Source organism: Nonomuraea sp. NPDC049028, assembly GCF_043197735.1.
In the GTDB taxonomy this organism is placed as follows: domain Bacteria; phylum Actinomycetota; class Actinomycetes; order Streptosporangiales; family Streptosporangiaceae; genus Nonomuraea.
In genome coordinates this window covers 865619-921622 of the sequence record NZ_JBICTR010000003.1, presented here as the reverse complement: position 1 = coordinate 921622, position 56004 = coordinate 865619, and the positions used below count along the sequence as shown (strand labels likewise).

Sequence of the window (56004 nt, the reverse complement as noted above, 5' to 3'; positions counted from 1 at the left end):
CAGCCGGAGTAGCACGGCGCCCACAAACGTTCGCCGGGCATCGGTTCCTCCGCTCCCCCCGGATCCCCCGCCCGCAGGGACGCCGGCCACGACGGACCGGCCCTTTCTGCTCCCACCGGGGGGATCCCACCAGGGGACCTCAGCCACGACGGACCGTCACAGGGTTGGAGGCGGTCGTGTGACGAACCCCCGGGGAACCCTTGGGCCTGATCGCCTCGACATGGCAGAGCGCGGCGACCGTCGCCGGCACCCACCGGCGCAACCCCCGCGCTCAACCCAAGACCACCTTCGCCACCAGTCAGCGGCGGCAGCAGCCGTCCGACCGATCAGCCAACCGGGCCGTCGAGCCCAGCCGCAGTTCGCGCGAACACATACTCATTGCAGCCATGACCCGCGCAGGTCTTCAGGTAACGCAGCTCAAAGCCACGCTTACGCAAGACGTCGAAAATCTCCCCGGGCGAGGCCACTTCAAAGGGGAAACCGCCGATCCAATCGATCAGATCGTGGCGCGTGGACATTCCGCGAGGCCGGACAGCAGCGGGGAGTCCGACGGCACACGCCCGTTTCACCGGCCTGGCCAAGGCCGAGCGAAGGCCGAAATATGCTCGGAAGATGAGAATGAGCAGGGCCCGCGAGATTCGACCGCTGTGCACATAGCGCCGTTTAACATACCACCACAGGCGACTTGCCAACCCTTGGTCATTGTAGATCGAGATGTACAGCAGCCCGTTCGGCGCGACAAGCCGGGAAGCCGCCTCGATCGCCCGCCACATGGCACCCGTATGGTGCAGCACGCCCCAGGAATATACGACATCGTGCTGGCCTAGAGACTGTGTGTAAGCTTCGTCGAGAATGGATCCCTGCGCCACACTCCAAGTGCTTTCCGGGGCGAAAATGCTGCGCAGTTTCGCCGATGCGGCGACGGAATTCACGTCGTAGTCGAAAGAGTGGATTTTCGCCCCCAGACGGTGCGCGGCCAGCGAGAACAGGCCGCTGCCGCAGCCGATGTCCAGGAAGGTGCGCCCGCTGAGGTCGGCGACCCCGAGGGCGTCCCTCAACGACGTCACGGCCATGGCGATCCGGTGTTCGTCGACCAGTTCGAGGAAGCTCAACCAGTTGTCGCCGAAGGCGAAGCGGTCCTGGGTGGTCTTGTCCACTGAATTTACCGTCATGACTTCACTCCGCTCTGAGAGATGCTCCAAAGAGCGCGTCGCGGGCATCCGCGCAACGCTGGATCCGCACCAAAACGTGGAAATCGCCCGCGGCTGACAAAGGTGCGATCGCTGGCCGGGCAACGCCGTCAACAATACGATCGCCGATCGCGGATATCCACCCGTGGCACACATACCGGCGTGTCTACGTCCCCAGGGGGCGATGCCGGTCGAGGGCCGATCTCCAAAGCTTGTCGCCCGTCGACCGGATACGTCCGTATAGGCCTTCCCGAAGCTCACATGGGGCCTGGCACATTCCACGCTCGGTGCCGACCGCATTTAGCGGGATTTTAAGGAAGCTCTGCCATGTCTTTCAGCCGTTGGCCGCCGCGTTATCAGGCGTCTCCGAGTAAGAAAGTAAGGTGATCTGGTTGGTCTCGGGCGACGTGGACGAGGACGACATCGCGGGACCAGCACCTTAATTACCGAGCGAGGGAGAAACTTTGCAGGATCATACGCTGATACGCCAAGATTCGCCCCAAGTGAAGATGTCGCAGTCTCTCGAGTCGCCCGACCGCCTCCGAGTAAGCGTGATCGGCGCCGGATATCTGGGCACCGCCCACGCGGTGGGGATGGCGCAGCTCGGCCACGATGTCATCGCCATGGACATCGAGAAGGAGAAGATCGCGAAGCTGTCGGCGTGCGAACTGCCCTTCTTCGAGCCCGGCCTCGGCGAGTTGCTCCGCAAAAGCGTGGAGGCGGGCCGGCTTCGCTTCACCGCCTCGTACGACGATGTCGCCGAAGCGGACGTCCATTTCGTCTGCGTGGGAACACCGCAGCTTCCCGGCTCCTTCAACGCGGATCTGCGATGGGTCGAGACGGCCTTCGCCGAGCTGGCGCGGCGGGTGGCCGGACCGGCGATTATCGTGGGCAAATCCACGGTGCCGGTGGGAACCGCGCGGCGCATGGCCGATGTCGTCCGCCACCAGACCGCCGGCGGCCGAGTGGAGGTGGCGTGGAATCCGGAATTCCTTCGTGAAGGGCACGCGGTTCAGGACACGCTCCAACCTGATCGGCTCATTTTCGGGGTGGAGTCGCAGTGGGCGGAGCAGTTGCTCCGGGCCGTCTACCAGCCGATCATCGAGGACGGCTGCCCCCTCGTGGTGACCGACTACGCCACTGCCGAGCTCGTCAAGGTCTCGGCCAACGCCTTTCTCGCGATGAAGATCTCGTTCATCAACGCCGTGGCGCAGATATGTGAGGCCACCGGCGGTGCCGTGCTGCCGCTCGCCGAGGCACTCGGCTACGACGACAGGATCGGCCGGCGTTTCCTGGGCCCTGGGCTCGGCTTCGGTGGCGGCTGCCTCCCCAAAGACGTACGTGCCCTGTATGCCTGCGCGACGGACCTTGGCCTGGACGAGGTCGCCACGTTCATCAGGCAGATCGACGCCATCAATCTGAGTCGCAGGGACCGCGCCCTCGCGCTCGGCCGGGAACTCCTCGCAGGCACGTACGAGGGAAGGCGGGTCTGCGTCCTCGGTGCCGCGTTCAAACCGAACACCGATGACGTACGGGACTCGCCCGCGCTGGCGGTAGCGGTCGCCGCCCATCGCGAGGGCGCGCGGGTCACCATGCACGATCCCGTCGCGATGAACAGCGCACGGCTTGTCCACCCTGAGATCGAGTACGCCGACACGATCGTCGGGGCCGCGCTGGAGGCCGACCTCGTCATGCTGTTGACCGACTGGACCGAGTTCCAAGACATGGATCCCGCGCTGCTCAGCAACGTCGTGCGCAGCCGGAATGTGCTGGACGGGCGCAACGCGCTGACGCCGGAGCGCTGGCGCGCGGCCGGCTGGACCTACCGCGCTTGAAGCAGAAGGCCGTACGGCCCCGAGGCCGTGCGGTCCCAAGGCGGTGAAGGCCGTACGGTCCCTGAGCCGTGCGGCTCTCATGCTGTCGAGGCTGTGCGGTCGCGAGGCCGTGCGGCTCTCATGCTGTCAAGGCTGTGCGGTCGCGAGGCCGTGCGGTCCCAAAGGGGTGATCACGGTGCGTTCTGGCGGACCTGATCAGTCCGGCAACACCCCGGACACAAGGATCATGCCAAGGGCATCGGAGGTCGCGTCATGAGGAGTCTGCACGTCTGCGAGGTCATCAAGGACCTGGGGGTCGGCGGCGCGGAGATGCTGCTCGTCGAGCGATTGCTGGCAGCGCCCGCCACGGGCGTGCGCTACACCGTCATATGCCAGGGCGCGAAGACCGACGAGCTCATCCAGCGGCTGCGCGCGGCGGGGACAGAGGTGATCAGCCTTGCCGCCTGGCCGCGGCGGCTCCGCCTCGCCCGGCTGGCGGTGGAGGTCAGGCGCTTGCGCCCGGACGTTCTCAATCTCCATTCACCCCTGCCCGCGTCGCTGCTCCGGGTGACGTCGCGGTTGTCCAGGCCGAGGCCCGCGCTGATCTCGACCGTGCACAACGTCCGCTACCGCCTGCCGACGATGCTGCTCGACCGGGCGACGGGATGGCTGGACGCCCGTACCGTGGCCGTCTCGCCGCAGGTCGCACGGGCCGTCGTCAGCCGGGGCGCGCGCAACCTGGTGACCAGGATCCACGGCATCAACGTGACGGAGATGCGCCGCCGGGCGGCGGAGGCCGCGCGGACGAGGCAGGGGTGGAACGTGCCCGAGTCCGCCTTCCTCATCGCGCACGTCGGCAACTTCCGCCCGCAGAAGCAGCACGGCGTGCTCATCGAGGCGGCGGCCAAGGTGGTCGACCGCGATCCGCGCGCCGTCTTTCTGCTGGCCGGCACCGGTCCCCTGTATGAGGAGACGGCTCGCCGGGTGGCCGACCTGGGGTCAGACAACGTGCGGCTCCTCGGACATGTGCCGGACGCCGCCCGCCTGATCGCTTCGTCCGATCTGCTCGTGCTCAGCTCCGCGCACGAAGGGCTGCCTGTCGTCGTCATGGAGGCCCTGGCGGCCGGCGTGCCGGTCGTGTCCACAGCAGTGGGAGGAGTGCCGGACCTGATCGACAACGGTCGCAACGGCCTGCTCACCAGGCCTGGAGACCCCGACGCGCTCGCCGAGGCCATCCTTCGGGCCATGCGGCCGGACACGTACGCCCAGCTTCGCGAAGGGATCCGGAACACCGCTGATCCTGTGGACATCACGCAGACAGCGGAGTGGTTCGAGCGGCTCTACGACGAAGTCGTCACCGATGGAGAGCGGAACGGCCGTGGTCGCGCGCCGCGCCGACGACACGGCTACTGAGGTGAGGGGGGACGGCCGAGCTGCCGGAATAGCCGGATCCCGCTGTTCGTCCGCGAAACCCGGCGATCTTCCACTATTCCGGCGCGGGAATGACTTCGTTCTTAAGAGTCCACTCCACCTGCGTCGTCAGCCCGGTTCGCAGATCGATCGTGGGCCGATAGCCGATCACGTCTTTCGCCAGAGAGACATCGGCATGCGTGTCCCGCACATCACCGGCCTGTCCGCTCCCGAACTCCAGCACGACCGGCCGCCCGACGATGTCGCCGACGAGGTCGGCCACGTCGAGCACCGAGGTGGTGACACCGGTGCCGATGTTCAGCGCCTCCGCTTCGACCTCCGCGTGCATGGCCATCACATTGGCCTGTACGGCGTCGGCGACGAAAGTGAAGTCCCTTCGCTGCTTGCCGTCGCCCAGAATCGTGACGGTCTTCCCGGACAGCGCTGATTCGATCAACTTGCTGATCAGCATGTCACGACGTTGCCGCGGACCGTAGACGGTGAAGTAGCGCAGCGCCACGACCGTTGGCCCGGATGGTCCGCGCCGCGCGTGAGCCAGGGCCAACTGCTCCGCGGCGAGCTTCGTCACCCCGTAGGGCGAGAGCGGGGCGGGGAGGTCCGCTTCGGTTACCGGTCCGTTCGGCGCACCGCCGTACACACTCGACGAGGACGACACCACGACACGACGGACCGAGGTACGGGCGGCCGCCTCCATCAGCAGATGAGTGGCGACGATGTTGCTCCTCGCATAGCTGGGGAACTCGGCTCCCCACGAAGGGCGGACGCCGGGCCGGGCCGCGATGTGAAAGACCGTGTCGGCCCCGTCGAACTGGTGTTCGAGGGGGATCTCCGCAAGATCGCCGCGAATCAGCGTGAAGCGGTCGCCGGTCTCGTTGAGCCGAAGGTTTCGCTCGGTGATCTCCGGCGGATGGCCCAGGCAATGGTCGATTCCGATGACCTCGTGACCGTCGTCGAGCAGTGACCTCGCGATGTGGGAGCCGATGAACCCGGCGACTCCCGTCACGACGATACGTTTCCCGGCTGGCCTGTCCACGGTATCCATGGGTTTCATCGATCGGTTCTCCTCACCTGAGTACAGAGAAATTGGCCGGCTCAGCGAGAACTGCTGTGAACCGGAATGGAAGCCCTTTACATCCTGTTGCCTCTTGGCGTCTCGCCGACGGCATCGAGGCATGCGGGTGGGAAATCCGGGATGGTCTCGACCGTCCCGCCGATATGTTCCGCTGGCCATGATACCGAGAATGATCGGGCGGGCACTTGTGGCGGGAAGGCGTGTTGCGTAAACGCGAGCAACCGGCGAATAGTCGTCTTCGATGTGTTTTGCGCCGGTGGCAAAGTCCGCAGACGATGTAAGCCGGGAGAAGCGGACGAAACGGTTGATGGCCCGGAGCCACGCCCACCTCGGTGGGGATGTCGCGGTGCATGGTCCACGGTGATCTAGGATCCGTTTCCAGCGAATCATGTGGGTTTCCAGGTCGCCGCGTTGCTCAATGCCTGGCGGCGCCGTTCCGCGGAATGCGGGAAATCCTGCCGCGCGGTCAATCGCCTGGTCCGGGAATACGGTTTTTGCGTTCACTGATGGAGGACCGATGTGCGGGATAGCCGGGATCGTATCGACGACACGGCCCGACCCGGCGCTGGTGCGCCGCATGTGCGAGGTGATCGTGCACCGTGGTCCTGACGGCGACGGATTCCACAGCGACGAGCACGCGGCGCTCGGCATGCGCCGACTGGCGATCATCGACCTGGCCTCGGGTGACCAGCCCGTTTACAGCGAGGACGGCCAGGTCGTCGCCGTCTTCAACGGTGAGATCTACAACTTCGCCGAACTGCGACAAGACCTGGCCGCACGAGGGCACCGGCTGCGCGGGACAGGTGATTCCGAGTGCCTGGTCCACCTCTACGAGGAGCATGGCACCGAGATGGTCCACCGGCTCAGGGGGATGTTCGCCTTCGCCATCTGGGATCGCGCGCGAGAACGATTGGTCCTCGCGCGTGACCGCGTAGGGAAGAAGCCCCTTTACTGGCGTTCGGACGGCACCTCGCTGATGTTCGGATCGGAGCTGAAGTCCTTGGCGCAGGATCCGCGCCTGCGCCGTGAGGTCGATCCGGTGGCGTTGGACCACTATTTGACGTACAAGTACGTCCCGGCGCCGTGGTCCATTTACCAGGACGTACACAAACTTCCCCCCGGCCATCTGCTGGTCTGGGAACGCGGGAACGCCTCCGTGGACCGCTACTGGGCGCTGGACAGTTCGCCGCGACCGGTGCTGGATGAGAAAGGGGAAGAGGAGCGGCTGCGTGAGCTGCTCTTGGAGGCCACCCGCATCCGAATGGTGAGTGAGCGTCCCATCGGCGCGTTCCTGTCCGGCGGGATCGACTCGTCCGCGGTCGTCGCGGCCATGGCCATGCAGAGCCAGGAACAGGTACGCACATTCTGCATCGGCTTCGAGGACAGTGATTATGACGAGCGGCACAAGGCCCGGATGGTGGCGGAGCGATATGGCACCGACCATCATGAGCTCGTCGTCACCTCCGACTTGCTGGACGTTCTGCCGCGCATTGCCTGGCACTTCGACGAGCCGTTCGCCGACGCCTCGGCCATCCCCAGCTTCTACGTCGCGCAGCTGAGCCGGAAGCACGTCACCGTGGTGCTCAACGGTGACGGCGGCGACGAGAGCTTCGGGGGATATCAGCGTTACGTTCGGATGGGGCAGGCCGAGCGGATACCGGTCATGCCCCGCGCACTGGCGATGGCGACCGGCCGCATCGGCGACATGATCGCGGACCGGACCACCGGCGGCTCTCTGCCCCGGCGGCTCGCCCGGCTGATGCAGTTCGCCGCGGAGCGCCCCGCACGCCGCTACGCCCGCCTCATGTCCCAGTACACACACCGGCAGAAGTTCGCCGTCTACAGTGACGAACTTCGCGATCGTCTGGTGGGGGCGGACAGCTACCGGCTGCTCGACGAGGCGTTCGAGCGGTCATCGGCGGCCACCGACCTCGGCCGCATCCTGGACGTGGACGTGGCGAGCTACCTACCGGACGATCTCCTGGTCAAGGTGGATATCTCCGCCATGGCCAACTCTCTGGAGGCCCGCTCTCCGCTCCTGGACCACCACCTCATGGAATGGGCGGCCGGCCTGCCCATCGCACTGAAGGTGCGCAACGGCGAGACGAAGATCCTGCTCAAGCGGGCCGTCGCTCCTTGGCTGCCCAAGGAGATCCTGGGCTTCCCCAAGCAGGGATTCGACGTGCCGCTGGCGACCTGGCTCCGGGGTGAGCTGCGTGAACCGGCCTTCGACCTGCTCACCGACGCAACCGCCCGCGCTCGGGGCCTGTTCCGGCCACAGGTCGTCCGGAACCTCCTCCAGCGGCACGTCGAAGGGGCCGACCACAGCGTCCAGCTGTGGGCTCTCCTGCAGTTCGAACTCTGGTACCGAGCTCACGTGACCTCAGACGACCTGGTGATACCGGAAACCGGCTGTGCCCCTTTGACGTAGTCCCGGTGGCCGCGTGCTCACCACGACAAGGAAGATGTGATGCGTAGCCAGCGCGAGGTAAGAAGGCGGAGCCCCTCACAACCGAGCACCGACGTCGGTAACAGGCTCTCCTCGGGCGTGCTGCGCCTTCGCGCCTGGATCTTCTCGGAAACCTCGAGTACCGCCAGGATGGTGCAGGCGGGGACGAGCCAGTCACTCCGCCTCCTGCTGTCGACAGTCACCAGCATCTTGATCGCCCGCTACCTCCAGCCTGATGGCAGGGGTCAGTACGCGCTGATCGTCAGCCTGGTCTCCGGAGCGGCCATCCTTGGACATTTCACCGTCGTCAACACCCAGATCGCGCTCTGGAAGGACGGCGCTCTCAGTCGCGTGCTGACCGCCAACGGCCTCCTGCTCGGGATAGGGCTGGGCGCGGTGGCCGGCCTGGCCGTCTTCGTCGCGTCACCGCTGGTGTTCCCGAACCGGCCGGCCCTGCTCCTGGCGGTGGCTCTGGCGGGGGTGCCCGCCATGGCCGCGATCGTCAACCTGCGGGGCATGCTCACGCTCCAAGCCAGGATGGCCCTCATCAACCGCAGCATCCTCGTTTCCGGCTTGATCAACTGCCTGCCCCTGGTGCTGCTGGCGGTGCTGGGCCACTTCACGATCTCCGCGGTCGTCATCATGTGGACCGTGTCCGCTGTCGTACCGCTCCCGTTGTACCTGCGGACGCTGCGCCCGAATCTCAGCCACGCCAGCTGGGACCTCGCCGTGCGCCAACTCGGCCTGGCCGGGCGCTACCACATCGGCCACATCGCCCAGTATTTCCTGCTGTGGTCGGCGGCGGACATCCTGCTGCTCAACGCGCTGGTGTCCGCGTCCGAGGCCGGTCTCTATAGCGTGGCGGTAGTCGTGATCACGATCGCCCGGGTGCCCGCGGACGCCGTCATTCAGGTCGTCCTGCCACAGCAGGCCAGCGGTGACATGACCACATCCGCCGCGGCTACCGCGCGCGCGCTCCGGCTCGCGTTGCTCTGTTCATCGGGCTGCGCGCTCTTCCTCGCCGCCGCCTCCCCGCTGCTGGTCCCCTTCGTGTTCGGTGCCTCCTATGAGAGAAGCGTCCTGCCGCTGGTCATCCTGGCCCCGGGGATCGCCGCGTACGCCATTGTGCGCCTGACGGGGCAGTACCTGATCCGGCTCGACCGCCCCCTCGGCATCTCCGGGATCACCGTCGTGGCGCTCGCTGTGAACATCGCGCTCGATCTGGTCCTGATCCCCAACATGGGTGCGGCAGGAGCCGCGCTGTCATCCTCGATCGCTTACGGCCTGCTGGCGGTCATCGAGGTGATGTGGTTCTTCCGGGCCCGCGCGGCTTCGCCGGAGCTCAAAGAAAGCGAACTTCAAGGAAGCGGGAAGGAGTAAAGGAGCCATGCGGAAAAGAGACCGATCCACTCTACGCCGTGTCGCATTCCTCATCGGGCACCTGGGGCGCGGGGGAGCCGAGGCTCAGATATCCCTGCTCGCGCAAGGTCTGTCCGGCAGAGGCATCGAGGTGCACATGTTCCTCATCTCGAAAAGCGGACCGCACGAAGCGGTCCTCCGTGACGCCGGAATAGAAGTGCATCACCTCGGCTTCGGCCGCACATCGTCAGGATCAGCTGATCTGCTGCGGTGTCTGCGGGGTTTCGCGCGTCTCATTCGATCGCTGCGGCATATTCGGCCCGAGGTGCTGCACGCCTACCTCTTCGAGGGCCGAATGCTGGGACCACCTGCCGCCTGGCTGGCGGGCGTGCCCGTCATGGTGGCCGGTCGGCGCAACGCGGGCGAGCCGGAACAACGCCACCGGCGGGTGCTCGTTCTCGAACGAGCGATGACCCGGCTCACCGATCACGTCGTGACGAACGCGGTCGCCGTGGCTGAGGAAGCCCGCACGATCACAAAGATCCCGGCACGCAAACTGAGCGTGATCTACAACGGTCTTCGGGCCTCCGCCTTCGAGCGGGCCGAGCCGGCGAGCATCGAAGACACCGAACTCCCTGTTGTGCTGTGCGTGGCCCGCATGGCGCCGCAGAAGGGGCACGACATCCTGATCGAGGCCGCCTCCCGGCTGCTCCGGCGAGGCCGGCCGTGCACCTTCCTGCTCGCCGGCGAAGGCAGGGAACGGCACCGCCTGGAGGAGCTGGTCCGCGGGTCGCGGGTGGATGTCCGTTTCCTCGGTGACCGCGCTGACGTGAAGGCGCTCCTGGCCAGAGCCGATGTGGTGGTCCTTCCCTCCCTTTGGGAGGGCCTGAGCAACGCGGTCATGGAGGCGATGGCCGCAGGGCGGCCGATCGTCGCCACCGCGGTAGGCGGCACACCCGAATTGCTGGACGGCCGGGGCGTCCTGATCCCCGCGTCCGACGCGGAGGCTCTGGCCGACGGCATCGTCCGCGTCCTCGACGACCCGGACCTCGCGGCCTGTCTAGGACGCGAGGCGCGCGCCTGGGCGCGCGAGCATCTTGATGTGGACGTGCTGGTCGATCAGCACATCAATCTCTACCAGCGGCTCGCCCGGATCCGGAAGGACTGCTGAGCGCGGTCAGCGGCGGACGTGCGGCTTCTTCGATGTCCGCCGCCGGCCGCCTCCTGCTCCATGCCACCGCGGACAGCAGGCTCGTGAGCATGACGATGGGAATGCGCTGCCGGAAGATCAGGCCGACATTGGCCACTGTCGTCGCGTAGGCGATCGTGCTCGGCACGATGAAGAACAGCAGAATCATGAGCGATCGACGGTCATAACGCCAGAGCAGCCGCGCCCCGCGGATCGCGCTGTAGAGCATGAAGTACCAGACCAGCGTCTCGATCTTCGCCAGCTGCAGCGTCGCGCTGCCATCAGTCCAGGGGAAAGGAGCCAGCAGCGTGTAGAGCAACTTCGGGAGCAGCGAACCCCACGCGCTGCCGCTGTCCTCGAACAGCACGCCTGAACCCTGGCTGGCATATGAGCGGCGAGCCTCTTCCGACTGGCCGAACTCCAACTGTCCCAGTGCCGAATCCACGAGCCCGTCGTCGTCGACATAGCCGGCGAAGAACAGGCCCGACACCAGCAATCCGGCGGAGACGACCAGAACGCGAGTGAACGCCGCGCCCCGCGAACCCATGAGCCCGAGCAGCCACGGAACCCCACACATGAACACCATGTAGGCACGTACGTTGAGGAGCCCCCACAGCAATGCCAGCGTGGTGAGTGGCTTGCGGATGTCAAACCGTCGAGCGTTCGAAACGGCGAGGTAGAGACAGCCCACGACGAGGAACGCGTTGAATCCATCCTTGAACGTATCCGACGTGCACAGGAGGAACATCGGGGAAAAGGCGGTGATGGCCAGCAGGACGAATGCCGCCCGTTCGTCGGCGCCCACCAACCGCGCGAATCTGTACATGACGATGCACAGCGCGCACGCTATCAACGCCACGACCGCCACACAGGCCAGCGGGGCCGGGCCGCCGCACAGATACATGAGGATGGCGAAGACATAACACGGTAGCGCTACGGAGTCGAAGCGCTCGGCCGGCACCGAGGTGGCGAACTGAAAGCCTTCGCGCTGCCAGAACGTGGCGGTCTCCAGGGACATGGCTTCGTACCCCAGATAGTCGCCGCCGTATCCGACGGCATCTGGCCGTACTACCGCGAAGTGAATGACGATCCGGGCGGCGAAGGCGGCAAGCAGCACCGGCAACACGTGCCACGCCGCCTGTTTGTCAAAACTTATCGAAACAAGGAAGACCAGTGTGATCACCGCGGCGGCCACGATAAGGTATTCCACCCAAACTCCTCAACGCTCGTATTGGCGCCATATCGACCTCTATGTCGATGTGATCGGGACGGCACGACGAACAATACGACGAGCGGCTGCCGAGATCGGCATGGCACACCGAACCGCTGTAAGTCAGTAGGAAAGACGTCGGCCGGTCAGCTCATCCGAGCTGATTCCATAACCTGCGGGGACAAGATATGCAAATATTCCGTCGGCACCGCGACTCGGACCATTGAACGAGTCAAGGCCCAAGCTAGCTTCTGCGGCATGAAGACCCATTCCGCAGGAGCTTGTGCGAAGCCGGACGGCCGCATAAGAGTCATGGATGTCATCGCCCGGATGAACATCGGCGGCCCGGCTACTCAGCTGACGGGGTTGTGCGCGCAGCTGAACAACGACACCTTCGATCACCGCCTCTACACGGGTGACGTCAGTGGCGACGAAGGCGACCATTTCCTGCTCCGGGATTCGGCGATGCCGGTTCACCGGGTTCCCGGGCTCGGTCGCTCGATCAAGCCCGCTGATGACGTCCGGGCCGTCGCCCACCTGATCAAGGCGATACGCACGTTCCGGCCGCATATCGTGCACACGCGGACGACGAAGGCCGGATTGCTGGGTCGCGTGGCCGCTCGCCTGTCCGGCATCAACCCGGCCATGGCCCACGTGTTTCACGGGCATCTCCTTTACGGCCATTTCTCGCCGCCCAAGCGATTTGTCTACGTACGGACGGAGCGCCTTCTCGCGTCGATGTCCGATCGTCTGGTGACCGTGGGAGCCCGCGTCCGCGACGAGTTGCTGGAGGCCGGGATCGGCCGTCGCGAGCAGTACATCGTCACCCCGCCGGGCGTCGGGCTCGGCCCGGTCCCCAGCCGCGAGGACGCCCGCCGGTCGCTGGGACTTCCGCCGGACGCGCCCGTGGTCGCCTTCGTGGGCCGGCTCACCCAGGTGAAGCGCCCCGACAGATTCGTCGCCACGGCGAGGGCGGTGCTCCGGCAGGTGCCCGACTGCCACTTCGTCGTCTGCGGAGACGGTGAGCTCCGCGAGCAGATGGAGCAGGCGGTCACTCCCATGCGCGCCTCCTTCCATCTGCTCGGCTGGCGGAACGACGTGGCCACCATCTGCTCGGCCGCCGACATGGTCCTGCTGACCTCCGACAACGAGGGGATGCCCGTCGCGCTCATCGAGGCCGGGATGGTGGGCAGGCCCTGCGTCTCCACCAGGGTGGGCAGCGTCGCCGAGGTCATCAAGCACGAACAGACCGGTCTGGTGAGCAGCGCCGACGTCGGTGAGCTGGCGAAGCACACCGTACGACTGCTGACCGACCCAGACCTCAGGCACCGGATGGGCGAGGCCGCCCGCGACTGGACCACCGCCTCGTTCGGGGTGGAGCGCCTGGTGGCAGACACCGAGGCCATGTATCGATCGCTGTACGAAGAGCGCCGGGCACGCGCTTCAGCCAGAAGGGCGAGGTGACAACATGCGATATCTGCTGACAGGCGGGGCCGGTTTCATCGGATCCCATCTCACCGACGCGCTGCTGGCGCGCGGTGACTCCGTCGTGGTGGTCGACAATCTGTCGACGGGACGGACCGCGAACCTCGCGCTCGCCGCCGGCCACCCCCACCTTCAGTTCGTCCAGGGCTCCGTGCTGGACGAGCTCATGGTGGACGAACTGGTCCACGAGTGCGACGTCGTCGTCCATCTCGCGGCCGCGGTCGGCGTCAAGCTGATCGTCGAGCAGCCGCTCCGGTGCCTGACGACCAACATCCGTGGCTCCGAGGTCGTCATCGAGGCCGCGCATCGCTACCGGAAAAAGATCCTGATCACCAGTACGAGCGAGATCTACGGCAAGAACTCGTCCGGACCGCTGCGGGAGGACGCCGACCGCATCCTCGGCAGCCCGTCCGTGGTGCGCTGGGCCTACAGCACGGCCAAGGCCGTCGACGAGATCCTGGCCAACGCCTATCACCAGGAGCGCGGCCTGCCGACGATCGTCGTGCGGCTGTTCAACACCGTGGGCCCACGGCAGAGCCCGGCGTACGGAATGGTCATCCCGCGCCTGGTCCATCAGGCGGTCAGCGGCGCGCCGCTCACGGTCTTCGGCGACGGAAGCCAGACCCGCTGCTTCGCGCACGTCGCGGATGTCGTCGACGCGTTGCTGCGGCTCCTCGACCTTGAGGCGGCGGTCGGTCAGACCTTCAACATCGGCTCCGCGAACGAGGTGAGCATTCTGGACCTGGCGAAGCTGGTCATCGAGCACACCGGGTCCACCTCCGGGATCGACCTCATCCCGTATCACGAGGCCTACCGGCAGGGCTTCGAGGACATGACCCGCAGGGTCCCCGACACCACCCGGATCCGCGAGCTCACCGGCTGGGCTCCCCGGCACACTCTCGACGAGATCCTGACCGAGGTCGTCAAGCAGGTTCGCGAAGAGCTCACGGCGTCCAACCGGTGAACGCGACGATCGCCCTTGCCACCGGCGTGGCCGCCTTCGTGATCAGCTGTGCGGCGATCGTGCCGTTGAGGCGCCTGGCGCTGCAATGGGAACTGACCGATCGCCCCAGCGAGAAGAAGGCGCACGCCCGCCCGACTCCTTACCTGGGTGGCATCGCGATCACGCTCGGCGCGGTCGTGCCGGTGATCGCGGTGCTCGGCTTCGCCGAACTCCGGATCATGGCGATTCTCCTGGCGGGTACCGCGGTGTCGCTGGTCGGTCTGATCGACGACGTCGGCCCGCTGCGCCCGGTCACCAGGCTGGTCGTGGAGGCCGCGGCGGCCAGTGGGGTCGCGCTCGCCGGTGTCCACATAAGCACGCCGGCCAATGGATGGGTGGACGGCGGCCTCACGGTCGTGTGGATCGTCGTGATGCTCAACTCCTTCAACCTGCTGGACAACATGGACGGCGCGCTGGGAGCCGTCAGCACCGTCACGGCCGCCCTCCTGGGTGGAACGGCCTTCGTGACCGGCCACCCGGCGCTGGGGCTGCTGCTGATCGCGCTCGCGGGCACCAGCCTCGGCTTCCTGCCGCACAACTGGGCGCCCGCGAGGATATTCATGGGTGACTCCGGATCCCTGTTCATCGGATTCGTGGTCACCTGCTCGGCGGTCTTCCTGGTGAGGGGGCAGGGTCCGGGCGAGATGATCGCCGGATTGCTCCTGCCGACCTTCGTCGCCACCGTCGACACCGGCGTCGTGTTCCTCTCGCGGGTGCGGGCGGGCCGCTCGCCGCTGATAGGCGGTACCGACCATGTGACACACCGGCTCCGCCGGCTGGGGCTCAGCACCCGGACGGCCGCCGCGACGCTCGGCGCGCTGGCGGCCGTGGCGGGCGGCTGCTGCCTGCTGATGGCCATGCGCTGGATATCGCCCCTGGTCACGACGATGGTCGCGGGCGGAACCGCCATCGTTCTCATCGCCTTGCTGCAGGGTGTGCACGTCTACGTGCCGATCGAAGACCTCAAGGCTCCTCCAAGAATCCGCGAAAGGCGGCGTTGATCCAGTGGATTTGCTCTACTACATGCGGCTCCTGCGCCGAAACTGGCTGCTTCTCCTCATCTCGCTGGTGATCGGGATCAGCACGGCGGTGGTGGTCACCGCGAACACTCCGCCGCAGTACGTCGCGACGATCTCCATGCTGGTTTCCGGCCAGGACAGGGAAGGCAGCCTCTCCACCGCCTATCAGGCGGGCATGCTGTCGGCGCAGAGGGTGCAGTCCTATGCCACTCTGCTGTCCAGCCGCCGGGTGGTCAGCCAGATCACCACGCCCGAGGACATCCGCCGGATGCAGGCGAACATCTCCGCCGAGGTCGTCCCCGGCACCGTCCTGCTCCGTGCGACCGTCACCGACACCGACCCGGCCCGCGCCGCACAGCTGGCCAACGCCCTGGGCACGCGGTTCACGCAGCTGATCGAGCAGCTCGAGCGGGTCAATTCGGCCACCCGGCCCACGGTCAAGGTCACCGTGGTGGACCAGGCGGAGATCCCTCAGACGCCGGTCAGCCCCAGGCCGGTGGTCAACCTGGTGGTCGCCGTACTGATCGCGCTGGTCATCGCCATCGGCTCGCTGACGCTCCGCGATCGTCTGGACACCACCATCAAGACCTCCGACGCGCTGCAGCGGGTCTCGAAGAGCTCGACTCTCGGGATCATCGGGTACGAGCGGGACGCGCGGCGTCACCCGCTGATCGTCCGTAGCGGGGGCCGATCGTCCAGGTCGGAGGCGTTTCGCTCACTCCGTACGAACCTGCAGTTCATCGGTGTGGACCGGCAGCCCAAGTCCCTGGTGATCACCAGTTGCCTGCCGAACGAGGGCAAGTCCTCGACCTCCTCCAACCTCGCGATCACCCTGGCCCAGGCGGGCTGGCGGGTGCTCCTGGTCGACGGCGACCTCCGCCGTCCGCGCATCCCGACCTACCTCGGCATCGAGGGCGCGGTCGGCCTGACGGACGTACTGATCGGCAAGGCAAAGCTGGACGAGGTGATCCAGCCCTGGGGCGAGCCGCGCCTGTTCGTGCTGCCGAGCGGCCAGATCCCGCCGAACCCGAGCGAGCTGCTCGGCTCACGAGGGATGCGCCAGGTGATCGACCAGGTCATGGACGACTACGACATCGTGATCGTCGACGCGCCGCCGCTGCTGCCGGTGACCGACGCCGCGACGCTCTCGGCGATCTGCGACGGAGTGCTGCTCGTCGCCCGGTACGGCAAGACCCGGCAGGAGCACATCGTCCGGGGCACGGAGTTGCTGGCGTCGATCAACGCGCGCATCGTGGGCACGGTCATGAACTTCGTCCCGGCCAAGGCCAGCCGATACGACGGCTACGGTTACGGCTACGGGTATGAGACCGACACCGGCGCCGAGGCCAGGGCCGCGGTCAAGGCGCCGACGGCTGTGTGAGGAGCCGGAGCGGGACGTCGAGCGATCTGGCGATCCTCCGTCCCGCCATCCGGTGGTGCCACCGGGTGCCACCGATGGGGTCGAGGATGTCGGGCCGGTCCACCGGCACCAGGCCGCGCAGCCCGCGCACCTCGTCGACCAGCGCGTGCGCCCGCCGTACCGGATCGCGATGACGCGTGACCGCCGCGGGCTCGACCGCGCTGCTCAAGGCGCCGAACTCGGCGATGGTGAAGGTACGCCCGGCGGCCTGGAGCTGCCTGGTCACCACTTCGGCGCGATGCGCGACGGCGGCCGTCAGCACGAGGTCCGCGGCGGCCACCACCTCGGTGGTCAGCGGGCTGGAGACGAAGCCGCTGGGATCACCACCGAGGCGCAGCAGCGTCTGCCGCGTGTGCTCGGCCATCTCCATGCCCGGCTCGGCGTGGGTGCCCGCGCTGGTCACCCGGAATGCCGGCCCGAGGGCCGACCGGGTCAGCCGCTCCGCCAAGGGAGAGCGGCAGATGTTGCCCGTGCAGACGAACAGGATGTGGAAACCAGACGCGTCCCGCGTACCTTCCATGAGCGCGACGCTAGAACGCCCTGGTCAGACGGCCGTCGGCGGCGCGCCGGTCTTTACCCTTCGCTTCAGGTATCGATTATTTGGTGGGAGTCTCGAAGGTACAGCCCCGATGGTCCTGGGTGATGCTGGTCTGCTGGGGATGGACCAGTGGCTGCACGGGCACCAGCGGTGCCGCGTCCGAGGCGGGTTCGAGCAGGAGGAACTCCAGCGTCTTCGACTGCCGGGGCGCGAGCTCCAGCATGGTGGAGTAGACGGGGTGGGATCGTTCGACCTCTTTGATGATCTTCACCGGCTTGCCGTCGATCCGCACGCCGCCGTTCTTCGCGCCGACCCCCGTGTACAGCGACACCCACAGCAGGTTGGATCCGACGGCATGGGCGCGCTCCGGGGAGTCAAGGCGGCTGGTGACATACCTGGGCAGCTTCCTGTGCGGCACGTCATTGGTGAGACTGACCCGCACCTTCGTGACGCGTTGCCCGTCGGGTCGGCAGGGTCCCAGCTCATAGTCGACCGAGCGCTTGAGGTAGTAGTCGAGCTTGTTGCCGCCGGAATTGTTGACCACCAGTCCGGCGAACGGTCCCGGCTCCTGCGGCAGCACACCGCCCAGCGGCGTCGTGGCCAGGCGGCGCTGCTCGACGCCCCTGCGGCTCCACACCTGGATCCGCCGCTCGTCCACCATCTGCGCCAAGGTGGACATCAAGGTGCGGGGATCCGGATGGGACCGGGTCATCGCCTCGCTGACGGCGCCGGCGATCGTGATGAGGTACTTCTTACGCTCGTCCGGATCCTGGTAGCGGACATAGGCCACCCGCTCGGTCAGGTCGGTGACGTTTTCGGCGGTCACCGTCTCACCGCCCGGGAGAGTGACCGGGCCGATCAGCCGCAGCAGGTAGGAGAGCCCGACCGGGTCGGTCGCGATGGCGCCATCCAGCCGCCGGCCCGTCTGCCGCTCCCACAGCGCGGTCCAGGTGGTCGCGGCGTACGGGAAATGCGGGGAAAGATTGGAATTGGAGAGCAGGGAAAGCGCGCTCGGCCCGTAACGCGCGCTGAATGCCGGCCCATTGTCGGCGACCGGCGCCGAACTCGGCGCGAGGCGGGTGTTGGCGGAGAGCCGCTGAATGCCCAGTTTTCCTTGCCCGGCTTTCAGAATGCCGAAGGCGCCCACCAGACCGCCGGTTCCGCGCGCCTCGGCATTCGTCTGGAATGCCAGGAAATAGCGGCGTGGACCGTCATGGCCCAGCATCGGCGGCAGCAGGGCGGCGGCGTCGGCCGCGGCGCCGAGCCAGCCGTGCAGCCGATCGATCTGCTCCAGGGCCGTGACGCGGGCCTGGTCCAGCTCGCTCACGCCTGTGTCCGCCGGGGTTACGGACAGGCGTGAGCGCGCCAGAGCGACCCGGTCGGCGGCGGCGTCCAGGGCCGGTGCCGCCGACTCCAGGTCGGCCAGCAGTTCGCCCATGTCGGTCATGGAAGCGCCCTTGGCGGACCCACCGGCCGTGATCAGCCGCGCGGCGGCCCGGTGCACGTCGGTCAGGGCACCGGTCAGCTCCGCGGCGGCCTCCGCCAGACCGCGGATGGTCGTCGCGCTCTCTCCGACCAGGGGAGTGTGAGCGAGCAACGACCAGTCCGGGCCGGAGGTGAGCCGGCGGGCCTCGGTCGCGTGCCACTGCGCGTCCGCGAGCGTCCCGGCCAGCCGGCCGGGGTCGCTCGCGCGCAGCAGGACCAGCGCGTTCCTGGTCGCCTGCAGGTGGTCCCGCACGCTCAAAGTGAGGTGCGCGGCCCAACCCCCGGCCAGCGTGAGACCCGCGGCGGGAGCCAGCAGGCCGGCGATGACAACTCGGCGTCTCTTGCTTCGCACTGTGAGATCGGCGACTTACTTCGCGCTGTACGAACGGCGACGCCGCATGGCGATCAGCGTGCCGGCCGTGCCCATCAGGAGCATGCCGGCACCGGCCGCGGCCAGGGCCTTCACGGGTGCTCCGGTCATCGGCAGCTCCCTGTGGTGGCGATGGCACCCGTGGCCACAGCCCCGATGGTGACGATGCCACCCGTTGAACTCCTCGGGGTCGATGTCGACGTCGATGTTGACGTGCGACGACGACGTCGAGGTGGCCCTCGGAGTCGAGGCGGCATTGGCCGTCGGCGGATAGGGCCGCGGGCTCTCGGTGCTCATGGGTGCCACCTGGCTGCCCGTGGAGGCGGACGCCAGTCCTGCGGTCCCGAAGGCGATCCCACCTCCTACGGCCATCGCCACGAAAATAGGTATCGTGATTTTTTCTCTCATTTCGGACTCCCCGTATGGATGGCGGTTCGGGTCATGGGACATTTCGCCCGGAATTCCAGCGAAGTGTTCGCCACGGAACCCGTTATATGCGCCCTCCTAATGGGTGCTCCGGTCGCCGCACAGTTCTTACCGAATGACCACTAATGGTTCTCCAGATGTTGACGGTCTGTCGGGCGCCGATGCTCCGCGGGGCCGTCCCGGGGCTGTGTCGCGCTCGCGGGGAGGTCGCTCCGAGGCGCTGGGGCGTGTGAAGGCGGGCTGCCAGCGCGGGCGGCGGGGGGTCGTCGAAGCGTGGGGCGGCCGGAGCGTGCGGCAACGGGCCGCCGCAGGGTGGCGCGCGTCGCGACCTCGCTGGGGCCGAACTGCCCTTATGTCCGTATTCGGGGATCTTTGTTTGATTATCGGCGGAAGTAGGGATGGTTTGGGCGGCTAACACTCTTGATTTGCCGCTTGTGTGATCTTATTGTCGCCGCATGACCTCCGCTCCGGGCTCGCCCGGTGACGTTCTGACGCTCATCAGCGCCGGTTCCGCTACCACCCGCTCGGACCTCGCCCGGCTGACCGGCCTGGCCAGGTCCACGATCAGCCAGCGCGTCGACGCGCTGATCGAGCGCGGCCTGGTCTCCGAGACCGGAAGCGGCGAGTCCACCGGCGGCCGGCCGCCGCGGCAGTTACGCCTGCACACCGCGGACCACGCCTTCGCGGGCGTCGACCTGGGCGCCACGCACTGCAGGATCGCGCTGATGGACATCTCGGGCGACGTGCTGGCCGAGTGCGAGGACCCGCTGCTGATCGCCGAGGGTCCGGAGACGGTCCTGGCCCACGTCGACGAGCGGCTGGACCGGTTGCTCGCCGAGGCGGGACGGCCCCGCCCCGCGCTCAAGGCGATCGGGATGGGGGTGCCGGGGCCGGTGGAGTTCGCCACGGGCCGGCCCAACAACCCGCCGATCATGCCCGGCTGGAACGACTACCCGATTCCCGAGCACTTCGCGGGCTGCGCCGTACTCGTCGACAACGACGTGAACGTCATGGCGCTCGGCGAGCACCGCAACGCCTACCCCGACGCCGAACACCTGCTGTTCGTCAAGATCGGCACCGGCATCGGCTGCGGCATCGTGGCCGAGGGCAAGCTGCACCGCGGCGCCCAGGGCTCGGCCGGCGACATCGGCCACATCCGGGTCTCCGGCCACGAGGACGCCGGCTGCCGCTGCGGCAACAGCGCCTGCCTGGAGGCTGTCGCCGGCGGCGCGGCCGTCGCCAGGAGGCTGACCGAGCTCGGCACGCCCGCCGAGACGGGGGCCGACGTCGTGGCGCTGGTACAGGCGGGCAACACCCAAGCGCTCCGGCTGGTCAGAGAGGCGGGCCGGTTGATCGGCGAGGTGCTCGCCAGCCTGGTCAACTTCTTCAACCCCGAGGTGATCGTCATCGGCGGCGCCCTGTCCCGGGTCCACGAACACCTGCTCGCCGGCATCAAGGAGACCGTCTACCGCAGATCGCTGCCGCTGGCCACGCATCACCTCTCGATCGTGCCCAGTCGTACCGGGATCAACGCCGCCGCGCTGGGCGCCGGGATCCTGGCGATCGAGAACTACCTGTCACCCGAGAACATCAACCGGATCGTCAACGCCTGAAGGGACCCCAATGCTGGTCATGAGGGGGATCGTCAAGCAGTTCCCCGGCGTGCGCGCGCTCGACGGGGTGGACCTCGACGTGAGCGCCGGCGAGGTGCACTGTCTGCTCGGCCAGAACGGCGCGGGCAAGTCGACGCTCATCAAGGTGCTGGCCGGGGTCCACCAGCCGGACCAGGGCACGATCGAGTTCAACGGCGCGCAGGTCAGGGCAGGCAGCCCGATCGACGCCATCAGGCTCGGCTTCGCCACCATCTACCAGGAACTCGACCTCGTCGACGGGCTCAGCGTCGCGGAGAACATCTTCCTGGGCCACGAGCACGCCCGCGCCGGCTTCGTGAACAGGGGAGCGGCCAACCGGGCCGCCGCCGCGGTGCTGGCCAGGCTCGGCCACCCGGAGATCCGGCCGAAGGCCGAGGTCGGGCGGCTGGCACCGGCCGCCAAGCAGGTCGTCTCGATGGCCCGAGCGCTCTCCCACGAGGCCCGCCTGATCATCATGGACGAGCCGTCGGCCGCGCTGGCCCACGACGAGGTGGCCAACCTGTTCCGCATCATCCGCGAGCTCACCGCCCAGGGCGTCGCCGTCGTCTACATCTCCCACCGCCTGGAGGAGATCCGCGAGATCGGCGACCGGGTCACCGTGCTCAAGGACGGTCGCACGGTCGCCGTCGGCCTGCCCGCCCGCGACACGCCGACCTCCGAGATCGTCTCGCTGATGACCGGCCGCAACGTCGAGTACGTCTTCCCGCCCCGCGCCGCCGAGTCCCCGGGTGACGAAGTGCTGCGTGTCGAGGGCCTCAGCTCGCCAGGCGCGTTCGCCGATGTGTCGTTCTCGGTGCGCGCCGGTGAGATCGTCGGGCTGGCCGGGCTGGTCGGCTCCGGCCGTTCGGAGATCCTGGAGGCGGTCTACGGCGCCCGTCGCGCCTCCGGGCGCGTCCTGCTGTCGGGCAAGGCCGTACGGCGGGGCGACGTCGTCGGCACCGTACGGCAAGGCATGGGCCTGGCCCCGGAAGAACGCAAGGCCCAGGCGCTCCTGCTCGACCAGAGCGTGACCGCCAACATCACCCTGGGCAGCCTGCCGGAGTTCGCCACGTTCGGCTGGATGAACCGGGTGCGCGAGAAGGCCGAGGCGCGGCGCCTGGTCGAGATGCTCGACATCCGCCCGCCCGACCCCGAACGGCCGATCAAGACGCTGTCCGGCGGCAACCAGCAGAAGGCCGTACTGGCTCGCTGGCTGCTCGGCGGGCGCAAGTTACTCCTGCTCGACGAGCCGACCAGGGGCGTGGACGTCGGGGCCAGGGCCGAACTGTACGCGGTGATCCGCGGGCTGGCCGACCAGGGCATCGGCGTGCTGCTGGTGTCCAGCGAGGTGCCCGAGGTGCTCGGCCTGTCCGACCGCGTGCTGGTGCTGCGCGAGGGGACGGTCATCCACCAGGGCGACGCCCAAGAGCTCGACGAGCATCGCGTGCTCGACATGATCATGGATGGGAGAGCCGCCTGATGAGCAACCCCGCAGAAGCGGGCCCGCAGAACCGCCTGGCCGTGCGGGCGCCCGGTCCGCTGGCCTGGCTCGGAGAGGCACGGCACCTGGGCCTGGTGGTCGCGCTGGTACTGCTCGCGATCGTCGGCCTGGTCACCAAGCCCGAGAACTTCGCCACCACCTCCAACCTGGTCAGCATCCTTTCGCTGGCCGCCACGATCGGCGTCATCACGGTCGGCGCCACGTTCGTCATCATCGGCGGCGGCATCGACCTGTCGGTGGGCGCCACCATGGCCCTGGCCTCCGTCTGGGCCACCACACTGGCCACGCAGGCGTACGGACCGGCCGTCATGGCCGTCTGCGCGATCCTCGTCGGCACCGGCACGGGCCTGGTCAACGGGCTGCTCATCGCGTACGGGCGGCTGGTGCCCTTCATCGCCACCCTGGCGATGCTGGTCGCGGCGCGCGGGCTGGCCCAGCGCATGTCCGACCGCAAGACGCAGATCATCCAGTCCGACAACGGCGCGATCGTGGACCTGTCGACCACGCGGCTGCTCGGCGTGCCGCTGCTGGTCTACATCTTCGCGTTGGTCGTGGTGCTGGGCTGGATCCTGCTCAACCGCACCACCTTCGGCCGCCGCACCTACGCGGTCGGCGGCAACCCCGAGGCGGCCCGGCTGGCCGGCATCAACGTCCGCCGGCACACGATGCTCCTGTACGCCCTGTCCGGGCTGTGCTGCGGCATCGCCGCCATCCTCATCATGGCCCGCACCACCACGGGCTCCTCCACACACGGCGACCTGTACGAGCTCGACGCCATCGCCGCCGTCATCATCGGCGGCACCCTGCTCACGGGCGGCCGCGGCACGATCATCGGCTCGATCCTGGGCCTGCTGATCTTCACCCTCATCACGAACCTGTTCATCCTCAACGGGCTCAACACCAGCGACCAGCTGATCGCCAAGGGCCTGATCATCGTCGTCGCCGTCCTTCTCCAGCGACGGAACCTGAAGGAGAGAGCACCATGAGCAACAACGTCGCGCGCAGGGGTTTCCTGGTCGGTGGAGCCGTGATGTTAGCGGCCGGCTGCACCAGCAACGAGCCCGCCGCCGCGCCCTCGTCGGCGGCGCCCGCTCCCGCGCCCGCGGCCAGCGGCAACGACCAGCCCGGCACCAAGGTGGTCATCGGCTTCTCCGCGCCCGCCGCCGACCACGGCTGGATCGCGGCCATCGCCAAGAACGCCGAGTCCGCGGCCAAGCAGTATTCGGACGTCGACTTCAAGCCCGTCGAGCCCACGAACGACATCAACCAGCAGATCTCCGCCGTCGAGTCGCTGATCGCGGCCAAGGTCAGCGCCCTGGTGATCCTGCCGAACGACGGCCAGCAGCTCAACCAGGTCGCGCTCCAGGCCACCCAGGCCGGCATCCCGGTCATCAACCTCGACCGGATCTTCCCCGACAAGCTGGCGTACCGCACCTGGATCGGCGGCGACAACTACGGCATGGGCGTCGCGGCCGGCCAGTACATCGGCAAGCAGCTCAAGGACAAGGGCGTCTCGAATCCGGTGATCGTGGAGATCCAGGGCATCGCGACGCTCCCGCTGACCCAGGACCGCAGCAAGGGGTTCGCCGACGCGCTGAAGACGTTCGGCTTCAGCGTCACCGCGAAGCAGGACGCCAAGTTCACCGTGGAGACGGGCAACTCGGTGGCCGCCAGCCTGCTGCAGGCGCACAAGAAGATCGACGCCCTGTGGAACCACGACGACGACCAGGGTGTGGGCGTGCTCGCCGCCATCAAGGAGGCGAACAGGAACGAGTTCTTCATGGTCGGCGGCGCCGGCTCCCTGAACGCCATGAAGGAGATCCAGTCAGGGACCTCCGTGCTGAAGGCCACGGTCACCTACAGTCCTACGATGGCCTCGTCGGCCATCAAGCTGGCCAGGTTGATCGCGCAGCAGAAGGGCATGAGCGACCTGGTGGAGAACCAGGTGCCACAGTCGATCACGCTCGCGTCGGAGACCATTACCAAGGAGAACGTCGAGAAATACCTGCCACTCGGCTTCGAATCCTGATCGGGGGTTGCATGTCAGACCAAACCACCGTCGGCGTGGGCATGATCGGCTACGCGTTCATGGGCCGCGTCCACTCCCAGGCATGGCGCAGCGTCGGCGCCTTCTTCGACCTGCCGCTGGCACCGCGCATGGCGGTGCTGGCCGGTAGGTCCGAGGAGCACACCGCCGCCGCGGCCGCCCGGCTCGGCTGGGCCGACACCGAGACCGACTGGAGGGAACTGGTCAAACGCGACGACGTGCAGATCGTCGACATCTGCACGCCGGGCGACTCCCACGCCGAGATCGCCATCGCCGCCCTGGAGGCCGGCAAACACGTGCTCTGCGAGAAGCCGCTGGCCAACAGCGTGGCCGAGGCGGAGGCCATGGTGCGGGCGGCGGCCTCGTCGACCGGCAAGAGCATGGTGGCCTTCAACTACCGGCGGGTGCCCGCGGTGGCGCTGGCCCGGCGCTACGTCGAGGAGGGCAGGCTCGGCGAGATCAGGCACGTACGAGCCCAATACCTCCAGGACTGGATCGTCGACCCCGCATCTCCGCTGGTGTGGCGGCTGCAGAAGGACAAGGCGGGATCGGGCGCCCTGGGCGACATCGGGGCGCACATCATCGACACCGCCCAGTTCATCACCGGCCAGAACATCGTGGGCGTCTCGGCGCTCACCGAGACGTTCGTCAAGGAACGTCCCGTGTCGGCGGGCTCGTCGGAGACCGGGCCCGTCACCGTCGACGACGCCGCGCTGTTCATCGGGCGGCTCACCGGCGGTGCCGTGGCCTCCTTCGAGGCCACCCGGTTCGCCACCGGCCGCAAGAACGCGCTGCGCATCGAGCTCAACGGCTCGAACGGCAGCCTCGCCTTCGACTTCGAGGCCATGAACGAGCTGTGGGTCAGCGAGGGCGACAGCGGCTTCAAACGTATCCTCGTCACCGAGGCCGACCACCCCTACGCCGGGGCGTGGTGGCCACCCGGACACGGACTCGGGTACGAACACACATTCACCCATGAGGTCAAAGACTTCCTGGAGGCGATCGCCCAGGGCAGCGACCCGGCACCGTCGTTCGCGGACGGGCTCCGGGTGCAACGCGTGCTCGCGGCGGTCGAGCGTAGTGCGGCTGACTCCAGCCGTTTCACAGTTGTGGAGGACATATGAGACCGGTCACCTTGTTCACCGGCCAGTGGGCCGACCTGCCGTTCGAGGAGGTGTGCCGGCTCGCCGCCGAATGGGGCTACGACGGCCTCGAGATCGCCTGCTCCGGCGACCACTTCGACGTGGCGCAGGCGATCAGCGACCCGTCGTACGTGTCCGCCAAGCGGGCCCAGCTCGACAAGCACGGCCTCAAGGTCTGGACGATCTCCAATCACCTTGTCGGCCAGGCGGTCTGCGACCATCCGATTGACGAACGCCACAAGGCCATCCTGCCCGCCCGCATCTGGGGCTCGGGCGACCCGGAGTCCGTACGCCAGGCGGCCGCCGAGGACATGAAGAACACGGCGCGAGCCGCGGCCCTGCTGGGCGTCGACACGGTGGTCGGCTTCACCGGCTCGTCGATCTGGCACACGGTGGCCATGTTCCCGCCGGTGCCGGCCTCGATGGTGGAGGCGGGCTACCAGGACTTCGCCGACCGCTGGAACCCCATCCTCGACGTCTTCGACCAGGAGGGCGTCCGCTTCGCCCACGAGATCCACCCCAGCGAGATCGCCTACGACTACGTGACGACCCAGCGCACCCTGGAGGCCATCGGCCACCGCCCCGCGTTCGGCCTCAACTGGGACCCGTCCCACATGGTCTGGCAGGACCTCGACCCGGTGGCGTTCATCCTGGACTTCGCCGACCGCATCTACCACGTGGACTGCAAGGACACCCGCGTCCGCGTGGGCGACGGCCGCCGCGGCCGCCTGTCCTCCCACCTGCCGTGGGCGGACATGAGGCGCGGCTGGGACTTCGTCTCCACCGGCCGCGGCGACGTGGCCTGGGAGGACTGCTTCCGGGCGCTCAACTCGATCGGGTACGCGGGCCCGATCTCGATCGAGTGGGAGGACGCGGGGATGGACCGGCTGGACGGGGCCCGGGAGGCACTGGGCTACATCCGCGGCCTCAACGCCATCACCCCACCGACCACCGCCTTCGACGCGGCCTTCTCCACCACCTGACCTGACTGCCCTGGCGCGCCCGACACGCATGGTCATCGCGTGTCGGGCGCGCTTCGCGCGGACGGCGCTCAGGCGTGTTTCCCAGGGGGCTCCCGCCCCCTTCGACCCCCGACAAGCGCGGGCTTCGCCGTGGCGCGCTTCGCGCGGACGGCGCTCAGGCGTGTTTCCTTGGGGCTCCGCCCCGGCGAGGGGCTCCCGCCCCTCGCGCACCCCATGCCTTGCCTGGTTGGCGGACCAGCTATCGAGGCCCGAGTCCCGTCTTGCCGTCGAGTAGCTCGCGTGCGGCGTCGAGGTGGCCCGCATGGCGTGCGGTCTCCTCGATCATGTGCAGGACGATTCGCCGCAGGTCGGTGACCTCGTCCCCGAGCGGACCGGGGTGACGTCCTCGCGGGGGAGCCGAGAGCGGAGTCGCGGCGAGGACCGCGTTGGACCGCTCGCACTGGTCCCGGTAGAACGCGAAGACCACGGACGGTGGTCGCGGTGTGGTCAGCGGCATGTGGTCGTCGGGCCAGGCCAGCGGCTCGGCGTGCCCGGTGGCGATCTCCTGGAACCAGTGCCGCTCGGCGTGGCCAAGGTGCTCCACGAGCCCCAGAACCGTCCATCCCGAGGGCAGGACCGCGGTTGACAAGGCTTCGACGTCGAGGCCGTCAACGATCGCCAGCACACTGGCCCGTTGCGCCTCCAGGAACATCAACAGCGCGTTCTTCTCGCCGTCATCCACCGGGTCCACGCCCTCTCTGATCAGGCAACGAAGAGCTGCCGGAAGAGCTCCTGCAGGATCGTCACCGGCGAATGCCGCAGGTTAGCAGGCGGAACCGACATTTATCGGACACCGAGACACGTCAGGCCCGTCGGGCTTCCTCCCGGCTCAGCCTGCCCCAGCCTTTGGTCTTGCGCACGGAGAACACGCGGCTATGTGGGAGCTACCCGATCTGCGTGACGATCATGGATTTGGCGCGTTGGCATGACGACGCGCTGCTGCGTTGACAGCTGAGCAGGTGGAGTCGTGGTAGCTCGGTTCGGCCACCGTTTTGGCAGGTCGGAGCCTTGTGGGCGGGCGCTGGGCATGCTTGTGTCGTGCCTTCGCCTGTGATCCACTTCCAGGTACGTAGTCGGCAGTAGGGGCTCCGCGATCCACAGCGACCCCGGATAGAGGGAAACCCATGTCTGAAGCGAACCACGCCACGGTGGCGGTCACCGGGATGACCGGGGCGCTGGGCAGCCGGATCGCGGCCCGGCTCGCCGAGCATGGCGTCCCCCAACTCCTCGTCGGACGCAGCCCCGACCGCATACCCGAACTGCCAGGCGCCCAGCGACGCGGTCCGGCCGCCTACGCCGACGCCTCGGACATGCGCGAGGCGCTCGAGGGCGCGTCGACCCTCGTCCTGGTCTCCGGACATCGCACGGGACGTCGGTTGGAGGAACACGCCACCGTGGTCGAGGCCGCGATCGCGGTCGGCGTGAACCGGGTCCTGTATGTGTCCCTCGTCGGCGCGTCGCCCATCGCCACCTATGTCAACGCCCGCGACCAGTGGCTGACCGAACAGTTCCTGGCAGGGGCCGGGATCCGCCACACGGTGCTCCGGGCGGGCATCTACGCGTCGACGCCGGCCGCCCTCGCCGACGAGGAATTCGTCGTGAGCGGCCCCGCGAGCACCGGCCGGGCCGCCTTCGTCACCCACGAGGACATCGCCGACGTGATCACGGCCGTCGCGCTCGATGAGGGTCCCCGCTCCGCGTACGACGGCGCGATCCTTGAGATCACCGGGCCCGAGGCCCTGACTCTCGACGAAGCGGTCACCCGGATCGCCGCGGCCACCGGTCGGCCTTACCGCTTCGAATCCGAGACTCTTGAGGAAGCCTTCGCACGGCGATGGCGACTGGGCATCAGCGGAGAGCAGATCGAGACCTGGATCTCGTGGTTCCAGGCGATCGAGAAGGGCGAGGTCTCCGTGGTCACCGACGTCGTCTCCCGGCTCACCGGCTCACCGGCGACCCCGATCGCAGACGCGGCCTGGTGGCCAGCGCCGAAGACGGCGCGTGGTATCCGCTGAGGGCCCTTCTCGGTCGCGCGCTCTTCGGACGGTTCGCCCGGGATCCTGTTCGTCACCTGGACGCGGCGCCGCACTCAGGTCGTGGCTGAATGGTGGGCTTCCAGACATGTGGATTCGGCATTCGGCCTTACCGTCCGAAACTTCACGTTGGCCCACACGATGCGGTGATCAACTGCGGTGACAAAAGTCCCCCAGCATCCGTTGGACAGATCAGCGACAATGCGAATACCGCGCCCCGATTCGGCCTCGGGAGCGGGCTCGGCCATATGCGGCTCAGTGCCAAATGCGCCGGGATCGGTCACCTCGACACGAAAGAAGCCGTTCCCGCGTCCCACGCTCACCGTGACCCACTCGCGGTCCGGGCCTCCTTCCACGTGCTCGCAGGCGTTCGTGACCAGCTCAGAGACCACCTGCTGCACATCGGGCACCGTCGGATGGTCGTCCGCGAGCCACCAGGCGACAGCCGCGCGCGCCTGTTTCGGCGCCATGCGGCCGCGCCGCAGCCGGGTTGCTCCGATGAGAATTACATCTTCTGCTCGTATTAGCATGGAAATCACCTGACTCGCCCGAATTTCTGTGCCGTTATAACACGCGATCTCGAGAATTCGTGTGTCGCACGGGGAATTGTTGGCCTGAAACACTGGTAAGCGTGCCATCCGGCAGGTAATTTTTGGGATGACCGTAAGGGCTCGTGCCACACGGATATGAGTCCTCCGGTGGGAAATGTTGTGTGATCCTGTGGGATCAGACCAGGAGTAACCCCCGATGCGTCCTGCCAAAGAGTTGAATCCAGACGCCAGTGCGGAGGCCCGTTTCGGGTACGAACTACGTCAGCTTCGTCTCGAAGCGGGACTGACCCAAGGGCAACTCGGCCACAAGATCGGTTTCTCCGCCAACCAGGTCGGTTCCGTCGAACGAGCCGTACGCACACCGACCGAGGTGCTCGCCAAGCGCTGCGAGGAAAGACTGGGGCTTGAGCCGGGCCGCCTGGTCGACTTCCTGCCGGTCGGCAAGCGGGAGTCCGTCTTCAAGACGCTCGCCCCCTGGCTCGACATCGAGGCGACTGCTCGCGAACTCTGGACCTGGGAGCCAACCATCGTCCCTGGCCTCCTTCAGACGCCCGAATACGCCCGAGCCATCGTGGCGGGAAAACCGGGGGTCACGGGTGACCAGGTGGAGGAGGCGGTCAAGTCCCGGATGGCGCGCAAGGAGATCTTCCAAAGAGACAGCCCACCCACACTCTGGGCGGTCCTCGATGAGTCGATCCTTTACCGTCCGATCGGGGGCGAAAGTATCACCCGCCACCAACTGTCGCACCTCATCGAGGTGGCTCATAGTCCGTGTATCACGATCCAGATCCTCCCGCTCAGCGCCCGTCTCACGGCTGGACTGCTCGGAGGCTTTGTGATCGCGCATATGACAGGCGGGCCGAGCGCGGCCTTCGTGGACAGCCCTGTATCGGGAAAGGTGTGGGACAAACCGGCTGAGATCGAGACCCTCGGCCTCCGCTATCAGATGTGCCGCGCGGAAGCCCTTCCCCAGAGCCTGTCCATCAAGAAGATCGAGGAGAGGTTGGAGCAGGGATGGACCTGGAACTGAACGAGGAACTCAGGACCGCCGCATGGCGGAAGTCTTCGTACTCGGGCGACAACGGAAATTGCCTGGAGGTTGCCCCGCTGTCCGCCGGTCGCGTGGGTATCCGCGACACCGAGCGGCCTGACCTGCAGCCCTACGTGGTGAGCGCGTCGGTGTGGGCTGCGTTCATGGACGGCGCCAAGCGGGGAGAGTTCGACTTCTAGCCACCTCAAGAAGGGGCCCGGCAGCGTACCGGGCCCCTTTGTCATGGGTGTGGAGGGTGCTCAGCGCGGGCGGACATGTCACATTTCGGACCTCTGTGGCGTCTATGTAGCGAGGTGTCCACGAGAACGGGGAGCGACATGCCCACAGTGCCTGACATGGCGGTCGGTGTGAGCGGAGATAACGGATGAACGAGCTCAAGACCATCCCGAACGCCGTCTCAAGCCCCTCGAACTGGCTCGATGAGCGCCTCGGCGCGGCCAACTTCATCAAGCGCAACATGCGCAAGATCTTCCCCGACCACTGGACGTTCCTGTTGGGGGAGATCGCGCTGTATGCGTTCGTCTTCCTGCTGCTGACTGGGACGTTCCTGACGTTCTGGTTCAAGCCCAGCATGGCGGAGATCGTCTACGACGGGTCGTACGCCCCGCTCAAAGGCGTCCTGATGTCCCAGGCCTACGCGTCGTCGCTGGAGCTCAGCTTCGACGTCCGGGGTGGCCTCCTGGTCAGGCAGATGCATCACTGGGCGGCGCTGATCTTCGTGGCGAGCACCATCGTGCACGCGCTGCGGGTGTTCTTCACCGGCGCCTACCGCAAGCCGCGCGAGCTCAACCATGTGATCGGCGTGCTGCTGCTGACGCTGGCGCTCCTTGAGGGGCTGACCGGATATTCGCTGCCCGACGACCTGCTGTCCGGCGCCGGTCTGCGGATCACCGAAGGTGTGCTGGTCTCATTGCCGCTGGTCGGTACGTACGCGACGTTCTTCCTGTTCGGCGGGGAGTATCCGGGCGGAGATGTCATCTCCCGGTTCTATTCGCTGCACATCCTGCTCATCCCGGGCATCATCCTGGCGCTGGTCACCGCTCACCTGGTGCTCATGTGGATGCAGAAGCACACCCAGATGGCCGGTAAGACGCAGACGAACCAGAACGTGGTGGGTGCGCCGTTCTATCCGGCGTTCATGGCCAAGGCGGGCGCGTACGTCCTGTTCACCTTCGGGGTGATCGCGGGGCTGGCGACCTTCGCCCAGATCAACCCGATCTGGCTGTTCGGGCCCTACACGCCCGCCGACGTGTCGGCGGGTTCGCAGCCCGACTTTTACATGGGCTTCCTTGAAGGCGCGTTGCGCATCATGCCTCCGTGGGAGATCAACCTGTTCGGTACGTCTCATGCGGGCACAGTGCCGCTCAACGTCATCATCCCGGCGCTGGCGCCGCTGGGTATCGTCTTGACGGGCCTGGCGTTGTATCCGTTCCTGGAGCAGTGGGTGACGGGCGACAAGCGCGAGCACAACTTCGCCGACCGCCCGCGCAACAACCCGCACCGCACGGCGATCGGCATGACGGCCATCGTGTTCTATGGCGTGCTCTGGCTCTTCGGTGCCAACGACGAGATCTCCGCCTATTTCCACATCAGCCTCAATGCGACGACGTACGCGGGCCGGGTGCTGATCTTCGTGGCGCCCGTGCTGGCGTATGTGATCACGTACCGGATCTGTCTGGGGCTCCAGCGCTACGACGCGGGCATCATTTCCCATGGTGTCGAATCGGGTGTGATCAAGCGGTTGCCCAGTGGTGAGTTCGTCGAGGCCCACATGCCGGCGGCGGACGACATCGAGGCGCACGTACGGGGCAAGGAGCCGGTCCTGATGTTGGCGGTCGCCGAGCCCGACAGCGCGGGCATCCCGCCGAAGGGCATGCGCGGCCCACTGGGCAGACTGCGCGCTCGGATGTCGAAGGCGTACGGGGGCGAGAAGGTCCCCCTCGACGACGGCCACAGGGCCGGAGAGCTGGATCGCGCGGGCGACGACCGTACGCTGATCCATTAACTGAAGATCGGCCGAGTAGGGCATCTTAAGAGAATCGTCAGCGGGACCTGAGATGTTGTGGGTGTCACCGAGCAGCACCCCGACACTGAGGAGATCCCGATGCGCAAGATCATCAACTCGACCTACATCACCCTCGACGGCGTCATCGAGAACCCGATGTGGACGATGCCCTACTTCGACGACGAGGCTGCCGCATTCGCCGGTGAGCAGACGAATGGCGCCGACGCGCTGCTGATGGGCCGTGCCACGTACGACGGCATGTCCGCCGCCTGGCCGACCCGGGACGAGAGCGACCCGACCACCGGCGCGGCCTACTTCAACAACGTCAAGAAGTACGTCGCCTCGACCACCCTGACCGACCCCACGTGGAAGAACACCGAGGTGCTGCAGGGCGACCTGGTCGAGGAGGTCGCCAAGCTCAAGGCCCAGGGCGGCAAGGACATCCTGCAGTACGGGTTCGGCTCGGTCACCACTCAGCTCATCAGGGCGGGTCTGCTGGACGAGGTCCGGTTCTGGATCACCCCGGTGCTGGAAGGCGCCGAGAGCGTGACGACGCCGCTCAAGGACTTCAAGGCGTCGTTCGAGCTGGTCGACACCAAGGTCATGAAGAGCGGCGTGATCATCGCCTCCTACCGGCCCAAGGCGGCCGAGTGACGGATGGGCTCGGGATCACGACGGCGGGGTGGTCGCGGCGAGACGGATCTCGCTGAACAGCTTGAGCGTCACCGGACGCAGCCGCAGCCGTGCCTCGCGCGGCCAGCGCAGGCTCAACGACGGAAACACCGTCTCCAGGACGATCTTCAGGTAGGGACGGCCAGAACGGCCGACGGGAATCTTGGCGCACAGAGCGGACACGCTCGTGAAGGTCTCCCGTCGGCCGAGCCGCAGCCGGGTCCGCCCGCTGAACTGGTTCGGGATCCCGGCGGCTTCGAGGCTCACCGACTCCCACAGCAGTTCGGCCGTCTCCTCCTCCCGCAGCCACGCCGGGCGGGTCGGCAGCGGCAGTCGCAGGGTGAATCCCGCCGGCAGTCCGGCCGGAGTCAGCCGGAAGGAACCCTGAAACCACGGCAGCTCGTCGAGGAGTCGAGGACCGTTCAGGGTGTTCATCGACAGGCTCGCCGCACTGGCTTCCATGGCGATTCGCCAGCTGGTGGGGTCGGTGTAAGGGACTTCCGGGATGGACACCAACAGGATTCATCTCCCCTGCGCGGACGCCTGGACTAACGGGCGGCTACCTACGGGCGGCTACCTATAAGACGTTCCAACCGCGGGAAATGTGACAGGGCGCTGTTCCTCAGTCGGTGAGGTCGTCGTACCACTGAGGTGTTCTGACCTTCAGCGGGTCGGGGGCGGGACTGGCGCCGGGACCAGGGAGGACGTAGAGGTCGACGGTGTCGGAGCTGTGGTCGCGGGAACCGCTGACGATCCAGCCGTCCTTGATCCGGTCCGCGGGGACGGGCTGGTCGGAGAAGCCGCCGCCAGGGTAGCTCCACACCAGGCGGTAGCCGACCTTCAATCCACGGCGGCGCGCCTCGGCGCGCACGGCCGCGACCGTTTTGCCATGAGTCGTGTAGCCGTCCATGGCCTCCTCTCCCTCGGGATCGAAAGCGGCGTCCTCGGCATAGGGTTCGCCCGGCTTGGCGGGACGGCCGACCCCGAAGACGACGCGTCCGGGGAAGTCCGAGGGCATCCAGACCTTGCCGCAGAACACCGACGCGCAAGGTGTCACGTCCTGCACCCCAATGCTTCCGTGCCATTTGAAGCCCTCCGGAACGATTGGGCCGAGCAGCTTGCCGACCTCGTCCGGTGCCACCGGGATGACCTTCACCGTGACGTTCAACCCGACCGCCCGGAACGCCTCCTCGAAGCGCCGGCGGTCGGCCGCCGGGTCCGTGATGGTGACGCTGAAAGAGTCCTCGGCCCGCTTGATGGAGACGGCCGCGTTGGCGAACTCGGTCGCCGGCCCCCCGGCCGGCAGGCCGACGCCGATCGCCACGGCCACGGCCGCGGCGGTGACCGCCGATGCCAGGACAGGCCGGCGGAGTCCGAAGGTTCCCCGTTGCGGAAGCCAGGACCGTCGGCGGCCCGGAGCCGGCGTCGCCATGATCGCCGCACGTAGCTCGCGCGCGCCGGGCCCCTGTTCCGGCGCGTGCGGGGTCGGATCGATGGCCCTCATCAGGTTGTCGATGTCACTCATGCTTTCCCCATCGCGATCGTCGAGGACGTCGGCCGCTCCAGCGCCGCCGCCAGCCGCTTGCGCGCCCGGTGCAGCCTGGTCCGGGCGGCGACGGCCGTACATCCCAAAACCTTGGCGATCTGCTCGCTGCTCAGACCCTCCCAGTGGGCCAGCGCCATGACCTCGCGGTCACGCTCGGGCAGCTCGTCGAAGGCGGCGCGTACGTACTCCAGATCGACCGGTCTGACGGGCCGGTCGGCGGCCAGCTCGTCGCGGAGCCGCTCAGCGAGCCCGGCCCTGCGCGACGCGCCGCGTTGCTGGTTGGCCAGTACGCGGCGGGCCACCCCGTATAACCAGAGCAGTGCCCGCTCTCCCTCTGGCACGTCGCCGATGCGCCGCCAGGCGGTGAGGAACGTCTCGGAGATGACGTCGGCGGTGTCGTCGGGGGAGCTGGTACGGCGGGCGGCGTACTGATGTATCGCCGGATAGTACGCGTCATAGACCGCTTCGAAGCGATCTCGGTGTGTCACAGAGTCTCCTTGCCGAAAGGTGCCGGACACCTTGGTAAGTGTCCGGCACCTTTCGGTCTGTTGCAGAGCACATCTGAGGTCGTCTCTGGCCAGGATGCGGTTCGGGCCGTCCCACACCGGGGGTGGGAATGGCAATACGGCCGGCTATCCCTTCATGGAGGGCTCGACGGTGAAAGGATAAGCCTTATCCTTTCACGATGGGGGTGGGTGTGAAAGGATAGTTGCCATGGCCGGCTATCTGGAAGCGTCGTGGGTGGCCGCTTGGGAGGCGCCGAGCAAGCGGGACAGGCGTGGCGGCGTCTACCACCCGTACTCTCCTGATCCGCTGATGGGCATGCCCTTCGTCGTGTCTCCGGAGATCGGACAGGCGGCTGCCAGAGGCGAAGACCTCATACGGCGTCTTGTCGCGCATCCGGCCAGTCATGGCGTCGACGGCCTTGCGCGATTTCTGCTCCGGTCCGAAGCGATCGCGTCGTCGAGAATCGAGGGGCTCCAGGCTTCCCCTCAGCAGGTGGCCCTCGCTGAGCTCGCTGAATGCGATGCGGGGGTGTCGAAGGGATTCACCGCGACGGCAAGACTGGTCGCGAACAATGTGACCGCGCTGCGGCGGGCGGTCACCGACCTGGTTGCCGCTGAGACGGTTTCCACAGCTGACATCGTCGCCCTGCACAAGGCGCTGCTGCCGGACGAGAAGCAGCACGGTCTGCGGGAGGTGCAGAATTGGGTCGGCGGCGGCGGCTGGCATCCGCTGGACGCGGAGTTCGTGCCGCCTCCGCCAGGGCAGGTCGGCCCGCTTATGGAAGATCTTGTGTCCTACATCAACGGGGCGGGACACACGCCGCTTATTCAGGCGGCGCTGGTGCATGCGCAGTTCGAGACCATACATCCGTTCACCGATGGCAACGGCAGGGTGGGCCGGGCGCTGATACATACCGTTCTCACGCGACGGGGGCTGACTCCCAGCGCGATTTTGCCCATCAGCCTGGTGCTGCTCACCAGGTCGGACATGTACGTGGATGGCCTGGAAGCGTACCGATATATCGGCGCCCCTGGGACGCCGGAGGCTCAAACGTCGCTCAACGCCTGGCTCCAGGTCTTTCTCTCGGCGACGACGACCGCGGTCGAGCAGGCCGAGCGATTCGCTGACGAATTGACGCAGCTACACGCGGATTGGGCCGAGCGTCACCGTCACTTCCGCGAGGCGCAGGGTTTGCGGCCCGTTCCACGAGCTGATTCCGCGGTCGTCCGTCTTCTCGAGCTCCTGCCCGCTGTCCCTCTCGTGACGGCCCGTACGGTGGAGCGTTTGCTGTCGATCACTCATCCTGCCGCCCGTCAGGCGCTGGAAGAGCTGGCTGGAGCCGGGATTCTCCATCCCAAGCAGGTGGAAAGGAACACCCGGGGCTACCTGGCTCGGGAGATCTTCGACCTGCTCACGCTGACCGAACGCCGCCTGGCCAGCACCCGGTGGGACACTCGTGAGTCACCGCCCCGCCGGGTGACGCCCGCTCGTCCGCAGCGTTAAGTGCCTCGCTCCCGGCCAGTTCGGATGCGGCGGCGGTGGCGGGTGAGTTCCCCAGCCTCCTGCCTCCTGGCGATCTGGACAGCTTAGAGGGTTGGTGAAAGCGTGGGCCAGACTGCTCGTCACCCGGTGAGAGGTGGGAGTATGAGGGACTATCCGCTCGGCATGCCGTACCAACTGGAACTGGACGACACCTACGGCTGGCTGCGCGAGCACGAGCCGCTGGCCCGGATTCAGCTGCCGTACGGCGAGCCGGCCTGGCTGGCGACCCGCTACGACGACGTCCGTACGGTCTTCGCCGACCCGCGCTTCAGCAGGGCCGCTGCGGTGGGCCGGGACGCGCCGCGCATGTACCCGGAGCCGGTGCCCGGCGGGCTCTCCGACCTCGACCCGCCGGAGCACACGCGGATGCGGCGGCTGATCGGCAAGGCGTTCACCGCGCGCCGGGTCGAACTGCTGAGGCCCCGCGCCGAGGAGATCGTCGAGGACCTGCTGGATCGGCTGGCGGCTCAAGGGCCACCGGCCGACCTGGTGGAGGGCTACGCCGTGCCGCTGCCCGCGACCATGATCTGCGAGCTGCTGGGTGTGCCGTACGAGGATCGGGCGACCTTCCGGTCCTGGGCCGACGCGTACATGACGACGACCGCGATACCGCTGGAGGAGAAGACGGCGCGGCTGGCCGCGCTCGGCGGCTACCTGGCGCGGCTGGTGGCGCGCCGGCGCGAGTCCCCTACCGACGACCTGATCGGCGCTCTGGTGCGGGCGCGTGACGAGCGGGACAGCCTGTCGGAGGAGGAGCTGATCGGCTTCCTGATGACCCTGCTGGCCGCCGGTTACGAGACCACGGCGTCGCAGATCGCCAACTTCACGTACGCGCTGCTGACCCACCCCGACCAGCTCGCCCTGCTGCGCGAGGGGCAGGTGGACCTGGCGGACGCGGTCGAGGAGTTACTGAGGTACGTCCCGGTGACGGCGACCGCCGCCACGTTCATCCCGAGGTACGCCACCGAGGACGTGGCGCTCGAAGGCGGCACCGTACGCGCGGACGAGCCGGTCTTCCCGGCCTACTACACCGCCAACCGCGATCCCGGGGTGTTCGAGGACCCGGAGCGGCTCGACCTCACCCGCAAGCCGCGGCCGAACTTCGCCTTCGGCCACGGCCCGCACTTCTGTCCCGGGGCGCCACTGGCCCGGATGGAGCTTCAGGTGGCGCTCGCCGCGCTGCTGCGGCGCCTGCCCGGCCTGCGGCTGGCCGTGGCGGGGGAGGAGCTGAGCTGGAAGAGCGGCATGGTCGTCCGCGGGCCGGTGTCGCTCCCGGTCGCCTGGTGACCACCGAGCCGGCCGCCGCGTGGCGGCCGGTCGGCCCTTCGCTGCAACCTGGATGACGTCTGGCCCTGTCTCCACGGTATGAGCGAGACAACACTCGATCGGGCGCCTGTCGTCGCGGCTCAGCCCGTCGCCATCGACCTGTCGGTGGTCATTCCCGCCTACAACGAGGAACGCAGGCTCGGCGCGACGCTCGCGGCCGTGCTCGGCTACCTTCGCGGCACGTCGCTGCGCTGGGAGCTCATCGTCGTCGACGACGGCTCGACGGATGGCACGGCCGCGCTGGCCTTTCGGGTCGCCCGCGAGGAGCCGGGCGTTCGTGTCCTTCGCCGGCCCGCGAACCAGGGCAAGGGGTGCGCGGTACGCCACGGTGTGCTCGCCTCCAGGGGAGGCCAGGTGCTGTTCACCGATGCGGACCTGGCCACGCCGATCGAGGAGTTGGCCGGTCTGCGGGCCACGCTGGCGCTGGGCGCCGATGCCGCGATCGGGTCGCGCGCCTGCCCCGGCGCCCGGGTGGAGACGCCTCAGCACGTGGTCAGAAGGCTGCTCGGCACCCTGGGCAACCGGCTGATCCAGGCGAGCGCCGTACCCGGCGTGGCCGATACCCAGTGCGGGTTCAAGCTGTTCGACGGTGAGAAGGCCAGGCTGGCGTTCAGCCGGGCCAGGGTGGACGGCTGGGGATTCGACGTGGAGATTCTGCGTGCCTTCTCCCGGCGGGGCTGGGTGGTCAGGGAGGTTCCGGTCCGCTGGGCGCACCAGCCGGGGTCGAAGCTGCGCCCGCATCACTACCTGCGGATGCTCATCGAGCTGTGCCGAGTGCTCGCCGGGCGTCGGTGATCCCGCACCTCAGGCGGGGGTGCGCCGATCTCGGGTTCGCCGCCGCCTTCCTCGCCTTGGCCGTGCTGGTCTACGCGCATCTCTGGGCCGATCCGGCACGCCGCTACCTGATCGAGGGCGGCCAGGACCAGAACCAGTGGGAGTGGTTCTTCTCCGTCACCGCGCACAACCTGCTCAACGGCGAGTCGCCGCTGTTCACCACGCTGCAGAACCATCCGCTTGGCGTGAACCTCATGGCCAACACGGTCATGCTGGGCCTGTCGATCCCGCTGGCGCCGCTGACGCTGGCCTTCGGGCCGTCGGCCACGTGGGTGGTGGTGCTGACCGGCGGGCTCGCGGGCAGCGCCTTCGCGTGGTACTGGCTCCTGTCCAGGCAGCTGGTGGCCACGCGCGCGGCCGCCGCGATCGGGGCCGTGTTCTGCGCGTTCGCACCGCCGATCGTCTCGCATGCCAACGCCCATCCGAACTTCGTCGTGGTGTTCGTGATCCCGCTCGTCATCCACCGGCTCGTGCTGCTGCACCGGCATCGGCGGATCTTGCGTGATGGCGTGATCCTCGGGGTGCTCATCGCGTACCAGATCTTCCTGGGGGAGGAGGTGCTGCTGCTGGCCGCCACCGGACTGGCGGTCTTCGGTCTCGGGTACGCGCTCGCGGTCCGCCCACCGACGCGGCCGGTGGTCGTGGGCGTGGCAGTGGCGGCGACGGTCTGCCTGGCTCTGGCCGGTCCCGCGCTGGTGTTCCAGTTCACCGGGCCGCAGAGCTACGCGAGCCTGATCCACGGGCCGGCGGGCAACGACGTGCGCGCTCTGGTGTCGTTCGCGGGGCGCTCGCTGGCGGGGGATGCCACCGTGGCGGGGTCGCTCTCGCTGAACCCGACCGAGCAGAACGCCTTCTTCGGCTGGCCGCTGGTCATCCTGGTCATCGGCCTCGTGGTGTGGCTGCGGCGCGTCCCCGTCGTGATCCCGCTCGGAGCGGTCGTGGTCGTGGCGGCGGCGTTCTCCCTCGGTCCAGAGATCATCTTTTATGGCGAAAAATCGGGTCTCGCGGGGCCGTGGGAGGTGATGTCGCGGTTGCCGATGTTCGAGTCGGTGTTGGAGTCGCGGTTCGCGATCGTCTGCGTGCCCGCGATGGCCGTACTGCTGGCCGTCGCCGCCGACCGGGTGATCGCCGCCTCGTGGCGCGGCGCCCCCGCGCGGGTGCTGCTCGGCCTGGCCCTGGCCGAGGCGTTGGTGCCGCTCGCGCCCAAGCCGCTGGTCGCGGCTGACCGGCCGGCCACCCCGGAGTTCTTTACCGCCGGTCTCTGGCGGCGGCACGTGCGCGAGGGCCGCGCGTTGGTGCCGGCGCCGCCGCCCGACGCGGCCGATGCCACTGCCCTGCGCTGGCAGATCGACGCCGGTCTGGGCTTCTCCCTGCCCGAGGGCTACTTCGTCGGCCCTTACGGACCTGACCGGCAGGGTGTGTACGGCACCGCGCCCCGTCCCACCGCGTCCCTGCTGCGTGACGTACGCGACAGTGGCCAGGTGCCGTCCATCGGCGCGGCCGAACGCCGCCAGGCCCGCGCGGACCTCGCGTACTGGCGAGCCGATGCCGTGGTCCTCGGCCCGCACCAGCGGCAGGCCGAGCTCCTGCGAACGCTGACCGACCTCCTCGGCCCCGGCCGCCAGGAGGGCGGCGTCTGGATCTGGGACGTATAGGACCGCCAGGGTTGCAACCTTTCGCCCGCCCGGCCGTGTCACACAGAGCGAGGAGGTGATCGATGCAGCCCGCTCAGGAACAGGAGTACGTCGAGTACGTGACCGCGCGACTGGCGTCACTCCGGCGGCTCGCCTTCTACCTGTGCAAGGACACGCACCGGGCCGACGACGTGGTCCAGATGGCCATCACCAGGCTCTACATCCACTGGAAGCGCGCCAAGGCCGCCACCGACCTGAACCGCTACGTGGACGCGATGCTCGTGCGCTGCTTTCTCAACGACCAGCGGCTCGGCTGGTGGACGAGGGTCAGCCTCGGCGGGATGGCACACGAGCTCCCGGGCACGCGGAGCACGAAGCCTCCGGACCTGGAGACTCGATCGGTCGTGCACGCGGCGCTGGCCAAGGTGCCGCCACGCCAGCGGGCGGTGCTCGTGCTGCGCTTCCTGTACGACCTGCCGGTGTCGGAAGTGGCGGAGATCCTCGGTTGCTCCACGGGGACGGTCAAGAGCCAGTCGGCGCGTGGGCTGGCCACGCTGCGCGACCTGCTGGGGGATCGGATGTTCGTCGAGGAGGGGGTGGCGCGTGATGGGCGGCTCTGAGCCGGTTGACAGGCGGCTGCTGGACCCGCTGCGCGAGGCGGAGCCCCCAGGCAGCGGCACGATCGACCTGGCCCGCGCCATGCGCACCGGGCGGCGCCGGGTCAGGGCGCGCCGGGTCATGAGCGCGGCGGCCGGCGTGGGCGCGGTGGTCGCGGTCATCGTCGGAGGCACCGCGCTGGGACGTACGGCATTGCCGCCGGAACCCCAGCCGATCAGCCGCCCGGCCGGGTTCGACGTGCTGACCCGCATGTTCACGGTGGGATCGGCGGGCGGCTTCACTCCCGACTCCTATGAGACGGGGTACGACCACCAGCGGGTGCGCCTGCGCCTGGCGGATCCGGCGAAGGCGGACACGGCGGACGCGCTCGTGGAGATGTATCCACGAGGCCGGAGCCCGTTCGCCGCCCTGTCGCCGTCCGACGGCGAGACGGCGCCGCCCGTCAACGGGCGGCCCGCCTACTGGCCGTCCAGGCCGCTGCTCAGGTCGGGAGCAGCGGAGATGGTCTGGGAGTGGGCGCCGGGCGCGTGGGGCGTCGTGTCCGTCAAGGGAGCCCGGATGGACGAGGACACCGCCCATCGAGTCGCGCAGAGCGTGCTGCCGATCACCGGAGATCGCGTCGAGGTGCCCTTCACCCTGGCGGACGGTGGGCCGGCCGGGCCGCTGTCCGGAACGGTCGCGTCGTACCCGCAACGAGCGGAGCCCGCCCGGGTCGGGCTCCGCTACGGCGACGAGCGCGAGTGGGTGGAGGTCGGCGTCGAGAACGCCGCCGATGCGGCGAAGCCCAACGCGACGGTTGGCGGGGTGCCTGCCGTACGGACGGACACCGAGGTCACGCTGTTGCGGCCGGGTGCCAGATACGCCACATATGCCAGGATGAGCCGGGCCGGTCAGCTTGACGCTCAGCGTCTGGGGGAGCTGGCGGCCGCGGTGCGCGCTAGTCCATGAGGACGATCTGGCGCAGCACCTCGCCGCCCTTGAGCGCGGCCACGGCGTCGTTCAGGTCGGCCAGCCGGATCCGGGCGCTGATCATGGATTCCAGGTCCAGCTGGCCGGCCTTGTAGAGCTTGGCGAAGTACGGGAAGGCGTGCCGCACGTCGGCTTCGCCGTACAGGCTGGACAGCAGGTTCTTGCCCTCGAACAGCAGGCTGAACGCGGAGATCGACACCATGTCGTCCACCGCGCCCGCGCCGACCACGATGACCTCGCCGCCCGCGCGGGTCACCTGCCACGCGCTCTGGATGGTGGCCGCCTTGCCGACCACCTCGAAGCCGTAGTCGAAGCCGCCGCCCCCGGTCAGCTCGTTGACCGCCTCGGGGACCTGCTCGGGGGTGACGGCGTGGGTGGCGCCGACCTTCTTGGCCAGTTCGTGCTTGGACTCCAGCGGGTCGATCGCCAGGATCGTCCGGGCGCCGGAGACGCGCGCGCCCTGGATGACGGACAGGCCGACGCCGCCGCAGCCGACGACGGCGACGGTCGAGCCGGGGCGTACCTTGGCGGTGTTGAGTGCGGCGCCCACGCCGGTGGTGATGCCGCAGCCGATCAGCGCGGCCGCCTCCCACGAGATGTCCGTGTCGATCTTGATCGCGCCCTGCCAGGGGACGACGATCTCCTCGGCCCAGGTGCCGCATCCGGCCATGCCGTACGCCGTCTGGTCGCCGCCGAAGCGGAAGTTGCCCTTGGTGAAGGACTCGATCACGTACTTCATGCAGAGGTACGGCTGGCCGCCCAGGCACAGCTCGCAGTCCTGGCAGGACGGGCGCCAGTTGATGATCACGTGATCGCCCGGCTGGACCGAGGAAACATGCTCGCCCACCTCGACCACCTCGCCCGCGCCCTCGTGACCCGGGACGAGCGGTACGGGCTGCGGCAGCACGCCGGACATGGCCGACAGGTCCGAATGGCAGACGCCCGTAGCCTTGATCCGCACCCGTACGTCGGTCGGGCCGACGGGGGTGAGGGTGACATCGTCGCGGATGTCCAGCTTGTCGTCGCCTACGGCGTGCAGAAGGGCGGCGCGCATGGGGAGTTCCTCCTCCGGCTATTCCTCTAGGGAAAGAGCGGCTTTGGGGCAGGACCGGACTGCGTGGCGGACGCGGTCCAGGAGTTCGGGGGGTGGTTCCGGGAGCAGGATGTGGAGCTGGTCATCGTCGTCCACGTCGAACACCTCGGGTGCGAGCCCCATGCACACCGCATTGGCCTCGCACACCATCTCATCTACCTTGACCCTCATGTGAGCCTCCTGTGATCCCATGAGACCACTTTGGTGCGCTCGACAAGGTAAGCGACCCGTTTCCGCCCAGTTTGTTCGACATATGGCCGCAAAAGTTCGTCCGGCACGTCCGGGGTCATCCTGCGCGTGACCTTCATGCCGACGGCCAGGACCTGCTCGGGCTCGTCGATACGCTTGGCCTCGCCGTACAGCAGGACGCCGCGCAACTCGTTGTAGTCCTCGCCGGTCTCGATCAGGCAGCTCACCCGTGGGTCGCGCTCCAGGTTGCGGACCTTCTGCGCCTTGGCGTAGCTCCAGAAGACGATCCGCCCCTCGTCGAGGCCGTAGAACATGGTCACCAGATGGGGCGTACCGTCAGGGTTGATGGTCGCGAGCTGGAGCTTGCGGGCCCCTTCGAGGAAGGCGGTGACCTCGTCTCCGGACATCGCGATGCGAGCGCGCTGATTCACGTTGCCAAGTAGAACAGGTTGCAGAATGGCGGGCAAGGGGGCGCTGGAATGTTGTTCGGTTCTACTAGGGTGCATCCCTATGACGATGCCGCCTGAACTGCGATTCGCAGCCAAGCAAGCCAAGGGTTTCATGCCGGAGAAGGAGGGCCTGGCGCTGTTCGAGGCGGCTTGCCAGTACGGCAAACTCGGGCCGATCTGCGAGATCGGCACCTACTGCGGCAAGTCGGCCGTCTACCTCGGGGCGGCGGCCCGGCTGGCCGGGTCCGTGGTCATCACCGTGGACCACCACCGCGGCTCGGAGGAGATCCAGCCCGGCTGGGCCCACCATGACCCGACACTGGTCGATCCGCGGTTCGGCAAGATGGACTCGCTGCCGACGTTCCGCCAGACGATCGCCGCCGCCGGGCTGGAGGACGAGGTGATCGCCGTGGTGGGCCACTCCGAGCAGGTGGCCCGGCTCTGGAACACGCCTTTGGGGCTGCTGTTCATCGACGGCGGCCATTCCGAGGAGCCGGTGACGCGCGACTACGAGGGCTGGGCGCCGCACGTCATGGCCGGCGGCGCGCTGGTCTTCCACGACATCTATCCGGATCCGGCCGACGGCGGTCAGGCTCCCTACCAGGTCTATCTGCGGGCGCTGGCCTCGGGCGCGTTCACCGAGACCTCGGTGGAGGGCTCGCTGCGCGTCCTGGAGCGCGTGGCGCCAGGCGTTTAGTGCCGCGTCCGGCGGCGGGTCCATGCTCTGCGGGTGTGGGCCCGCCAGGACTGGAAGTCCTCGTGGGTGTGCGGGTCGTGGCCGAGCGCGATGAGCGCCCCCTCGGTCCACCCGGCGGCCTCGTCGGGCTCCGCCCCCGCCAGGATCGGTACGGCCTGCGCCACGTGGTCCGGCAGCTCCCCCACCTGGAGCCTGGCCGAGGCGGCGAACGCGCTCCCCTGAGCCAGATGGGCCCGGAACCCGTCGGCCCCCGCGTGGTCGGTCAGCCACCACAGCTCATCGGCGTTCGCGCCACCCGTGTGCGTCGCGGCGAACCCGACACCGCTCCACAGATCGGCCCGGCGGCCTGCGGGGTAGGCGGCGATCCTGGCCGCCACGTCGTCCGGTGAGGCGCACTCGTGGTACCAGAGCAGCCGCCCCAGCCCTTGGTCGAAGATCGCGCAGTGGCTCCGGGTGAGCAGGTCGGGCATGGCCCGCTCGCCCACCATCCGGTCGGCCCGCGTCAGGCTCCGCTGGAACCCGAACCCGTCCACGGCCAGCCACCGGAACAGCGGATGGGCCCGCCGTACGCCCCACATGGGCCGTACGCGCAGCAGCGCGTAGCCGCGCCCGGCACCGAGGTGCACGGCGTACGGGTGGAGCTGGGCGGGGCCGGCCAGTAGCTCGTGAAGGCGCCGGCCCCGAGTCATGGTGAGCAGGTCGAGCACGGTGCACGCGGCACCGGCCCCCTCGTAGGCGAAGCTCCGCTGCTCCGGAGCAACCTCGTCGATCCTGTCGGCTTCATCGTAAAGAGCGGCGTTGTACCCGAAAAGGTATGACCGCTCGGCCCCTTCGACGGCCGCCCGGGAATGTCCCTGCCGTAGCCGGAACCTCCGCCGGGCCAGGTCGGCTTCGGACTGCTCCTTCAGCAGCAGCTTCCGTAGCCCGCGAACCGGCGAAAACGTCGGCTCGGTCCTGTCTTGTGCCAAGAACGCTGTCGGCTCGGTCCTGTCCTGCTCCAAGAACGCTGTTGTGCCCGTGTCGCCCACGCTTCCCCCGAAGACGCCTCGTACGGCCACTCACGAAGCTAGTAACCCCAATGAGGCGTTCAGCGGCGCCGCTCCGCATTTCCCGGCAAAGAACCCGCAAAAGCCCTTGCGTACCCGGGCGAGATCACGCGCGCGCGGGCGTGCAGCCACACAGATGTGGGTCGGCGGGGGAGACGGAGGGGGCGCTGATGTCGCGGAAGATCCCCGCTCCCGGGGAGAAGGCGGACAACGCGTCCGCGGCGAGCACCGCCGCCGCGGCCGTATATCCGCTCCGCTCGTGCGGGAAGTGCCGCTGGTTGACGAACTGCCAGCCCGTCCAGTACGAGCCGTCCTCATGGCGCAGATGCTGGACGTCGGCGAACAGCCGCGCGGCCCGGTCGCGGTCGCCCAGCGCGTCGAGGGCCAGCGCCAGCTCGCACGTCTCCGCCCCCGTCACCCACGGCTGGTCCGACACGCACCGGATGCCCAGCCCCGGCACCACGAACGTGCCCCACTCCCGCTCCAGCAGCTCCTCCGCCGCCGGGCCCCGGACGGCGCCGCCGAGCACGGGGTAGTACCAGTCCATGGAGAAGCGGCTCTTGTCGGTGAACGCCTCCGGGTGCGCGGCCAGCACATGGGCCAGCCGGTCGGCGGCCAGCTCCCAGTGCGGCTGCGGGTCGCCTAAGTGGTCGGCGAGCAGGACGCCGCAGCGCAGCCCCTGGTGGATCGACGCGCAGCCGGTGAGCAGCGCGTAGGAGGAGGCCCGGCCATGCGCGTCGCGCTCCCAGACGACCTCGCCGCGTTCGGTCTGGAGCCCCACCACGTAGTCGAGCGCCCTCTTGACCATCGGCCACCTGAGCTCGGTGAGCTCCTGGTCGCCCGTCACCAGGTGATGGTGCCAGACGCCCACCGCGACATAGGCGGCGTGGTTCGACTCGCCGCCCTGCTCGGTGGCGACGCCGTCGACCAGCTTCATCGCCCACGAGCCGTCGTCGCGCTGGTGCCGGGCCAGCCAGTCGTAGCCGCGCGCCACGGGGTCGCGCAGGCCCGCCACGGTCATCGCCATCAGGCACTCGACGTGGTTCCACGCGTCGACGTGGCCTTCCGGCCAGGGCACGCCGCCGTCGTCGCTCTGGATCGCCGAGATGCTCAAGGCCGTCCGTACGGCCTCCTCGCGTGAGATCACGCGGCGGGCTTCCTGACGTAGAGCACCACGCTCTTGCCGATGAGCGGGTTGAGCAGGTTCTCGGCCAGCCGGGTGAGCGGCGGGCGCTTCATGATGTCCCAGACCAGCAGCTCGTGGTAGGCCTTGGCGAGCGGGTGGTCGTCGTTGTTGACGCCGACCGCGCACTTGATCCACCAGTACGGGGCGTGCAGGCCGTGGGCGTGGTGGTGGGGGCCGATGTCGAAGCCGGTGGACTTCAGCTTGGCCGACAGCTCAGCCAACGTATAAATCCGGACATGTCCGCCGGGGGCCGTGTGATAGTCCTCGTCCAGCGCCCAGCAGATCCGCTCGGGCAGGAAGCTCGGCACGGTGATCGCGGCGGTGCCGCCGGGCTTGAGCACCCGGAAGATCTCCCGCATCGCGGCCATGTCGTCGGGGATGTGCTCCAGCACCTCGGCCGCGATGACCCGGTCGAAGGAGCCCTCCTCGAATGGCATGTCCAGCGCCGTACCCTGAACGGTCTCGCCGCCGGCGCCGGGCGGCACCTCACCCGCCTTGTCCATCGCCACGAACATGGCCGCCACGCTGTCCAGCTCGGACTGGTCCATGTCGAAGGCGACCACGTCCGCGCCCCGGCGCAGCACCTCGAAGGCGTGCCGGCCGCCGCCGCAACCCAGGTCGAGCACGCGTACGCCGGGCCCGACCGGCAGCCGGGCGAAGTCCACCGTCAGCACTTATCGATCTCCTTGAAGTTCGGTCAGCGGGTACGACGAGTTCAGCGGGTAGGACGAGTTCAGCGGGTAGGACGAGTACGGCGGGCCGCGATGGCCTCGCGGTACGCCTCGACGGTTCTCTGGGCGACGACGCGCCAGGTGTAACGCTCCATGACCCGGTCATATCCGGCCTTGCCCACCCGTTCACGCTCCTCCGGGGAGTCGTGCAGGCGGCGCAGCACCGCGGCCAGCTCCTCGGAGTCGCCGGGCGCGACCTGGATCGCGGCGTCCCCCACCACCTCGGGCAGTGCCCCGGTACGGCTGGCGACCAGCGGAGTGGCGCAGGCCATGTGCTCGACGGCCGGCAGCGAGAACCCCTCGTACAGCGAAGGCACCACGGAGACCTCGGAGGTGGCGATCAGCTCGCCCAGCTCGTCGTCGGAGATGCCGTGCACGAAGCGGACCCGGTCCTGCAGCGACAGCTCCTGTACGAGCTGCTCGGTGGGCCCGCCGGCGGTCGGCTTGCTGACCACCGTGAGGTTGACGTCGCGCTCGGTGGCCAGCTTGGCCACCGCCCGCAGCAGCGTGGCGACGCCCTTCATGGGGGAGTCGGCGCTGGCCACGGCCACGATCGAGCCCTTGCGCCGGGGCTTGTCCGGGCGCGGGTGGAAGTAGCGGGTGTCGACGCCGAGCGGGATCAGGCGCATGTTCGCCTGCGGGACGTTGAAGTCGCGGTGGATGTCGGCCAGCGACGACTCGCTGACGGTCAGGATCGGGCTCAGCCGGGGCGCGACCTTGGCCTGCATCTTCACGAAGGCGTACCAGCGGCGCATGGTCAGCTTCTTGGCGCCGGTGGCGGCCTCCAGCTCGATGCGCCGGTCCACGCTGATCGGGTGGTGGATCGTGCCGACCACCGGGAACAGCTTCTGGATGCCGAGCAGGCCGTAGCCGAGCGTCTGGTTGTCCTGGACGACGTCGAAGTCGCCCACCCGCTTCTTCAGCGCGCGGTGCGCCCGCAGCGTGAACGTCAGTGGCTCGGGGAACCCGGCGGTCCACATGGTGCCGACTTCCAGCCAGTCGATCCAGTCGCGGTACTCGTGCAGCTTCGGCGTCCTGAACGGGTCCTCGTCGCGGTAGAGGTCGAGACTCGGCACCTTCTGCAGGATCACGCCCTCGTCCAGCTCCGGGTACGGCTGGCCGGAGAACACCTCGACGTGATGGCCCAGGGCGACCAGCTCGCGACTCAGGTGGCGGAGGTAGACGCCCTGGCCACCACAGGTCGGCTTGCTGCGGTAGGACAGCAGCGCAATCCGCAGCGTGTCGCTCACGGACACCCCTTTCTAGCCCGGTATGCACCCAGAGATGGGCGTGTACCGTGAAGATGACCTTAGTCCGAGAAGGCTACCATTCGGTAGGTCATCTGGAATTGTTCACAACTGCCGCCAAAGGCCGTGCGAACTGCGATGTTGGCATGACCGAGCGCGGTTCGGTGGAACGTGTTCTAGGAGGCTCTGGTGCTGTATCGAGGCGCTTAGCTGTACATTCCCGTCCAAACGGACGCGGTCGTGATAGTGGGAGGACCCCTTGGCCAGGCGCGCTCTGATCACCGGCATCACCGGCCAGGACGGTTCCTATTTGGCGGAGTACCTGCTCGGTCAGGGGTACGAGGTGTGGGGCCTGGCGCGGGGTCAGGCAAACCCGCGCGTGTCGCGGCTGCGCAAGCTGCTGACCGATGTCCAGGTGGTCCGCGGCGACCTGCTCGACCAGGGATCGCTGATCTCGGCCGTGGAACGGGTTCAGCCCGATGAGGTCTACAACCTGGGCGCCATCTCGTTCGTACCCATGTCGTGGGAGCAGGCGGAGCTCACGGCCGAGGTGACCGGGATGGGCGTGCTGCGGATGCTGGAGGCCATCCGGGTCTGCTCGGGCGTGTCGCGTGGCAGTGCCGCCTCCGGCCAGATCCGCTTTTATCAGGCTTCATCCTCTGAGATGTTCGGCCAGGTCAGCGAGACGCCGCAGACGGAGCGCACCGCGTTCCACCCGCGCTCGCCGTACGGCGTGGCCAAGGCGTACGGGCACTTCCTCACGCAGAACTACCGCGAGTCCTACGGCATGTACGCCGTCTCCGGCATCCTGTTCAACCACGAGTCGCCCCGGCGGGGCGCCGAGTTCGTCACCCGCAAGGTCTCGCTCGGCGTGGCGCGCATCAAGCTCGGCCTCGACACCGAGCTCCGGCTCGGCAACCTGGAGGCACGGCGGGACTGGGGTTTCGCGGGCGACTACGTACGGGCCATGCACCTCATGCTCCAGGCCGGCACCCCCGAGGACTACGTGATCGGCACCGGGCGCATGAAGTCGGTCCGTGAGCTGGTCGAGGCCGCCTTCGCGGCGGCCTCCCTCGACTGGGAGCAGTACGTCGTCACCGACCAGGCCCTGCATCGGCCCGCCGAGGTCGACCTGCTCTGCGCGGACCCGAAGAAGGCCCGGGTGCAGCTCGGCTGGGAGCCGACGATGCCGTTCGACGAGCTGGTGGCGACGATGGTCGAAGCCGACCTGCGCCTGCTGTCGAACGGCGGCGACCCCGACCAGGACAGTTCCTGGCCCTGATCCACCCCCATTGGCAGTGCTCCTTCGAGCACGCCCCATTGACAAAATCCTGTTTTACGTAAAGGATTGTTTTTGCGATGAGAGATGTCCTGTACCTAGAGCAGATCGAGCAGGCCGAGGCGCTGCTCAAGCCGCAGCGCGTCGAGGTGCTGCGGCAGCTGGCCGAGCCGCGCACCTGCACCGAGGTCGCGGCCCGGCTCGGTCAAACGCCACAGCGCGTCTACTACCACGTCAAACGGCTGGTGGACGCCGGCCTGGTCGACCTGGTGTCGGAGCGCAAGGTGCGCGGTGTCCACGAGGGCATCTACCAGGCCGGCGCTCGCGCGTACTGGCTGTCGCCCCGACTGGTCGGCCGGATCGGCGTGCGCAGGGTGCAGGACGAGCTGAGCCTGGGCTACCTGCTGGACCTCATGGAGGAGGTCCAGGCCGACATCGCGAGCCTCGACAGGACCGCGACGGAGCTGCCGTCGATCGGGCTGTCGGGGGAGATCCACGTGCGCCCCGAGAACCGTCAGGAGTTCCTGCACGAGCTGCAGGGGATGCTGCAGGACCTGTTCACGAGGTACGGCGGAGCGGAAGGTGACGCCTTCAAGCTCGTCGTCGCCTGTTACCCCAAGGGAGATGAACATGAGTGAGCCGATGACCGTCCGCGCCCGCGTCCAGGCACCGGTGAAGGAGGTGCACCACGCGCTGACCGACGCGGCGACGATGCGGCTCTGGCTGGCCGAGCACGCTGAGGTGCAGCTGCCGGACCGCTACGGGTTCTGGGGCCGCCACACCCCCGAAGGCGACGCGCCGCACCAGCGCCCGCTGCACGTCGACGACCACACGGTGCGCTTCTCCTGGCTGCTGGACGGCGTGGACACCACGGTCGAGTTCGGCCTGGAGGAGGAGAGCCCCGAGACGACCATCGTGTCCGTCTCGCAGACCCACTTCGACTTCCAGGAGGCGCTCGCCGAGTCGACGATCCGCGGCGTGATCCAGACGTACTGGTGCCTCATGCTGGCCAACCTGGCCGAGCACTTCGACGGCCGCCCGCTCACCCCGAAGCCCGACTTCACCTCCTCCGACCTGCGGGCGGAGGTGCTGATCGCCGCTTCGGCGGAGAAGGTCTTCGACTCGCTGATCGACTCGGAGTCGGTGACCCGCTGGTTCGGCTTCCCGATCGAGATCGAGCCGCACGTCGGCGGCCGTTTCGCCATGGGCGGCCTCGCGGACAACCCCGACCCGGCGAAGATCGTCGAGCTGGAGCCGGGGCGCCGGCTGTCGGTCGACTGGGGCGGCGTCGGGGTCGGCACCTGGGAGCTGGCGGAGTCCGGCGGCAAGACGCGGCTGACGATCGTGCAGAGCGGATTCGGCCGCTCGCCGTACGCGGCCTGGAGCGGCATCCTGTCCGGGCTCTCCGAGCTGCGCCGCTTCCATGAGATGGCCGACTGGAGCCCCATCTGGGTGTCCTAGTCGCCCTTCTCTCCAAGGTGGGTCAGCACGGTCGCCGCGACGGCCCCCAGAACGTCGATCTGCTCCGGCGTCAGCAGATCGATGAAGTGGCGGCGGACCGACTCCACATGGTCGGGAGCCGCCACCTCGATGGCCCGCATTCCCTCCTCGGTCAGCACGATCACGGCGCCGCGGCCGTCGCTCTCGCACTCCTCACGGGTGACCAGGCCGCGCTGCTCCATCCGTGAGATGTGCCGCGACAGCCTGCTCTTCGACCACAGCATCCGCTCGGCCAGCTCGGTGAGCCGCCCCCGACGCCCCTCGGCCGATGACAGGGACGACAGTACGTCGTAGTCGGGCGCCGACAAGCCCGAGTCGCGCAGCAGATCCCGGCTCACCTGGGCGTCCAGGAGCAGCCGCATCCGGCGGTAACCGAGCCAGGCCCGGAACTCCGCCTCATCCAACCAACGCGGGTCACCCATGCCGCCCAGATTAGCTGACTTAGTTGACGTGTAACCAACATTGGTTTTAGGTTCCATGTAAACCAAATGATGGGAGGCGGACGCGATGTCGAGTGGAATGTCGGGTGCGATGTTCGGCGTGGGCATCTCGGCCTCGGCGGCGCCCGGCGCCGATCCGGTCGGGGACGCGCGGCTGGCCGAGGAGCTGGGGTTCGACTTCGTGTCGACGTCCGACCATCCGTGCGGGACGTCGCCGACGTACGAGATCTGGACGCTGCTCACCTGGATCGCCGCCGCCACCTCGCGGATCCGCGTCGCCACGCGGGTCCTCGGGGTGCCGTACCGGCCGCCGGCGATGGTGGCCAAGATGGCGGAGTCGCTGCACCGGCTCTCGGGCGGCCGCCTGATCCTGGGGCTCGGCGGCGGCTATTCGGACGAGGAGTTCCGGGCGTTCGGGCTGGGCGTGCCGACGCCGCGGGAGAAGGTGGATGGGATGGTGGAGGCGATTCACATCATGCGGGGGCTGTGGTCGTCTCCGTCGTTCACGTACGAGGGCACCCGGTATCACACGCTCGACGCCTCACTGGAGCCCAAGCCGGTCGGCCCGATCCCCATTTGGCTGGGGACGTACGGCAACCGGGCGCTGGCGGCGACCGGGGAGCTGGCGGACGGGTGGATCCCTTCACTGGGGTTCGCCCCGCCTTCGGTGGCGGCGGAGATGCGTTCGCGGGTCCTGGAGTCTGCTGGGCGGGTGGGGCGGGAGGTGGAGTGCGTGTACAACGTGCCGGTTTCGGTCGGCGGGTCCTCGTCCTCCTCTACGGTGGCGGGTTCGTCGGAGGAGGTGGTGGAGAAGTTGCTGGAGTTCGTCCGGCTGGGGTTCACCTCGTTCAACTTCATGCCTGTGGGGGACTTCCGGGAGCAGATGGAACGACTCGCGACCGACGTCCTTCCGGCATTGCGCGCATTCTCTTCCTAGCGCCTAAGATCCACCCCAAGCCCCGTAATCGCGGACCGGACAAGACGGCACTTTCCGCGCCGAGGGGAATCTTTAGGCAGTCCGTGCCTCGTGTTCTCGGGAGATGGAATGAGCCATGGAAAACGCTTGAACCTGCCGGTCCGCCTCCTACTGGCTTCTCTGATGCTCGTCGCCGCTTCCGGCTGCTCTTTCGCCTCAAAGGCGATGGCACTGGACTGCATCAACAACCCCACGGATCCATGGTCCGAGCTCGCAGGCCAAGACGCGATCCTCCGACAACCGCCGCCTCATACCGAACCGCTGGGAGATCAGTATGTATCGGCGGCGTGCGCGGACGATAACGCTATCGCGGAGGTCGGGCGCCGATACAGATTCAACGGCTCTCCTCTCGAGATCGCCACCTATTACAAAGAGCAAGCTCGCGCGGTCGGCTGGATTCTGTCCAAGGACGGCACCGGAGATCTAAGAAGGCGCCATCAAACAACAGAGGGATGGCCTTCCGAGACGTGCTTCTCAAAGAATTTCGGCGACTTCACGGCAGACCTCCAGCTCGATTTTGACTTCTGGTCATCGGACGTGGAGAAGGACCCTTCCGTGCAGACTTACTGGTTGGAGATATCGTTCTCCCCAGATGGGGGTAACTGTGCGAATTCGGTGAAGGGTGCCACGGGCACTCCCTATCGACCTTGATGTGAAGCTGCGCCGATCGGGGCCAGCGTGGCTAGATACCCTCGGAAAACCACGGTCACCTCCCCCTTTCGGAATACCTCCGCAAGCGTGCGGTGGCACCAGTCGCGCGCCTGCTCGGCGCTGTCGTCCCCGCGTGCGATGGCACTGTCCACGTTGACCTGGCCCAGCACGTAGCGGAGATAGTCGCTGAAGGATCGGCCCAGATCCGCAGCGGGCTCCGATCGCGCGGCCGATCTGGGTGGCGGATCAACCTCCCAACGGGCGATCTCTGATCAACTACTCCGTGGCTGTGGGTGACCTGTTTCAGCTATCCACAGAATCGGATTCGGCGCCTCTTGCCCATCGTCTCCTCCCTCATTCTGAACGGCGTGAACGAACCCTCGCTGCTCGAACGTGCTCAGCGCATTACGCGGCTGATTCCCCAGGCGGTCGCCTGCCGCCGGACGGCCGCCCACATCTGGGGCCTGCACGTGCTGAGCCTCGACACCGCCGAAGACGACTGGCCGGTGGAGCTCATAGCCCCCGGCCACCTGGCGATCCCCGGCTGCGTCACCCACGTGACCACTCTGCCCGCCGACGACATCACGGAGCACAAGGGCGTCCGCCTCACCACCCGGGAGCGCACGGCCCTCGACTGTGTCCGCTGGCTTCCCCGCCTGGAGGCCGTGGCCGCTCTGGACCAGTTCCTCCGGCACGGAGTGGACCTGGAGGCACTCTGGCACCAGTCCACTTCATGGCACCTACGCGACACGCTCAGCCTCGCCGACCGGGGCGCCGGTTCGCCCCGGGAGAGCTGGCTGCGCGTGATCCTCGTGGATGGCGGCCTGCCCAGACCCACCACCCAGGTCCGCGTCTCCCTGTCGGATGACCGCTTCGCCTACCTCGACCTCGGCTGGCCGGAGTTCCAGGTGGCGGTCGAGTACGACGGTCAGCGGCACCACACGTCGGCCGCCGACCAACTCCGCGACGAGCAGCGCCGCGCAGAGCTACGCGCACTCGGCTGGCGGGTCATCATCGTCCGCCGGGACGTCGTCCCCGGCCAGACCGCCGACCTGCTCCACCAGGTGGCGGACACCCTCATCCAGCAGGGCTGGCAACCAGGCGCCCGCCAGACGATCCGCATCCTCTCCCGCATCAGAGCCGCCCGCCGACGACGACGGTTACCTGATGCGGGCGAGGCCGCCCTGGCACCACATTAGCCAGCAGACTATTCCGAAAGTCGCGTTGTTCGTTGTTTGCGGTCAAAGGGGTGCTGGTCTTGGGACGAGCGAGGCTAGGGTGTGGTCATGGTGACGGAAGCGTGGGCGCGGATCGAGGAGTGGCTGGCGCGGCATACCCCGGTCAGCGCGGCCGCGCTGGCTCCACCCGCCGACCCGGCCGACGTCGCCGCCGCCGAAGCCGCGCTGGGGCTCGCCTTCCCGCCTGAGCTCGTCGAGTCGCTGAGCCGCCACGATGGCCAACGCATTTGGGCGAACATCCTGCCCGAAGGGCCACCACTGTCGACTGTCGGAATCGTCGACCACTGGCGCATGTGCATGGACGTCGCCGCGAGCGTCGATGGGCTCACCCCGCACCGGCCGGGCGCCGAACCGTGGTGGCACGAGCGATGGGTACCGTTTGCCGGCGCGGACGGCGATGCGCAGGTGATCGACCTGCGGCCCGGGCCCGGGTATGGCCGGGTCGGCTGGACCGCGCACGACGGCCTCGGCGACTTCGATGCTGCCTGGCCCACGCTCGGCGCCTACCTCACCGAGGTGGCCGACGCGCTCTCCGCCGGTGCCCCGGTGCGTTACTGGGTGCCGTACCTGACGGTCGACGGCGAGCTGTGGTGGAGCACCGAAAATCCGGAGGTTGCGCCCCCGGGTATCAGGCGTTTTCTCCCGACTCCCTGACACGGCGCACGTGGCCATCCGGTAGAGGTGCCGGGAACCACCGACACGATTTCCGAGACCGGACAAGTAGATCTGCGGGCATCGGTTTACGAGCTGTCGTCGGCGGGGTGCGATCCAGCAGAGTGGGCCACGGTCAGTTCACACCGGCCATCTACGCAGGAGCGCCGCACCCGGCCCATCGAAATGGTCTGGATCAAACCGATGGCCCAGCAGGTCGGACACCCTCGCAGAGCGAGCAGACCAGCCGGTGCGAGCAGCAAGCCGCCCAGTCCAACCGCTGGAATCAGGGCGACCGAACCGACCAGCGCGCCGAATCCCACCAGGCCGCGCACCAGGTGTCGCGGCAGGGAGGCGCTGGCAAAGCTGCGATCGTCAGTCATCGTTGTCTCCCGCGGCTGTGCCAGGTGTGCCCTGCAGCGTGTCGTGCACCGTTGCGCGGGCGCGATGCAGCCGCGACTTCATAGCGGCGGTGCTGAGGCCGAGCGCATCGGCGACAGCCCGTCCGCGATAGCCGAGAACATCTCGCATGATCAAAAC

General features: G+C 68.0%; 56 protein-coding genes (2 of these 56 only partly in view). 35 read left to right on the top strand and 21 right to left on the bottom strand.

The window, feature by feature from the left end:
• On the top strand, positions 1–12 hold the end of the coding sequence (locus tag ACGFJ2_RS15285; protein WP_393468382.1) for a hypothetical protein. 2478 nt of this gene lie to the left of the window's left edge; 12 of the gene's 2490 nt are visible here — the last part of the coding sequence; its start codon lies beyond the left edge, outside the window; it ends in the stop codon at positions 10–12.
• 314 nt (positions 13–326) lie between these two features.
• Here ACGFJ2_RS15285 and ACGFJ2_RS15280 read toward each other — a convergent pair whose 3' ends face one another.
• Positions 327–1157, bottom strand: a complete 831-nt coding sequence (locus ACGFJ2_RS15280; protein WP_393468380.1) for a class I SAM-dependent methyltransferase — start codon at positions 1155–1157, stop codon at positions 327–329.
• Positions 1158–1699: 542 nt separating this feature from the next.
• On the opposite strand from ACGFJ2_RS15280, the gene ACGFJ2_RS15275 reads away from it, so the two are divergent.
• Complete coding sequence (locus ACGFJ2_RS15275; protein ID WP_393468378.1) at positions 1700–3025, top strand: UDP-glucose dehydrogenase family protein; 1326 nt, start codon at positions 1700–1702, stop codon at positions 3023–3025.
• Positions 3026–3277: 252 nt separating this feature from the next.
• Entirely contained in the window at positions 3278–4417 is a 1140-nt protein-coding gene (locus tag ACGFJ2_RS15270) for a glycosyltransferase (RefSeq protein WP_393468376.1), read from the top strand.
• 73 nt (positions 4418–4490) lie between these two features.
• Here ACGFJ2_RS15270 and ACGFJ2_RS15265 read toward each other — a convergent pair whose 3' ends face one another.
• Complete coding sequence (locus ACGFJ2_RS15265) at positions 4491–6086, bottom strand: NAD-dependent epimerase/dehydratase family protein (protein ID WP_393468374.1); 1596 nt, start codon at positions 6084–6086, stop codon at positions 4491–4493.
• On the opposite strand from ACGFJ2_RS15265, the gene asnB reads away from it, so the two are divergent.
• The 3 genes from asnB to ACGFJ2_RS15250 all read left to right on the top strand — a co-directional run bounded on the left by asnB (position 6085) and on the right by ACGFJ2_RS15250 (position 10486).
• Positions 6085–7938, top strand: coding sequence for an asparagine synthase (glutamine-hydrolyzing) (gene asnB / locus ACGFJ2_RS15260; protein WP_393468372.1), 1854 nt, complete (start codon positions 6085–6087; stop codon positions 7936–7938). The genes ACGFJ2_RS15265 and asnB overlap by 2 nt on opposite strands.
• A gap of 117 nt (positions 7939–8055) precedes the next feature.
• Positions 8056–9336: a polysaccharide biosynthesis C-terminal domain-containing protein gene (locus ACGFJ2_RS15255; RefSeq protein ID WP_393468370.1), complete on the top strand. Its 1281-nt coding sequence runs from the start codon at positions 8056–8058 to the stop codon at positions 9334–9336.
• 7 nt (positions 9337–9343) lie between these two features.
• Positions 9344–10486 carry a glycosyltransferase gene (locus ACGFJ2_RS15250; RefSeq protein ID WP_393468368.1) on the top strand — a complete coding sequence of 381 codons (1143 nt, stop codon included), beginning with the start codon at positions 9344–9346 and terminating at the stop codon, positions 10484–10486.
• On the opposite strand, the gene ACGFJ2_RS15245 is transcribed toward ACGFJ2_RS15250, so the two are convergent.
• Positions 10443–11714 (bottom strand): hypothetical protein, encoded by a 1272-nt coding sequence (locus ACGFJ2_RS15245; protein WP_393468365.1) that lies wholly within the window; start codon positions 11712–11714, stop codon positions 10443–10445. The genes ACGFJ2_RS15250 and ACGFJ2_RS15245 overlap by 44 nt on opposite strands.
• A 312-nt stretch (positions 11715–12026) precedes the next feature.
• On the opposite strand from ACGFJ2_RS15245, the gene ACGFJ2_RS15240 reads away from it, so the two are divergent.
• From ACGFJ2_RS15240 to ACGFJ2_RS15225, 4 genes are read left to right on the top strand one after another with little or no spacing between them, the layout of a single operon-like run.
• Entirely contained in the window at positions 12027–13178 is a 1152-nt protein-coding gene (locus ACGFJ2_RS15240) for a glycosyltransferase (protein ID WP_393468362.1), read from the top strand.
• Between the two features lie 4 nt (positions 13179–13182).
• Positions 13183–14163, top strand: coding sequence for a GDP-mannose 4,6-dehydratase (locus ACGFJ2_RS15235; RefSeq protein ID WP_357949754.1), 981 nt, complete (start codon positions 13183–13185; stop codon positions 14161–14163).
• Positions 14160–15203, top strand: coding sequence for a glycosyltransferase family 4 protein (locus tag ACGFJ2_RS15230; RefSeq protein ID WP_393468359.1), 1044 nt, complete (start codon positions 14160–14162; stop codon positions 15201–15203). Before ACGFJ2_RS15235 ends, ACGFJ2_RS15230 begins: the two co-directional genes overlap by 4 nt.
• Positions 15204–15207: 4 nt before the next feature.
• Positions 15208–16602, top strand: coding sequence for a polysaccharide biosynthesis tyrosine autokinase (locus ACGFJ2_RS15225; protein ID WP_393468357.1), 1395 nt, complete (start codon positions 15208–15210; stop codon positions 16600–16602).
• On the opposite strand, the gene ACGFJ2_RS15220 is transcribed toward ACGFJ2_RS15225, so the two are convergent.
• The 3 genes from ACGFJ2_RS15220 to ACGFJ2_RS15210 all read right to left on the bottom strand — a co-directional run bounded on the left by ACGFJ2_RS15220 (position 16580) and on the right by ACGFJ2_RS15210 (position 19331).
• Complete coding sequence (locus ACGFJ2_RS15220) at positions 16580–17161, bottom strand: hypothetical protein (protein WP_393468354.1); 582 nt, start codon at positions 17159–17161, stop codon at positions 16580–16582. The two genes, ACGFJ2_RS15225 and ACGFJ2_RS15220, sit on opposite strands and share 23 nt — an antisense overlap.
• Positions 17162–17237: 76 nt before the next feature.
• Positions 17238–19016: a DUF4012 domain-containing protein gene (locus tag ACGFJ2_RS15215; RefSeq protein ID WP_393468351.1), complete on the bottom strand. Its 1779-nt coding sequence runs from the start codon at positions 19014–19016 to the stop codon at positions 17238–17240.
• A 15-nt stretch (positions 19017–19031) separates the two neighbouring features.
• Entirely contained in the window at positions 19032–19331 is a 300-nt protein-coding gene (locus tag ACGFJ2_RS15210; protein WP_393468349.1) for an LPXTG cell wall anchor domain-containing protein, read from the bottom strand.
• Between the two features lie 584 nt (positions 19332–19915).
• On the opposite strand from ACGFJ2_RS15210, the gene ACGFJ2_RS15205 reads away from it, so the two are divergent.
• Genes ACGFJ2_RS15205 through ACGFJ2_RS15180 form a run of 6 tightly spaced genes read left to right on the top strand, consistent with a single transcriptional unit; the run spans position 19916 to position 26764 of the window.
• Positions 19916–21073: an ROK family transcriptional regulator gene (locus ACGFJ2_RS15205; protein WP_393468346.1), complete on the top strand. Its 1158-nt coding sequence runs from the start codon at positions 19916–19918 to the stop codon at positions 21071–21073.
• Positions 21074–21083: 10 nt separating this feature from the next.
• Positions 21084–22571: a sugar ABC transporter ATP-binding protein gene (locus ACGFJ2_RS15200; protein ID WP_393468343.1), complete on the top strand. Its 1488-nt coding sequence runs from the start codon at positions 21084–21086 to the stop codon at positions 22569–22571.
• Entirely contained in the window at positions 22571–23578 is a 1008-nt protein-coding gene (locus ACGFJ2_RS15195) for an ABC transporter permease (RefSeq protein WP_225292217.1), read from the top strand. The genes ACGFJ2_RS15200 and ACGFJ2_RS15195 overlap by 1 nt, the downstream gene beginning before the upstream one ends.
• Positions 23575–24621 carry a substrate-binding domain-containing protein gene (locus ACGFJ2_RS15190; protein ID WP_393468340.1) on the top strand — a complete coding sequence of 349 codons (1047 nt, stop codon included), beginning with the start codon at positions 23575–23577 and terminating at the stop codon, positions 24619–24621. The genes ACGFJ2_RS15195 and ACGFJ2_RS15190 overlap by 4 nt, the downstream gene beginning before the upstream one ends.
• Before the next feature lie 11 nt (positions 24622–24632).
• The gene (locus tag ACGFJ2_RS15185; protein ID WP_393468337.1) at positions 24633–25763 is read left to right on the top strand and encodes a Gfo/Idh/MocA family protein; all 1131 of its coding nucleotides are present in this window, start codon (positions 24633–24635) and stop codon (positions 25761–25763) included.
• Positions 25760–26764: a sugar phosphate isomerase/epimerase family protein gene (locus tag ACGFJ2_RS15180; protein ID WP_357949783.1), complete on the top strand. Its 1005-nt coding sequence runs from the start codon at positions 25760–25762 to the stop codon at positions 26762–26764. The genes ACGFJ2_RS15185 and ACGFJ2_RS15180 overlap by 4 nt, the downstream gene beginning before the upstream one ends.
• Positions 26765–27002: 238 nt before the next feature.
• Here the strand turns inward: ACGFJ2_RS15180 and ACGFJ2_RS15175 are convergent, their stop codons facing one another.
• Complete coding sequence (locus ACGFJ2_RS15175; protein WP_393468334.1) at positions 27003–27494, bottom strand: DinB family protein; 492 nt, start codon at positions 27492–27494, stop codon at positions 27003–27005.
• 433 nt (positions 27495–27927) lie between these two features.
• Between ACGFJ2_RS15175 and ACGFJ2_RS15170 the strand changes: the two genes are divergently transcribed.
• The gene (locus ACGFJ2_RS15170) at positions 27928–28818 is read left to right on the top strand and encodes an NAD(P)H-binding protein (protein WP_393468332.1); all 891 of its coding nucleotides are present in this window, start codon (positions 27928–27930) and stop codon (positions 28816–28818) included.
• Between the two features lie 74 nt (positions 28819–28892).
• On the opposite strand, the gene ACGFJ2_RS15165 is transcribed toward ACGFJ2_RS15170, so the two are convergent.
• Positions 28893–29474 (bottom strand): ATP-binding protein, encoded by a 582-nt coding sequence (locus tag ACGFJ2_RS15165; protein WP_393468329.1) that lies wholly within the window; start codon positions 29472–29474, stop codon positions 28893–28895.
• Positions 29475–29583: 109 nt separating this feature from the next.
• Between ACGFJ2_RS15165 and ACGFJ2_RS15160 the strand changes: the two genes are divergently transcribed.
• The 4 genes from ACGFJ2_RS15160 (at position 29584) to ACGFJ2_RS15145 (ending at position 33097) form a co-directional block, all read left to right on the top strand.
• A complete protein-coding gene (locus tag ACGFJ2_RS15160; protein ID WP_393468326.1) occupies positions 29584–30417 on the top strand; it encodes a Scr1 family TA system antitoxin-like transcriptional regulator in 834 nt (277 codons plus the stop codon).
• Positions 30402–30617, top strand: a complete 216-nt coding sequence (locus tag ACGFJ2_RS15155; RefSeq protein WP_357949797.1) for a DUF397 domain-containing protein — start codon at positions 30402–30404, stop codon at positions 30615–30617. The genes ACGFJ2_RS15160 and ACGFJ2_RS15155 overlap by 16 nt, the downstream gene beginning before the upstream one ends.
• A 185-nt stretch (positions 30618–30802) precedes the next feature.
• Positions 30803–32443, top strand: coding sequence for a cytochrome bc complex cytochrome b subunit (locus tag ACGFJ2_RS15150; RefSeq protein WP_358178659.1), 1641 nt, complete (start codon positions 30803–30805; stop codon positions 32441–32443).
• 99 nt (positions 32444–32542) lie between these two features.
• Entirely contained in the window at positions 32543–33097 is a 555-nt protein-coding gene (locus ACGFJ2_RS15145) for a dihydrofolate reductase family protein (RefSeq protein WP_393468321.1), read from the top strand.
• Positions 33098–33112: 15 nt separating this feature from the next.
• Here the strand turns inward: ACGFJ2_RS15145 and ACGFJ2_RS15140 are convergent, their stop codons facing one another.
• The 3 genes from ACGFJ2_RS15140 to ACGFJ2_RS15130 all read right to left on the bottom strand — a co-directional run bounded on the left by ACGFJ2_RS15140 (position 33113) and on the right by ACGFJ2_RS15130 (position 35179).
• Positions 33113–33628, bottom strand: a complete 516-nt coding sequence (locus ACGFJ2_RS15140) for a hypothetical protein (protein ID WP_393468318.1) — start codon at positions 33626–33628, stop codon at positions 33113–33115.
• A 109-nt stretch (positions 33629–33737) separates the two neighbouring features.
• Entirely contained in the window at positions 33738–34640 is a 903-nt protein-coding gene (locus ACGFJ2_RS15135) for a hypothetical protein (RefSeq protein WP_393468315.1), read from the bottom strand.
• The gene (locus ACGFJ2_RS15130) at positions 34637–35179 is read right to left on the bottom strand and encodes an RNA polymerase sigma factor (protein ID WP_393468312.1); all 543 of its coding nucleotides are present in this window, start codon (positions 35177–35179) and stop codon (positions 34637–34639) included. Before ACGFJ2_RS15130 ends, ACGFJ2_RS15135 begins: the two co-directional genes overlap by 4 nt.
• Before the next feature lie 196 nt (positions 35180–35375).
• Here ACGFJ2_RS15130 and ACGFJ2_RS15125 point away from each other — a divergent pair, with 196 nt between their 5' ends.
• The 6 genes from ACGFJ2_RS15125 (at position 35376) to ACGFJ2_RS15100 (ending at position 42070) form a co-directional block, all read left to right on the top strand.
• The gene (locus ACGFJ2_RS15125; RefSeq protein WP_393468309.1) at positions 35376–36671 is read left to right on the top strand and encodes a Fic family protein; all 1296 of its coding nucleotides are present in this window, start codon (positions 35376–35378) and stop codon (positions 36669–36671) included.
• A gap of 141 nt (positions 36672–36812) precedes the next feature.
• Positions 36813–37997 (top strand): cytochrome P450, encoded by a 1185-nt coding sequence (locus tag ACGFJ2_RS15120; RefSeq protein WP_393468306.1) that lies wholly within the window; start codon positions 36813–36815, stop codon positions 37995–37997.
• Positions 37998–38075: 78 nt separating this feature from the next.
• Complete coding sequence (locus ACGFJ2_RS15115) at positions 38076–38831, top strand: dolichyl-phosphate beta-glucosyltransferase (protein ID WP_393468303.1); 756 nt, start codon at positions 38076–38078, stop codon at positions 38829–38831.
• Positions 38804–40525: a hypothetical protein gene (locus tag ACGFJ2_RS15110; RefSeq protein ID WP_393468300.1), complete on the top strand. Its 1722-nt coding sequence runs from the start codon at positions 38804–38806 to the stop codon at positions 40523–40525. Before ACGFJ2_RS15115 ends, ACGFJ2_RS15110 begins: the two co-directional genes overlap by 28 nt.
• Before the next feature lie 62 nt (positions 40526–40587).
• Complete coding sequence (locus tag ACGFJ2_RS15105) at positions 40588–41124, top strand: SigE family RNA polymerase sigma factor (protein ID WP_393468297.1); 537 nt, start codon at positions 40588–40590, stop codon at positions 41122–41124.
• On the top strand, positions 41111–42070 hold the full coding sequence (locus ACGFJ2_RS15100) for a hypothetical protein (protein WP_393468294.1): 960 nt from the start codon (positions 41111–41113) through the stop codon (positions 42068–42070). Before ACGFJ2_RS15105 ends, ACGFJ2_RS15100 begins: the two co-directional genes overlap by 14 nt.
• Here the strand turns inward: ACGFJ2_RS15100 and ACGFJ2_RS15095 are convergent.
• The 3 genes from ACGFJ2_RS15095 to ACGFJ2_RS15085 are packed head-to-tail and all read right to left on the bottom strand — an operon-like array spanning position 42060 to position 43804.
• Entirely contained in the window at positions 42060–43145 is a 1086-nt protein-coding gene (locus ACGFJ2_RS15095; RefSeq protein WP_357949829.1) for a Zn-dependent alcohol dehydrogenase, read from the bottom strand. The genes ACGFJ2_RS15100 and ACGFJ2_RS15095 overlap by 11 nt on opposite strands.
• Before the next feature lie 18 nt (positions 43146–43163).
• Positions 43164–43355 carry a ferredoxin gene (locus ACGFJ2_RS15090; protein WP_357949832.1) on the bottom strand — a complete coding sequence of 64 codons (192 nt, stop codon included), beginning with the start codon at positions 43353–43355 and terminating at the stop codon, positions 43164–43166.
• Positions 43352–43804 (bottom strand): pyridoxamine 5'-phosphate oxidase family protein, encoded by a 453-nt coding sequence (locus tag ACGFJ2_RS15085; RefSeq protein WP_357949834.1) that lies wholly within the window; start codon positions 43802–43804, stop codon positions 43352–43354. The genes ACGFJ2_RS15090 and ACGFJ2_RS15085 overlap by 4 nt, the downstream gene beginning before the upstream one ends.
• Before the next feature lie 85 nt (positions 43805–43889).
• On the opposite strand from ACGFJ2_RS15085, the gene ACGFJ2_RS15080 reads away from it, so the two are divergent.
• Complete coding sequence (locus ACGFJ2_RS15080) at positions 43890–44519, top strand: class I SAM-dependent methyltransferase (RefSeq protein WP_357950747.1); 630 nt, start codon at positions 43890–43892, stop codon at positions 44517–44519.
• Here ACGFJ2_RS15080 and ACGFJ2_RS15075 read toward each other — a convergent pair.
• The 4 genes from ACGFJ2_RS15075 to ACGFJ2_RS15060 form a co-directional block, all read right to left on the bottom strand.
• Positions 44516–45520 carry a DUF1702 family protein gene (locus tag ACGFJ2_RS15075; RefSeq protein ID WP_393468290.1) on the bottom strand — a complete coding sequence of 335 codons (1005 nt, stop codon included), beginning with the start codon at positions 45518–45520 and terminating at the stop codon, positions 44516–44518. The genes ACGFJ2_RS15080 and ACGFJ2_RS15075 overlap by 4 nt on opposite strands.
• Positions 45521–45671: 151 nt before the next feature.
• Positions 45672–46712: a prenyltransferase gene (locus ACGFJ2_RS15070; protein ID WP_393468287.1), complete on the bottom strand. Its 1041-nt coding sequence runs from the start codon at positions 46710–46712 to the stop codon at positions 45672–45674.
• Positions 46709–47425, bottom strand: coding sequence for a methyltransferase domain-containing protein (locus ACGFJ2_RS15065; protein ID WP_357949841.1), 717 nt, complete (start codon positions 47423–47425; stop codon positions 46709–46711). The genes ACGFJ2_RS15070 and ACGFJ2_RS15065 overlap by 4 nt, the downstream gene beginning before the upstream one ends.
• Before the next feature lie 59 nt (positions 47426–47484).
• Positions 47485–48738: a glycosyltransferase family 4 protein gene (locus tag ACGFJ2_RS15060; protein ID WP_357949843.1), complete on the bottom strand. Its 1254-nt coding sequence runs from the start codon at positions 48736–48738 to the stop codon at positions 47485–47487.
• A 250-nt stretch (positions 48739–48988) separates the two neighbouring features.
• Here ACGFJ2_RS15060 and ACGFJ2_RS15055 point away from each other — a divergent pair, with 250 nt between their 5' ends.
• The 3 genes from ACGFJ2_RS15055 to ACGFJ2_RS15045 all read left to right on the top strand — a co-directional run bounded on the left by ACGFJ2_RS15055 (position 48989) and on the right by ACGFJ2_RS15045 (position 51469).
• Positions 48989–50011: a GDP-mannose 4,6-dehydratase gene (locus tag ACGFJ2_RS15055; RefSeq protein ID WP_357949844.1), complete on the top strand. Its 1023-nt coding sequence runs from the start codon at positions 48989–48991 to the stop codon at positions 50009–50011.
• A gap of 77 nt (positions 50012–50088) precedes the next feature.
• On the top strand, positions 50089–50646 hold the full coding sequence (locus ACGFJ2_RS15050; protein ID WP_393468283.1) for a helix-turn-helix domain-containing protein: 558 nt from the start codon (positions 50089–50091) through the stop codon (positions 50644–50646).
• Positions 50639–51469 (top strand): SRPBCC family protein, encoded by an 831-nt coding sequence (locus ACGFJ2_RS15045; RefSeq protein WP_357949849.1) that lies wholly within the window; start codon positions 50639–50641, stop codon positions 51467–51469. The genes ACGFJ2_RS15050 and ACGFJ2_RS15045 overlap by 8 nt, the downstream gene beginning before the upstream one ends.
• Here the strand turns inward: ACGFJ2_RS15045 and ACGFJ2_RS15040 are convergent.
• Complete coding sequence (locus tag ACGFJ2_RS15040; RefSeq protein WP_393468280.1) at positions 51466–51930, bottom strand: MarR family winged helix-turn-helix transcriptional regulator; 465 nt, start codon at positions 51928–51930, stop codon at positions 51466–51468. The genes ACGFJ2_RS15045 and ACGFJ2_RS15040 overlap by 4 nt on opposite strands.
• A gap of 85 nt (positions 51931–52015) precedes the next feature.
• On the opposite strand from ACGFJ2_RS15040, the gene ACGFJ2_RS15035 reads away from it, so the two are divergent.
• The 4 genes from ACGFJ2_RS15035 (at position 52016) to ACGFJ2_RS15020 (ending at position 55467) form a co-directional block, all read left to right on the top strand.
• On the top strand, positions 52016–52885 hold the full coding sequence (locus ACGFJ2_RS15035) for an LLM class flavin-dependent oxidoreductase (RefSeq protein ID WP_393468277.1): 870 nt from the start codon (positions 52016–52018) through the stop codon (positions 52883–52885).
• 126 nt (positions 52886–53011) lie between these two features.
• The gene (locus tag ACGFJ2_RS15030; RefSeq protein ID WP_358178643.1) at positions 53012–53575 is read left to right on the top strand and encodes a hypothetical protein; all 564 of its coding nucleotides are present in this window, start codon (positions 53012–53014) and stop codon (positions 53573–53575) included.
• 368 nt (positions 53576–53943) lie between these two features.
• A complete protein-coding gene (locus ACGFJ2_RS15025; protein WP_393468274.1) occupies positions 53944–54774 on the top strand; it encodes a DUF559 domain-containing protein in 831 nt (276 codons plus the stop codon).
• 87 nt (positions 54775–54861) lie between these two features.
• Positions 54862–55467, top strand: coding sequence for an SMI1/KNR4 family protein (locus ACGFJ2_RS15020; protein ID WP_393468271.1), 606 nt, complete (start codon positions 54862–54864; stop codon positions 55465–55467).
• A gap of 86 nt (positions 55468–55553) precedes the next feature.
• On the opposite strand, the gene ACGFJ2_RS15015 is transcribed toward ACGFJ2_RS15020, so the two are convergent.
• On the bottom strand, positions 55554–55847 hold the full coding sequence (locus ACGFJ2_RS15015) for a hypothetical protein (protein ID WP_393468268.1): 294 nt from the start codon (positions 55845–55847) through the stop codon (positions 55554–55556).
• Positions 55840–56004, bottom strand: partial view of an RNA polymerase sigma factor gene (locus ACGFJ2_RS15010; RefSeq protein ID WP_393468265.1) — the final stretch only. The gene runs 396 nt beyond the window's last position; the window shows 165 of its 561 coding nt (coding positions 397–561); its start codon lies off the right edge, out of view; it ends in the stop codon at positions 55840–55842. Before ACGFJ2_RS15010 ends, ACGFJ2_RS15015 begins: the two co-directional genes overlap by 8 nt.

Bases quoted from the DNA above. Each gene is read 5' to 3' on its own strand.
- ACGFJ2_RS15275 (WP_393468378.1), top strand. From the start codon at position 1,700: ATGTCGCAGTCTCTCGAGTCGCCCGACCGCCTCCGAGTAAGCGTGATC.
- ACGFJ2_RS15270 (WP_393468376.1), top strand. From the start codon at position 3,278: ATGAGGAGTCTGCACGTCTGCGAGGTCATCAAGGACCTGGGGGTCGGC.
- asnB (WP_393468372.1), top strand. From the start codon at position 6,085: ATGTGCGAGGTGATCGTGCACCGTGGTCCTGACGGCGACGGATTCCAC.
- ACGFJ2_RS15265 (WP_393468374.1), bottom strand. From the start codon at position 6,086: ATGCGGCGCACCAGCGCCGGGTCGGGCCGTGTCGTCGATACGATCCCG.
- ACGFJ2_RS15250 (WP_393468368.1), top strand. From the start codon at position 9,344: ATGCGGAAAAGAGACCGATCCACTCTACGCCGTGTCGCATTCCTCATC.
- ACGFJ2_RS15240 (WP_393468362.1), top strand. From the start codon at position 12,027: ATGGATGTCATCGCCCGGATGAACATCGGCGGCCCGGCTACTCAGCTG.
- ACGFJ2_RS15235 (WP_357949754.1), top strand. From the start codon at position 13,183: ATGCGATATCTGCTGACAGGCGGGGCCGGTTTCATCGGATCCCATCTC.
- ACGFJ2_RS15220 (WP_393468354.1), bottom strand. From the start codon at position 17,161: ATGGAAGGTACGCGGGACGCGTCTGGTTTCCACATCCTGTTCGTCTGC.
- ACGFJ2_RS15210 (WP_393468349.1), bottom strand. From the start codon at position 19,331: ATGAGCACCGAGAGCCCGCGGCCCTATCCGCCGACGGCCAATGCCGCC.
- ACGFJ2_RS15205 (WP_393468346.1), top strand. From the start codon at position 19,916: ATGACCTCCGCTCCGGGCTCGCCCGGTGACGTTCTGACGCTCATCAGC.
- ACGFJ2_RS15200 (WP_393468343.1), top strand. From the start codon at position 21,084: ATGCTGGTCATGAGGGGGATCGTCAAGCAGTTCCCCGGCGTGCGCGCG.
- ACGFJ2_RS15195 (WP_225292217.1), top strand. From the start codon at position 22,571: ATGAGCAACCCCGCAGAAGCGGGCCCGCAGAACCGCCTGGCCGTGCGG.
- ACGFJ2_RS15190 (WP_393468340.1), top strand. From the start codon at position 23,575: ATGAGCAACAACGTCGCGCGCAGGGGTTTCCTGGTCGGTGGAGCCGTG.
- ACGFJ2_RS15185 (WP_393468337.1), top strand. From the start codon at position 24,633: ATGTCAGACCAAACCACCGTCGGCGTGGGCATGATCGGCTACGCGTTC.
- ACGFJ2_RS15180 (WP_357949783.1), top strand. From the start codon at position 25,760: ATGAGACCGGTCACCTTGTTCACCGGCCAGTGGGCCGACCTGCCGTTC.
- ACGFJ2_RS15170 (WP_393468332.1), top strand. From the start codon at position 27,928: ATGTCTGAAGCGAACCACGCCACGGTGGCGGTCACCGGGATGACCGGG.
- ACGFJ2_RS15165 (WP_393468329.1), bottom strand. From the start codon at position 29,474: ATGGCACGCTTACCAGTGTTTCAGGCCAACAATTCCCCGTGCGACACA.
- ACGFJ2_RS15160 (WP_393468326.1), top strand. From the start codon at position 29,584: ATGCGTCCTGCCAAAGAGTTGAATCCAGACGCCAGTGCGGAGGCCCGT.
- ACGFJ2_RS15155 (WP_357949797.1), top strand. From the start codon at position 30,402: ATGGACCTGGAACTGAACGAGGAACTCAGGACCGCCGCATGGCGGAAG.
- ACGFJ2_RS15150 (WP_358178659.1), top strand. From the start codon at position 30,803: ATGAACGAGCTCAAGACCATCCCGAACGCCGTCTCAAGCCCCTCGAAC.
- ACGFJ2_RS15145 (WP_393468321.1), top strand. From the start codon at position 32,543: ATGCGCAAGATCATCAACTCGACCTACATCACCCTCGACGGCGTCATC.
- ACGFJ2_RS15135 (WP_393468315.1), bottom strand. From the start codon at position 34,640: ATGAGTGACATCGACAACCTGATGAGGGCCATCGATCCGACCCCGCAC.
- ACGFJ2_RS15125 (WP_393468309.1), top strand. From the start codon at position 35,376: ATGGCCGGCTATCTGGAAGCGTCGTGGGTGGCCGCTTGGGAGGCGCCG.
- ACGFJ2_RS15120 (WP_393468306.1), top strand. From the start codon at position 36,813: ATGAGGGACTATCCGCTCGGCATGCCGTACCAACTGGAACTGGACGAC.
- ACGFJ2_RS15115 (WP_393468303.1), top strand. From the start codon at position 38,076: ATGAGCGAGACAACACTCGATCGGGCGCCTGTCGTCGCGGCTCAGCCC.
- ACGFJ2_RS15105 (WP_393468297.1), top strand. From the start codon at position 40,588: ATGCAGCCCGCTCAGGAACAGGAGTACGTCGAGTACGTGACCGCGCGA.
- ACGFJ2_RS15100 (WP_393468294.1), top strand. From the start codon at position 41,111: ATGGGCGGCTCTGAGCCGGTTGACAGGCGGCTGCTGGACCCGCTGCGC.
- ACGFJ2_RS15095 (WP_357949829.1), bottom strand. From the start codon at position 43,145: ATGCGCGCCGCCCTTCTGCACGCCGTAGGCGACGACAAGCTGGACATC.
- ACGFJ2_RS15090 (WP_357949832.1), bottom strand. From the start codon at position 43,355: ATGAGGGTCAAGGTAGATGAGATGGTGTGCGAGGCCAATGCGGTGTGC.
- ACGFJ2_RS15080 (WP_357950747.1), top strand. From the start codon at position 43,890: ATGCCGCCTGAACTGCGATTCGCAGCCAAGCAAGCCAAGGGTTTCATG.
- ACGFJ2_RS15050 (WP_393468283.1), top strand. From the start codon at position 50,089: ATGAGAGATGTCCTGTACCTAGAGCAGATCGAGCAGGCCGAGGCGCTG.
- ACGFJ2_RS15045 (WP_357949849.1), top strand. From the start codon at position 50,639: ATGAGTGAGCCGATGACCGTCCGCGCCCGCGTCCAGGCACCGGTGAAG.
- ACGFJ2_RS15040 (WP_393468280.1), bottom strand. From the start codon at position 51,930: ATGGGTGACCCGCGTTGGTTGGATGAGGCGGAGTTCCGGGCCTGGCTC.
- ACGFJ2_RS15035 (WP_393468277.1), top strand. From the start codon at position 52,016: ATGTCGAGTGGAATGTCGGGTGCGATGTTCGGCGTGGGCATCTCGGCC.
- ACGFJ2_RS15020 (WP_393468271.1), top strand. From the start codon at position 54,862: ATGGTGACGGAAGCGTGGGCGCGGATCGAGGAGTGGCTGGCGCGGCAT.
- ACGFJ2_RS15015 (WP_393468268.1), bottom strand. From the start codon at position 55,847: ATGACTGACGATCGCAGCTTTGCCAGCGCCTCCCTGCCGCGACACCTG.